This is a genomic window from Streptomyces sp. WMMB 322, from assembly GCF_900090145.1.
GTDB lineage: Bacteria > Actinomycetota > Actinomycetes > Streptomycetales > Streptomycetaceae > Streptomyces.
Genome location: NZ_FMHI01000005.1, coordinates 340,550 through 394,974, shown reverse-complemented (window position 1 = coordinate 394,974; position 54,425 = coordinate 340,550). Strand labels below are relative to the sequence as shown.

Annotated in this window: 63 protein-coding genes and 4 tRNA genes (2 of these 67 running past the window's edge); 57 read left to right on the top strand and 10 right to left on the bottom strand. The window is 68.5% G+C overall.

The features are described 5' to 3' along the window. The 3 genes from H180DRAFT_RS11695 to htpX all read left to right on the top strand — a co-directional run. On the top strand, positions 1-1,099 hold the 3' portion of the coding sequence (locus H180DRAFT_RS11695; RefSeq protein WP_254665980.1) for a complex I subunit 4 family protein. The gene continues 791 nt to the left of window position 1, outside the view; 1,099 of the gene's 1,890 nt are visible here — the last part of the coding sequence; its start codon lies beyond the left edge, outside the window; its stop codon occupies positions 1,097-1,099. Further along, a complete protein-coding gene (locus tag H180DRAFT_RS11690; RefSeq protein WP_079100022.1) occupies positions 1,096-2,742 on the top strand; it encodes an NADH-quinone oxidoreductase subunit N in 1,647 nt (548 codons plus the stop codon). The genes H180DRAFT_RS11695 and H180DRAFT_RS11690 overlap by 4 nt, the downstream gene beginning before the upstream one ends. Positions 2,743-2,930: 188 nt before the next feature. Beyond that, positions 2,931-3,791, top strand: coding sequence for a zinc metalloprotease HtpX (gene htpX / locus H180DRAFT_RS11685; protein ID WP_055485933.1), 861 nt, complete (start codon positions 2,931-2,933; stop codon positions 3,789-3,791). A 350-nt stretch (positions 3,792-4,141) separates the two neighbouring features. Here htpX and H180DRAFT_RS11680 read toward each other — a convergent pair whose 3' ends face one another. Next, the gene (locus tag H180DRAFT_RS11680) at positions 4,142-4,630 is read right to left on the bottom strand and encodes a YajQ family cyclic di-GMP-binding protein (protein WP_055485932.1); all 489 of its coding nucleotides are present in this window, start codon (positions 4,628-4,630) and stop codon (positions 4,142-4,144) included. Positions 4,631-4,818: 188 nt separating this feature from the next. Here H180DRAFT_RS11680 and H180DRAFT_RS11675 point away from each other — a divergent pair. Beyond that, positions 4,819-4,900, top strand: a tRNA-Tyr gene (locus H180DRAFT_RS11675). Between the two features lie 35 nt (positions 4,901-4,935). Here the strand turns inward: H180DRAFT_RS11675 and H180DRAFT_RS11670 are convergent. The 5 genes from H180DRAFT_RS11670 to H180DRAFT_RS11655 form a co-directional block, all read right to left on the bottom strand. Next, the gene (locus H180DRAFT_RS11670; protein WP_079100021.1) at positions 4,936-5,670 is read right to left on the bottom strand and encodes a GDSL-type esterase/lipase family protein; all 735 of its coding nucleotides are present in this window, start codon (positions 5,668-5,670) and stop codon (positions 4,936-4,938) included. Between the two features lie 100 nt (positions 5,671-5,770). After that, complete coding sequence (locus H180DRAFT_RS11665; protein WP_055485988.1) at positions 5,771-6,172, bottom strand: ACT domain-containing protein; 402 nt, start codon at positions 6,170-6,172, stop codon at positions 5,771-5,773. Positions 6,173-6,495: 323 nt separating this feature from the next. Continuing rightward, on the bottom strand, positions 6,496-7,068 hold the full coding sequence (locus H180DRAFT_RS11660) for an OsmC family protein (protein WP_055485931.1): 573 nt from the start codon (positions 7,066-7,068) through the stop codon (positions 6,496-6,498). Positions 7,069-7,264: 196 nt separating this feature from the next. Next, positions 7,265-7,414, bottom strand: coding sequence for a hypothetical protein (locus H180DRAFT_RS29800; RefSeq protein ID WP_159033574.1), 150 nt, complete (start codon positions 7,412-7,414; stop codon positions 7,265-7,267). A gap of 165 nt (positions 7,415-7,579) precedes the next feature. Beyond that, positions 7,580-8,029, bottom strand: a complete 450-nt coding sequence (locus H180DRAFT_RS11655; RefSeq protein ID WP_055485930.1) for a DUF7144 family membrane protein — start codon at positions 8,027-8,029, stop codon at positions 7,580-7,582. A gap of 219 nt (positions 8,030-8,248) precedes the next feature. On the opposite strand from H180DRAFT_RS11655, the gene H180DRAFT_RS11650 reads away from it, so the two are divergent. Both H180DRAFT_RS11650 and H180DRAFT_RS11645 read left to right on the top strand, forming a co-directional pair. After that, positions 8,249-8,881 carry a GAP family protein gene (locus H180DRAFT_RS11650; protein WP_055485929.1) on the top strand — a complete coding sequence of 211 codons (633 nt, stop codon included), beginning with the start codon at positions 8,249-8,251 and terminating at the stop codon, positions 8,879-8,881. Between the two features lie 140 nt (positions 8,882-9,021). Beyond that, the gene (locus H180DRAFT_RS11645; protein ID WP_254665979.1) at positions 9,022-9,996 is read left to right on the top strand and encodes a YihY/virulence factor BrkB family protein; all 975 of its coding nucleotides are present in this window, start codon (positions 9,022-9,024) and stop codon (positions 9,994-9,996) included. 46 nt (positions 9,997-10,042) lie between these two features. Here H180DRAFT_RS11645 and H180DRAFT_RS11640 read toward each other — a convergent pair whose 3' ends face one another. Further along, a complete protein-coding gene (locus H180DRAFT_RS11640) occupies positions 10,043-10,714 on the bottom strand; it encodes an NAD(P)H-binding protein (RefSeq protein ID WP_055485928.1) in 672 nt (223 codons plus the stop codon). Positions 10,715-10,778: 64 nt separating this feature from the next. Further along, positions 10,779-12,299 (bottom strand): amidohydrolase family protein, encoded by a 1,521-nt coding sequence (locus H180DRAFT_RS11635; protein WP_254665978.1) that lies wholly within the window; start codon positions 12,297-12,299, stop codon positions 10,779-10,781. A gap of 232 nt (positions 12,300-12,531) precedes the next feature. Between H180DRAFT_RS11635 and H180DRAFT_RS11630 the strand changes: the two genes are divergently transcribed. The 6 genes from H180DRAFT_RS11630 (at position 12,532) to H180DRAFT_RS11605 (ending at position 15,159) form a co-directional block, all read left to right on the top strand. After that, positions 12,532-12,604 (top strand) — tRNA-Thr (locus H180DRAFT_RS11630). Positions 12,605-12,650: 46 nt separating this feature from the next. Next, positions 12,651-12,723 (top strand) — tRNA-Met (locus H180DRAFT_RS11625). Between the two features lie 91 nt (positions 12,724-12,814). Then, positions 12,815-12,979 carry a 50S ribosomal protein L33 gene (rpmG, locus tag H180DRAFT_RS11620; protein WP_003948671.1) on the top strand — a complete coding sequence of 55 codons (165 nt, stop codon included), beginning with the start codon at positions 12,815-12,817 and terminating at the stop codon, positions 12,977-12,979. Positions 12,980-13,112: 133 nt separating this feature from the next. Beyond that, the gene (locus H180DRAFT_RS11615; RefSeq protein WP_055485927.1) at positions 13,113-13,592 is read left to right on the top strand and encodes a MaoC family dehydratase N-terminal domain-containing protein; all 480 of its coding nucleotides are present in this window, start codon (positions 13,113-13,115) and stop codon (positions 13,590-13,592) included. Beyond that, on the top strand, positions 13,592-14,023 hold the full coding sequence (locus H180DRAFT_RS11610) for a MaoC family dehydratase (RefSeq protein ID WP_055485926.1): 432 nt from the start codon (positions 13,592-13,594) through the stop codon (positions 14,021-14,023). The genes H180DRAFT_RS11615 and H180DRAFT_RS11610 overlap by 1 nt, the downstream gene beginning before the upstream one ends. Before the next feature lie 80 nt (positions 14,024-14,103). Continuing rightward, entirely contained in the window at positions 14,104-15,159 is a 1,056-nt protein-coding gene (locus H180DRAFT_RS11605) for a UDP-N-acetylmuramate dehydrogenase (protein WP_055485925.1), read from the top strand. A gap of 125 nt (positions 15,160-15,284) precedes the next feature. On the opposite strand, the gene H180DRAFT_RS11600 is transcribed toward H180DRAFT_RS11605, so the two are convergent. Both H180DRAFT_RS11600 and H180DRAFT_RS11595 read right to left on the bottom strand, forming a co-directional pair. Next, positions 15,285-16,298: an adenosine deaminase gene (locus tag H180DRAFT_RS11600; protein ID WP_055485924.1), complete on the bottom strand. Its 1,014-nt coding sequence runs from the start codon at positions 16,296-16,298 to the stop codon at positions 15,285-15,287. A 157-nt stretch (positions 16,299-16,455) separates the two neighbouring features. Then, on the bottom strand, positions 16,456-17,694 hold the full coding sequence (locus H180DRAFT_RS11595; protein WP_055485986.1) for a pyridoxal phosphate-dependent aminotransferase: 1,239 nt from the start codon (positions 17,692-17,694) through the stop codon (positions 16,456-16,458). 176 nt (positions 17,695-17,870) lie between these two features. Here H180DRAFT_RS11595 and H180DRAFT_RS11590 point away from each other — a divergent pair. The 45 genes from H180DRAFT_RS11590 to infA form a co-directional block, all read left to right on the top strand. After that, positions 17,871-17,943 (top strand) — tRNA-Trp (locus tag H180DRAFT_RS11590). A gap of 118 nt (positions 17,944-18,061) precedes the next feature. Beyond that, entirely contained in the window at positions 18,062-18,334 is a 273-nt protein-coding gene (gene secE / locus H180DRAFT_RS11585) for a preprotein translocase subunit SecE (RefSeq protein ID WP_254665987.1), read from the top strand. Between the two features lie 71 nt (positions 18,335-18,405). Further along, positions 18,406-19,254 (top strand): transcription termination/antitermination protein NusG, encoded by an 849-nt coding sequence (nusG, locus tag H180DRAFT_RS11580; protein WP_055485922.1) that lies wholly within the window; start codon positions 18,406-18,408, stop codon positions 19,252-19,254. 269 nt (positions 19,255-19,523) lie between these two features. Beyond that, positions 19,524-19,952 carry a GNAT family N-acetyltransferase gene (locus H180DRAFT_RS11575; protein WP_055485921.1) on the top strand — a complete coding sequence of 143 codons (429 nt, stop codon included), beginning with the start codon at positions 19,524-19,526 and terminating at the stop codon, positions 19,950-19,952. Positions 19,953-20,254: 302 nt separating this feature from the next. Further along, complete coding sequence (rplK, locus tag H180DRAFT_RS11570; protein ID WP_055485920.1) at positions 20,255-20,689, top strand: 50S ribosomal protein L11; 435 nt, start codon at positions 20,255-20,257, stop codon at positions 20,687-20,689. Positions 20,690-20,789: 100 nt separating this feature from the next. Further along, complete coding sequence (rplA, locus tag H180DRAFT_RS11565; protein ID WP_055485919.1) at positions 20,790-21,512, top strand: 50S ribosomal protein L1; 723 nt, start codon at positions 20,790-20,792, stop codon at positions 21,510-21,512. A 151-nt stretch (positions 21,513-21,663) separates the two neighbouring features. After that, positions 21,664-22,560, top strand: a complete 897-nt coding sequence (locus H180DRAFT_RS11560; RefSeq protein ID WP_055485918.1) for an SCO4651 family lipoprotein — start codon at positions 21,664-21,666, stop codon at positions 22,558-22,560. A 294-nt stretch (positions 22,561-22,854) separates the two neighbouring features. After that, positions 22,855-23,394 (top strand): 50S ribosomal protein L10, encoded by a 540-nt coding sequence (gene rplJ / locus H180DRAFT_RS11555; protein ID WP_055485917.1) that lies wholly within the window; start codon positions 22,855-22,857, stop codon positions 23,392-23,394. Positions 23,395-23,511: 117 nt separating this feature from the next. Continuing rightward, complete coding sequence (rplL, locus tag H180DRAFT_RS11550; RefSeq protein WP_055485916.1) at positions 23,512-23,901, top strand: 50S ribosomal protein L7/L12; 390 nt, start codon at positions 23,512-23,514, stop codon at positions 23,899-23,901. 517 nt (positions 23,902-24,418) lie between these two features. Beyond that, complete coding sequence (rpoB, locus tag H180DRAFT_RS11545; protein ID WP_055485915.1) at positions 24,419-27,904, top strand: DNA-directed RNA polymerase subunit beta; 3,486 nt, start codon at positions 24,419-24,421, stop codon at positions 27,902-27,904. Between the two features lie 125 nt (positions 27,905-28,029). Further along, entirely contained in the window at positions 28,030-31,929 is a 3,900-nt protein-coding gene (locus tag H180DRAFT_RS11540; protein WP_055485914.1) for a DNA-directed RNA polymerase subunit beta', read from the top strand. 88 nt (positions 31,930-32,017) lie between these two features. Further along, positions 32,018-32,551: a DUF1707 and DUF4190 domain-containing protein gene (locus tag H180DRAFT_RS11535; protein ID WP_055485985.1), complete on the top strand. Its 534-nt coding sequence runs from the start codon at positions 32,018-32,020 to the stop codon at positions 32,549-32,551. A 317-nt stretch (positions 32,552-32,868) separates the two neighbouring features. Beyond that, positions 32,869-33,240, top strand: a complete 372-nt coding sequence (gene rpsL / locus H180DRAFT_RS11530; protein ID WP_003948652.1) for a 30S ribosomal protein S12 — start codon at positions 32,869-32,871, stop codon at positions 33,238-33,240. 2 nt (positions 33,241-33,242) lie between these two features. Next, positions 33,243-33,713, top strand: coding sequence for a 30S ribosomal protein S7 (gene rpsG, locus H180DRAFT_RS11525; protein WP_028433241.1), 471 nt, complete (start codon positions 33,243-33,245; stop codon positions 33,711-33,713). A gap of 39 nt (positions 33,714-33,752) precedes the next feature. Further along, positions 33,753-35,876: an elongation factor G gene (fusA, locus tag H180DRAFT_RS11520; RefSeq protein WP_055485913.1), complete on the top strand. Its 2,124-nt coding sequence runs from the start codon at positions 33,753-33,755 to the stop codon at positions 35,874-35,876. Positions 35,877-36,098: 222 nt separating this feature from the next. Beyond that, positions 36,099-37,292, top strand: coding sequence for an elongation factor Tu (tuf, locus tag H180DRAFT_RS11515; RefSeq protein WP_055485912.1), 1,194 nt, complete (start codon positions 36,099-36,101; stop codon positions 37,290-37,292). 202 nt (positions 37,293-37,494) lie between these two features. Next, on the top strand, positions 37,495-38,052 hold the full coding sequence (locus H180DRAFT_RS11510; RefSeq protein ID WP_055485911.1) for a YceI family protein: 558 nt from the start codon (positions 37,495-37,497) through the stop codon (positions 38,050-38,052). 197 nt (positions 38,053-38,249) lie between these two features. Beyond that, positions 38,250-38,681, top strand: coding sequence for an aspartate 1-decarboxylase (gene panD, locus H180DRAFT_RS11505; protein ID WP_055485910.1), 432 nt, complete (start codon positions 38,250-38,252; stop codon positions 38,679-38,681). 290 nt (positions 38,682-38,971) lie between these two features. Further along, entirely contained in the window at positions 38,972-39,487 is a 516-nt protein-coding gene (locus H180DRAFT_RS11500; RefSeq protein WP_055485909.1) for a MarR family winged helix-turn-helix transcriptional regulator, read from the top strand. 10 nt (positions 39,488-39,497) lie between these two features. After that, the gene (locus H180DRAFT_RS11495) at positions 39,498-40,718 is read left to right on the top strand and encodes an aminotransferase class V-fold PLP-dependent enzyme (RefSeq protein ID WP_055485908.1); all 1,221 of its coding nucleotides are present in this window, start codon (positions 39,498-39,500) and stop codon (positions 40,716-40,718) included. Positions 40,719-41,141: 423 nt separating this feature from the next. After that, entirely contained in the window at positions 41,142-41,450 is a 309-nt protein-coding gene (rpsJ, locus tag H180DRAFT_RS11490; RefSeq protein ID WP_016909683.1) for a 30S ribosomal protein S10, read from the top strand. Positions 41,451-41,466: 16 nt separating this feature from the next. Continuing rightward, positions 41,467-42,111: a 50S ribosomal protein L3 gene (gene rplC, locus H180DRAFT_RS11485; RefSeq protein WP_055485907.1), complete on the top strand. Its 645-nt coding sequence runs from the start codon at positions 41,467-41,469 to the stop codon at positions 42,109-42,111. A gap of 9 nt (positions 42,112-42,120) precedes the next feature. Then, a complete protein-coding gene (gene rplD / locus H180DRAFT_RS11480) occupies positions 42,121-42,780 on the top strand; it encodes a 50S ribosomal protein L4 (protein WP_055485906.1) in 660 nt (219 codons plus the stop codon). Next, complete coding sequence (gene rplW, locus H180DRAFT_RS11475; RefSeq protein ID WP_055485905.1) at positions 42,780-43,112, top strand: 50S ribosomal protein L23; 333 nt, start codon at positions 42,780-42,782, stop codon at positions 43,110-43,112. Before rplD ends, rplW begins: the two co-directional genes overlap by 1 nt. Positions 43,113-43,151: 39 nt before the next feature. Continuing rightward, entirely contained in the window at positions 43,152-43,988 is an 837-nt protein-coding gene (gene rplB / locus H180DRAFT_RS11470; protein WP_055485904.1) for a 50S ribosomal protein L2, read from the top strand. A gap of 14 nt (positions 43,989-44,002) precedes the next feature. Then, positions 44,003-44,284, top strand: a complete 282-nt coding sequence (gene rpsS / locus H180DRAFT_RS11465; RefSeq protein ID WP_055485903.1) for a 30S ribosomal protein S19 — start codon at positions 44,003-44,005, stop codon at positions 44,282-44,284. Between the two features lie 43 nt (positions 44,285-44,327). Next, positions 44,328-44,675, top strand: coding sequence for a 50S ribosomal protein L22 (gene rplV, locus H180DRAFT_RS11460; RefSeq protein WP_055485902.1), 348 nt, complete (start codon positions 44,328-44,330; stop codon positions 44,673-44,675). Next, the gene (rpsC, locus tag H180DRAFT_RS11455) at positions 44,675-45,511 is read left to right on the top strand and encodes a 30S ribosomal protein S3 (protein WP_055485901.1); all 837 of its coding nucleotides are present in this window, start codon (positions 44,675-44,677) and stop codon (positions 45,509-45,511) included. The genes rplV and rpsC overlap by 1 nt, the downstream gene beginning before the upstream one ends. Before the next feature lie 4 nt (positions 45,512-45,515). Further along, positions 45,516-45,935: a 50S ribosomal protein L16 gene (gene rplP / locus H180DRAFT_RS11450; protein ID WP_055485900.1), complete on the top strand. Its 420-nt coding sequence runs from the start codon at positions 45,516-45,518 to the stop codon at positions 45,933-45,935. Next, positions 45,935-46,159, top strand: a complete 225-nt coding sequence (gene rpmC, locus H180DRAFT_RS11445) for a 50S ribosomal protein L29 (RefSeq protein WP_055485899.1) — start codon at positions 45,935-45,937, stop codon at positions 46,157-46,159. The genes rplP and rpmC overlap by 1 nt, the downstream gene beginning before the upstream one ends. Next, positions 46,159-46,467 (top strand): 30S ribosomal protein S17, encoded by a 309-nt coding sequence (gene rpsQ / locus H180DRAFT_RS11440; protein ID WP_055485898.1) that lies wholly within the window; start codon positions 46,159-46,161, stop codon positions 46,465-46,467. The genes rpmC and rpsQ overlap by 1 nt, the downstream gene beginning before the upstream one ends. Positions 46,468-46,596: 129 nt before the next feature. After that, the gene (rplN, locus tag H180DRAFT_RS11435; RefSeq protein ID WP_028433256.1) at positions 46,597-46,965 is read left to right on the top strand and encodes a 50S ribosomal protein L14; all 369 of its coding nucleotides are present in this window, start codon (positions 46,597-46,599) and stop codon (positions 46,963-46,965) included. Positions 46,966-46,967: 2 nt separating this feature from the next. Next, entirely contained in the window at positions 46,968-47,291 is a 324-nt protein-coding gene (gene rplX, locus H180DRAFT_RS11430) for a 50S ribosomal protein L24 (RefSeq protein ID WP_028433869.1), read from the top strand. Continuing rightward, positions 47,291-47,851, top strand: a complete 561-nt coding sequence (gene rplE, locus H180DRAFT_RS11425; RefSeq protein WP_055485897.1) for a 50S ribosomal protein L5 — start codon at positions 47,291-47,293, stop codon at positions 47,849-47,851. The genes rplX and rplE overlap by 1 nt, the downstream gene beginning before the upstream one ends. Before the next feature lie 2 nt (positions 47,852-47,853). After that, a complete protein-coding gene (locus H180DRAFT_RS11420; RefSeq protein ID WP_028433259.1) occupies positions 47,854-48,039 on the top strand; it encodes a type Z 30S ribosomal protein S14 in 186 nt (61 codons plus the stop codon). Positions 48,040-48,277: 238 nt separating this feature from the next. Further along, positions 48,278-48,676: a 30S ribosomal protein S8 gene (gene rpsH / locus H180DRAFT_RS11410; protein ID WP_055485896.1), complete on the top strand. Its 399-nt coding sequence runs from the start codon at positions 48,278-48,280 to the stop codon at positions 48,674-48,676. Between the two features lie 23 nt (positions 48,677-48,699). Further along, complete coding sequence (rplF, locus tag H180DRAFT_RS11405) at positions 48,700-49,239, top strand: 50S ribosomal protein L6 (RefSeq protein ID WP_055485895.1); 540 nt, start codon at positions 48,700-48,702, stop codon at positions 49,237-49,239. A gap of 3 nt (positions 49,240-49,242) precedes the next feature. Beyond that, on the top strand, positions 49,243-49,626 hold the full coding sequence (rplR, locus tag H180DRAFT_RS11400; RefSeq protein WP_055485894.1) for a 50S ribosomal protein L18: 384 nt from the start codon (positions 49,243-49,245) through the stop codon (positions 49,624-49,626). Positions 49,627-49,669: 43 nt separating this feature from the next. Then, the gene (gene rpsE / locus H180DRAFT_RS11395) at positions 49,670-50,272 is read left to right on the top strand and encodes a 30S ribosomal protein S5 (protein ID WP_055485893.1); all 603 of its coding nucleotides are present in this window, start codon (positions 49,670-49,672) and stop codon (positions 50,270-50,272) included. Continuing rightward, positions 50,272-50,454 (top strand): 50S ribosomal protein L30, encoded by a 183-nt coding sequence (rpmD, locus tag H180DRAFT_RS11390; protein ID WP_055485892.1) that lies wholly within the window; start codon positions 50,272-50,274, stop codon positions 50,452-50,454. The genes rpsE and rpmD overlap by 1 nt, the downstream gene beginning before the upstream one ends. A 1-nt stretch (position 50,455) precedes the next feature. Further along, the gene (rplO, locus tag H180DRAFT_RS11385; RefSeq protein WP_055485891.1) at positions 50,456-50,920 is read left to right on the top strand and encodes a 50S ribosomal protein L15; all 465 of its coding nucleotides are present in this window, start codon (positions 50,456-50,458) and stop codon (positions 50,918-50,920) included. A 158-nt stretch (positions 50,921-51,078) separates the two neighbouring features. After that, positions 51,079-52,392, top strand: coding sequence for a preprotein translocase subunit SecY (secY, locus tag H180DRAFT_RS11380; RefSeq protein WP_055485890.1), 1,314 nt, complete (start codon positions 51,079-51,081; stop codon positions 52,390-52,392). Further along, positions 52,392-53,060, top strand: coding sequence for an adenylate kinase (locus H180DRAFT_RS11375; protein WP_055485889.1), 669 nt, complete (start codon positions 52,392-52,394; stop codon positions 53,058-53,060). The genes secY and H180DRAFT_RS11375 overlap by 1 nt, the downstream gene beginning before the upstream one ends. 174 nt (positions 53,061-53,234) lie before the next feature. Further along, positions 53,235-54,071: a type I methionyl aminopeptidase gene (gene map, locus H180DRAFT_RS11370; RefSeq protein ID WP_055485888.1), complete on the top strand. Its 837-nt coding sequence runs from the start codon at positions 53,235-53,237 to the stop codon at positions 54,069-54,071. A gap of 248 nt (positions 54,072-54,319) precedes the next feature. Further along, positions 54,320-54,425, top strand: the 5' end (the start) of a protein-coding gene (infA, locus tag H180DRAFT_RS11365; RefSeq protein WP_003948620.1) for a translation initiation factor IF-1. 116 nt of this gene lie beyond the right edge of the window; only the first 106 of its 222 coding nucleotides appear in the window; the start codon lies at positions 54,320-54,322; its stop codon lies off the right edge, out of view.

The following is a 54,425-nucleotide window of genomic DNA, read 5'->3' as shown; positions in this document are numbered from 1 at the left end:
GATGCTGCTCGGCCTGCTCCTCGTCGGCCTCAAGAGCGGCACCTTCGACATGGTGGTACTGGCCGCCGGCAGCCACCCGGCGCTCGGCGGAACCACGCAGATCCTCGCCGTGCTGGCGATCGGCACCGGGCTCGCCGTGAAGACCCCGATGTGGCCGCTGCACAGCTGGCTGCCCGACGCGCACACCGCGGCACCCACCGTCGGCTCGGTCCTGCTCGCAGGCGTCCTGCTGAAGATGGGCACCTACGGCTTCGTACGCATCCTGCTGCCGATCGCGCCCGAGGGAATGAGCACCTTCGCCCCCTACCTCGGCGCCCTCGCCGTGACGGGCATCGTCTACGGGTCGCTGGTCTGCCTCGCCCTCGCGCGCCGCGGCGCGCACGGCGACCTCAAGCGGCTCATCGCGTACTCCTCCGTCGGGCACATGGGCTTCGTGCTGCTCGGCATCGCCTCCATGACGCCCACCGGCGTCAACGGCGCCCTCTTCGCGAACATCGCGCACGGCCTCATCACCGGCCTGCTCTTCTTCCTCGTCGGCGCGCTCAAGGACAGGACGGGCAGCACGGACCTCGACACCCTCGCGGGCGGCACCGGCGGCGCGCTGTACGGCACCCTCCCGCGCTTCGGCGGGCTCCTCGCCTTCGGCGCCGTCGCGTCCCTCGGACTGCCCGGACTCGCCGGCTTCTGGGGGGAGATGCTGGCGCTGCTCGGCTCCTACGACCCGGCCGCCGGCCTCGACCGCCCCGCGTTCGTCACCTACATGGCGATCGGCGCCTTCGGCACCCTGCTGACCGCCGCGTACATGCTCGTTGTCGTGCGCCGCGTCTGCATGGGCGACCCGCTGGAGGCCGGCGAAGCCCCCGAAGTCCGCGAACGCCCCGAACTCCACGGCCCGGAGCCGGTCACCGCCGCCGGACCCGAGCAGGCGCAGAAGCAGCCCGAACCGGTGACCGTGCGGCTGCCGGAGCTGCGCGGCTACGAGTACGCGTCGTGGACACCGCTCGTCGTGCTCACCGTCGCCGCCGGGCTGTGGCCCGCGCTCCTCCTCGGACTCACCGACCCGGCCGTGCACAACCTCCTGCCAGGAGTGACCCGATGAACGCCCTCGCCCACGGCGCAGCGGAGGCCGTGCACGCCGCCCACCCCCTGGACGCCGCCGGCCCCCCGCAGTTCACGGGCTCCGCGGACATCACGCAGCTCGCCGGCTCCGCCGTGCAGTCCGTCGACTGGCTCGCCATCTCCCCGCCGACGATCGCCGCCGTGGCCGGACTCGCCGTCCTCGTCGCCGACTTGTTCCTGCCCGAGCGCGGCAAGCGGCTGCTCGGGCCGGCCGCCGCCGTATCGCTGCTCCTGGCCGCGCTGCCCCTGCTCTTCCTGCGCTCCAGGAACCTGGAGACCTTCTGCCTGCCCGACGGGTCGCGGGCGTGCGCCTACTCCGCCGACACCCTCTCCCTGGTGCTCCAGTTCCTCGTACTGGGCGCCGCGTTCGTCACCGCGCTGCTGTCGATGCCTGCCGTGCGCGACCTGCGGCTGCCGGCCGGCGAGTACTGGTTCCTGCTGCTGTCCGCCACCGCCGGCGCCGCTCTCGTCCCGGCCTCCCGCGACCTGGTCACCCTCGTCATCGCGCTGGAGACGGCCTCGCTGCCCGCCTTCGCTCTCGTCGGGCTGCGCCGCGGAAGCCGCGGATCGGCCGAGGCCGCGCTGAAGTTCTTCCTCTCCTCCGTCACCGCAACAGCCGTGACGCTGCTGGGCGCGAGCTTCCTCTACGCCGTCACCGGAACCCTCTACTTCCGCGGCATCAGCGAGGGCCTCAGCAGGGCCGACCCGCAACTGGAGGCCCTGGGCAGCGCCGGCATCGCCCTCACACTCGTCGGCTTCGCCTTCAAGGCGGCGGTGGTCCCCTTCCACTTCTGGGTTCCGGACACCTATGTGGGCGCGCCCGTACCCGTCGCCGCGTTCCTCTCCGTGGTCGGCAAGACGGCGGGGATCTCCGGCCTCATCCTCCTCCTCGTCCAGGCGTTCTCCTCCCGCGCGGAGCTGTGGGGCACGGCCCTCGCCGTACTCGCGGCCGTCACGATGACCGCGGGCAACGCCGCCGCGCTGCGCCAGAGCGCCGACCGTGCGCACGGTGCGGTACGTCTGCTCGCCTGGTCCTCCGTCGGGCAGGCCGGATACCTGCTGGTGCCCCTCGCCGCCGCGGCACCGGACGTCGGCGGCGAGGAACCCTCCGGCACGGCCCTGTCCACCGTCGGCGCCACCGTCGCCTACCTCCTGATGTACGCGGCGGTGAACCTCGGCGCCTTCGCCGTCGTCGCACACATCAGCCGCACCAGCAGAGCCAACCGCCTCGCCGACTACCGCGGCCTGTACGCGGCCCACCCTGTTGCCGCCCTGGCACTCGCCTTCTTCCTGCTCTGCCTGGCGGGCCTGCCGCCGGGCGTGATCGGGCTCTTCGCGAAGCTCGCGATCTTCTCCACCGCCATCGGCAACGGGCTGGGCTGGCTGGCCGTGATCATGGCCGTGAACGTCGTGATCGCCCTCTTCTACTACCTGCGCTGGACCGCCCTCGCCTTCCGGGCCCCGACGGCGGACGCCGCCGTGACGCAGGCCGGGGAAGGGCATCAGCGGACCCGCATGGCGCCGCCGCTGGCCGCCGGGATCGCGCTCACCGCTGCCGCCGGCGTGGCCCTGTCGCTCGACCCGGATCTGGTGCTCACCTTCACAGCCGGCGGCCTTCGCTAGCGGCGCCCCGTACCGGGGAACCGGCGGGACGGGGCGGCGGAAGACCCGGCGGGGCCGTACGGGGGACGTGGTCCCCGGCAGGGAACTGTTGTCCGGCTCCCCGCGTTGACCAGGGCGAAGAGGTTCCACCGACCGTGGCACGACCACGCGGCTCAGGGTTCCCCTGCTGCACCACTGGAGGGCGTACTGTGCACCGGCACAACGGGCTGAGGACAGCCGTGCTCCTCGGGGGACTGTCGGCACTCATCATCGTCGTCGGCAGCTTCTTCGGCCGTGCGGGCCTCGTCGTCGCGCTGCTGGTGGCCCTCGCCACGAACGGCTACGCCTACTGGCGCAGCGACAAGATCGCCCTGCGCGCCATGCGGGCCCGCCCGGTCAGCGAGTTCGAGGCGCCGCAGCTGTACCGGATGGTCCGGGAGCTGTCCACGGCGGCCCGCCAGCCGATGCCCCGCCTGTACATCTCGCCCACGCAGGCGCCGAACGCCTTCGCCACCGGCCGCAACCCGCGCAACGCGGCCGTCTGCTGCACCGACGGCATCCTCCGCCTGCTCGACGAGCGTGAGCTGCGCGGTGTCATCGGCCATGAGCTGAGCCACGTCTACAACCGGGACATCCTCATCTCCTCCGTCGCCGGGGCCCTCGCCTCGGTGGTGATGTTCCTCGTCAACTTCGCCTGGCTGATCCCCTTCGGACGCGGCGACGACGACGACGGCCCGGGCCTCTTCGGAATGCTGCTGATCATGATCGTGGGGCCACTGGCGGCCACCGTCATCCAGCTCGCCGTCTCCCGTTCCCGCGAGTACGAGGCGGACGCGTCCGGAGCGCAGCTCACCGGCGACCCGCTCGCCCTCGCCTCCGCGCTCCGCAAACTCGAAGCGGGCACCAAGCAGTTGCCGCTGCCGCCGGAACCGAGGCTGGAGGGGGCGAGCCACATGATGATCGCGAACCCTTTCCGCCGCGGAGAGGGCGTGACCCGCCTCTTCTCCACGCACCCGCCCATGGCCCAGCGCGTCGCGCGCCTGGAGCGCATGGCGGGGCGACGCGGGTAGAGGCCGCCGCGCGAACGGTACGGAGGCGGCGAGGAGTTCGCCGGACGAAGTGGACCGACCGGCCGCCCCGGGAGCCATGCGATACCGCGCACTCGGCACGTCGCCCCTCGCCCGGCGCGGTCACGGCACCCGTCGCCCGGCGCCCGGCGCGGTCACGGCGAGGGGCACGACCGGGACGGCGCGTGATGCCGGCCTCGTCGTGCCCCTGGGTGCCATGTGCCGCGTGCTGCGCCCCGGCGACGCACGCGTACGCGCGCCCGTGGATCCGCAGATCAACGATCCGCCGCCCGGCGCCAGTTCGGTACTGTGCAGCGTCAGTTCGGTACTGCTCAGCGGTAGTCGAGGACCGCTCAGCGGTAGTTCACGAACTGCAGCGGGAAGTCGAAGTCCTTCCCCTTCAACAGCGCGATGATCTCCTGCAGATGATCGCGGCTCTTCGAGGAGACCCGCAGTTCGTCGCCCTGCACCTGGGCCTTGACGCCCTTGGGGCCCTCGTCGCGGATGACCTTCGCGATCTTCTTGGCCTCGTCCTGCGCGATGCCTTCCTTCAGCGTCGCGAAGATCTTGTACTCCTTGCCGGAGGACTGCGGCTCGCCGGGGTCCAGCGCCTTGAGCGAGATCCCGCGCTTGACCAGCTTGGACTGGAAGATGTCGAGAACGGCCTTCACCCGCTCCTCGGCGTTGGCCCGCATCTCGATCCGCTCGCCCGACCACGCGATCGAGGCGTCCACGCCGCGGAAGTCGTAACGCTGCGAGATCTCCTTGGCGGCCTGGTTGATGGCGTTGTCAACCTCCTGCCGCTCGACCTTCGAGACGATGTCGAAACTGGAGTCCGCCATGGTGAGTTGGCTCCTCGTGATTGATCCGTCAGAGAAGCGGTCCGCGACGCGCACCGCGCGGTCAGCCTAGCCACTGAGCAGCGCCCGCACCCCTGATCAACCGGGTGGCGAAGCACCCCGGGTCATCGGGTATGGTTTACACCGTTGCCACGGAGCACCGCCCAAGGGCGGGCCGGGCAGCAATCCCAGGCGGTGTGCCCGAGCGGCCAAAGGGAGCAGACTGTAAATCTGCCGGCTCAGCCTTCCTAGGTTCGAATCCTAGCGCCGCCACAGACGAACAACCGGCCCCTGACCAAGCATGACGGTCAGAGGCCGGTTCGTTTGCGGTCAGTGTGGAACGCTGCTGCGGCTCCTTCCCCTCTGGCGGGTGCCTCCTCGTGCACGCGGGGCAAGGTCCGCAGCCAGTCCCGCCAGTGTGGCGCGATCAGGGCGGCGATCTCGTCGTAGCCCCCGGCGCCTGGGTGTGCGCCGTCACCGGCGCGTACTTCCGTTCTCCATACGGCACTGCTCCGCAACCGCTGGTGTACCGGGACGTAAGGGACGCGGGCCTCGCTGCAGACTCGGGCGAATCTCTCGCCGAGCAGGGCAATGCGGGCATTCTGGTCCTCGTCGTCGACGGGCGGTGGGGCAATCACCAGGGCTGGCCAGCCCCGGTCTGCGGATCGCCGAAGGATCTGGGACAGGTTGGCGGACGACTCGTCGGGTGCGACGCGCGGGCGGCCTTCTTCGAGGGCGGTGTCATTGACCCCGAACGACAGGACGACCCGCGGATCGTCACAGTCCTGCAGTCTCTGAGTGCACTCGTACTGCCAGCGAGCGAGGATGTCGGAGGAAGTCTGGCGCCGCACACCGAGGTTGTAAGCGGTGACCGGTTGTCCGTCGGTGTATGTGCGGGCTGCGAGTCGTCCGGCCCAGCCGAGGCAGAGGGGGTCGCCGGTGCCGGCGACGAACGAGTCCCCGACGAAGCAGACTCGCAGATCACGAATCACGCAAGGATCGTGGCCCTGCTGGGTGCCGGCACGGGGAACAGGGCCATCCATCCTCCTCGATTGCATACAAGTACCTTATCTTGTATGGGTATTCGCGTGCTCTTGTTCGGTCACCCGGAGCCGTCTGACTGGACGACATGAGTCGGCCCACTCAGAAGGGCTGTCGTGCCAGGTTCTCCAGCGCCGCCATCGCATGTGCGGATCGCTCATGCGGCACGAACAAGTGATCGTGATGGAAGCCGGCAACCACATTGCAGCTCAAGCCGGAATCGGCGAGCTTCCGCGCCACGGCAGCCGTCAGGCCGACCGCTTCGAGCGCCGAGTGAACCCTCAGCGTGATCCATCCCGCCACGTAGTCGTAGGCCAGTCCGGCCCCATCTGCTTCCCGCTGCGGCAGGACCAGTGTCAGGCCCTCCTTCTCGGCGACCGTGACGACGGGCGTCACCCCTGGAGGTGCGGCGCCGGCTTCGACGGTGGTGAACACATATGCGCCCGGATGCAGTTCGGGGCTCATCTCGGCCAGCAGTCTTCGCAGGTCGTTCTCACCGGGCACCATCGACACCTTTCACGCAGGGGCGCCATTCATCTTCCCCGTGCCGCCGATGTCTGACGAGCGGTCATGCTGCAGCCTGGCCGTTCCGGGCTGCCGAAACCGGGCGCCGGCCAGTGTGATCGCAGGGCGCAGCTTGTCGGGTCGGCCGGCCACGCATTCGAGAGCGCGGAGGCCGGTCTGCCAGGACCCGCAGATTCCGAAGGGACCGGAAAGCCTGCCTTCCGAAGGGACCGGAACGCCCGGCGGGCGTCAGCCGTTTGCGGCAGAGCACACCGCCCGGGCGGCGCCGCCCGGGCGTACATGCTGCTGCTCGAGCTCGAACGTCACATCGTGCCGCTCACGGTCACCGGCACCTTGTTGGTGACGATGTCGAAGACGGGGGAGCGGCGTTGGGCGGTCTCGACGAGCTGCCGGACCTGCTCCTCGCCGCCGTCGCAGTCGATCTTCATATTGACGCGTATCCCCTCGTACCCGTTGCGTATGTCCTCGTCCATGCCGAGGAAGCCGCGCAGGTCGAGGTCTCCTTCGAGGCTCGACTCCACCCGGCGCACGTTGATGCCTTTCGCGGCGGCGTGGTAGACGAGCGACGTCGTGAGGCATGCGGCCAGCGCGTGGAGCAGGGCCTCGGTCGGGTTGGGGCCCTCGTCGTGTCCGAGCAGCGGGAGCGGTTCGCCGGCGTCGAACGTGAACGTCTGCTTCCGGGTGTTGTCCTCGGCGCCCGCGCTGCGGAAGGACGCGAGGGCGGAACGGTTGTGAGCGCCGTCCAGCCACTCGTTCGAGGCGCGGAACTGGAAGTCGGCACATGTCACGTCCGTGTCGATCGCTTCGATCGTCGCCTTCAGCCGCTCGGTGTCGACTCCGTTGACGATTGAGGCGGGAGCCTGTGCGGAGGCCATTGTCGGTCACCTCTCCAATGCGGTGGCGAGTGGTGAGGTCGCGACCACGGCCCGGAGCCGCCGGGCCGGGCCACGGCTTCTCTCCTCCGATGCTGGGCGCGAAAGGTCCCGCAAGGAAGGGCCACCCGACCCGGAAGGGGGGCCACTGGCCCTGTGGCCGGGACCGTCGGTCCCGGTTCTCGGAGGGGGCGCCGCGTCAGCCGCCCTTCGTGGCCCGGATCGAGTACATCAGCGGCATGCTCGGGTGCCCCGCCGGCAGGCGGAAGCCACCGGAGGCGCACCTCTCCATGTCCGGGAAGCCCCGGAAGGCCAGGGTGTCGTGCTCGTGCAGGAACTCGATCCGCAATGCCGGGGACCGTACAGCCCGGCCGTGCGGCCCCGCGCTCGATTTTGCGGCGACGCAACAGGGCCCTGGCAGGGGGGCTCGGCGTGGGCCGCGGCGCGGTGACGACGCGGGCACAGCGAGGGCCCCGGACCAGCTGTGGGGCCCGGAGCCTTCGCCTGCGCGGTGCTACGTGGACATCTGTGATCGTGTGCCCATGCCCGCGCACAGCGCCCAGATGATGAACACGTCCAGCGCCAGCGTGATCAGTGCCCAGAGCGGGAAGTAGGGCAGCCACATGAAGCTGGCGATCATGCCCAGGCCGGCAAGGGTTATGCCGACCCATCGGGCCCACGTCGCACCCGTTATCAGCACGGCGATACCGGCGACTGCTATCGCTGCGCCCAGGAACAGGTGCACCCATCCCCAGCCTGTGAGGCTGTAGTCGAAGGCGTAGCTCTGCGTCGACGCGAAGACGGCGTCCTCCTGCAGGGCTGCCACACCGGCGGAGACGCCGAGCAGCCCGCCGAAGAACATCAGCGCTCCGGCCAGCTTCGTCCAGCCGGAGAAAATCGCCGGCTTGCCGGTACCGCGTACGGCGGTGCCCGCATGCGCGCCGCCGGCAGCATGAGTTGCCATGTCGGGACCCTCCCTCTTGCAAGGTCTGCCTTCACCTGTTCAGGTGCTTATGTCCTAGTTTGGCAGAATCTCGATAACCTGCGACCGGAGACGTCTTCCCAGCTCAGAGGGCATGTACGGCGCCATGTCCACGCCGCTCCCGACCGCCACCGACGGCCGCCGGCCCGCCCGGCGGCTCGCCGCACGGCCGGCGGCACCGGGAGACGGGAAGCTGATGGCGTGACGCTCGAAGTACTGCCGCTCGCCATCACGACGATCGCCGGACCCCAGATCATCTCCGCGGTCATCCTCACGACGACCCGCGCCCCGTACCGGCTCTCCGGAATGTTCCTCGCGGGATTCATGGTCTCCGTGCTCGCCGGAACCGCAGCCGCCTACGGGCTCGCGCAGTTGCTGGACTTCGGCGGCACGGGCCACTTGCAGAGCCGGGGCTCGACCGGCCGCATCATCCAGTACGTGCTGGTGGGCCTCCTGGTGGTGCTGGCCGTCAAGAACTACCTGGGGCGGCGCACCGCCGAGCCGCCCAAGTGGCTCGGTGCGCTGCTCACCGCGAGCCCTGCGAAGGCGTTCAGGGTGGGTCTGCTCCTTGCGCTCCTGATGCCTTCCGACCTCCTGGTCATGCTCACCGTGGGCATCTCGCTGCGCAGCGACCCGGACGGCTACTGGGGAGGACTGCCCTTCTTCGGCGCCGTCCTGTTGCTCATCGCGCTGCCCCTGATCACCTTCACCGTCTTCCGCCGCCGGATGGCGACGGCCATGCCGCGTGTGCGGGACTGGCTCAACTCGCACAGCTGGCTCGTCAACATCTTCTGCTGCGTGATCTTCATCCTGATCATCCTCGGCGGCACCTGAACGGGCACGGCCGTCCCCGGCAAGCGACGGCGTGCACATACCCTCGATGTTTCCGCCCGCCCGAGGCGGCCAGACGCGTACGAGCCCCCAGCATCCTCAAGCCGGCGGGCGGAGGTCACCAGCAAGGCGGAGGGGTACGAGTGAGCACAGGCGTGACCGGGGGAGAGGCCGGGGGAGCGGACGGCGGGCGCGGGTCCGCTCCGCGTGCCGGAACGCTCGCTCCGGCGGCCACGGGGGGCGTCCGCGGCGATTCACGGGCGGCGCGCTTCCTGCCCCGCACCGGCGAGTGGCGCCTCGCGCTGCGCCGCACGCCCGTCTCCGTCTGGAACGACGACGTCACCGACTGGGCCGCCGCCCTGACGTACTACGCCGTGCTCGCGATCTTCCCCGCCCTGCTCGTGACCGTCTCGGCCGTCGGACTCGGCGGAACTGACGCCACACACGAGCTCATCGCGCGCGTCACGACCGTCCTGCCCGCCGAGTCCGGCGAACTCATGGCGGGACTGCTGAAGGACATGGCCGCACAGAGCAAGGCTGCCTGGCTGCTCGCGGTGTTCGGCACCGCGGGATCGCTCTGGTCCGCGTCCAGTTACCTCAGCGTCTTCCGGCGCGCACTGCACGCGATGCACCGGGTCGAGGACCACCGGCCCGTGTGGCGGACGGTCCCCCGGATCGTGCTGACCGCGCTGGTGCTGCTCACGCTGCTCGTCTCCAGCGTCTTCGTGCTGATGCTGAGCGGCGAGGTCGCCCGTACGGCAGGAGGGCTCCTCGGCATGGACGACTTCGCCGCCGGCGCGTGGAACACGACGAAGTGGCCGCTGCTGGTGGGCCTGGTGGCGGTCCTCGTGCTGGTCGTCTTCCGCACCGGGCCCGCCGGGACGCGAGGCGTCCGCAAGCGCGCGCCGGGCGGTGCGCTCGCCGTGCTGCTGTGGCTCGTGGCGTCGCTCGGCTTCGCGCTCTACGCCTCGCACTTCGGCACCTATCACCGGCTGTACGGATCGCTCGCCGGGATCGTCGTCTTCCTGGTGTGGCTGTGGATGTCCAACCTCGCGCTGCTCGCGGGCGCGCAGTTCAACGCCGAACTCGCCAAGCTGCGCCGCGGCGCGGACAGTTGAGCCTTCCCACCGCGGCGGTGACCGCGACCCGGCCCCCTGGCGCGCGTCAGCGCAGCGCGACCTGCGCCACGGCCTCCTCGACGGGCGTGTCACCGCTGACCAGTTCGAGAGTGAGGCCTGCCGTGCCGGGCGCGTGCAGCAGCGCCCCGAGCACCGACGCGACATCGTCACGCGGCACTTCGGCGCGTCCCGTGTGCTCGCCGAGCCGCACCTTGCCCGTACCGGGGCCGTCGGTGAGGCGCCCGGGCCGCAGGACCGTCCAGTCGAGCGCGCCGCGCGCCCGTACGTCGTCGTCCGCGGCTCCCTTGGCCCGCAGATACGTGGCGAACACCGGATCCATGCCGGGAGGGGGCTCGGTGAGGGACGCGTCCGCGTTCATGGACGAGATGATGATGTAGCGCCGCACGCCCGCCTGCTCCGCCGCGTCGGCGAACAGCACGGCCGCGGCCCGGTCCACCGTCTCCTTGCGTGCCGCGCCGCTGCCCGGGCCGGCTCCGGCGGCGAAGACCGCGGCGTCGGCGCCCCTCAGGTGGCCGGCGACGTCCTCCACGGAGGCCGACTCCAGGTCGCAGACGATCGGCTCCACACCTGCTTCCCGCAGTTCGTCGGCCTGTTCCGGGCTGCGGATGATGCCTGCGGCCTCGTCCCCGCGCCAGGCGAGCAGACGCCCCAGTCGCATTGCGATTTGACCATGTCCACCAGCGATGACTGTGCGCATGCCGTCGACGGTACGTCACCCCCGCCGCGGGACGGATGGTGAGACACCGTCAGTTGGCGGGCGCTCAGCCTTGGGACTGCCTCGGCAGATCGAATTCCGACGTCCCGGTGAAGTCGCAGAACTCGCGCGCCGCGCTGGTGCGTGCGACAACACGCCCCCGGTGCACGACCACCCGGCTGTACGCGAGCGAAAGCGCCCCCGCCAGTTCCGTACCGCGCACGGCCAGCAGCTCCGCGGGGAAGCCCGCCTCCACCCGGACCTCGGGGAGGCCCATCGTCGTGCGTGCCCGTGAGCAGACCGCGTCGTAGGCGTCCTCCGGTCCGGCCTCGCCGTGCGACGCCAGCAGGTAGGCGGCCTCCAGCGGATCGCCCCTGCCGACCGTGTTGGCCGCGTCCCGCAGCGCTCCGCTTCCCGCCGCGACGGTCACGCCCGCCGCCCTGAGCAGCCGTACGGGCGCCACGCGCGAAGGCGCCGTCTGCGAAGGACGCTCCAGCACACCGCAGTTGCCCTGCGGCAGGCAGACGACGGTGACCCCCGCGGCGGCCAGCCGCTCGGCCGTCCGGACCGCCGGCTTGTGCGGCATCCGGGCGAGCCCCGCACACGGCCCGATCGCGACCCCCGGGCGCAGCCCGCCCGCCGCGGCGGCAAGCCGGGAAAGCCGCGCCGGATCGGCGCCGTCCGTGTGGAGGTCGACGGGGCAGCCGTGCTCGGCCGCGACCTCCAGCACGGCGTCCACGTAACCCGCCGGATCGGGGTCGAGGTCGGGGCAGCCGCCGATGACGGAGGCCCCCATCTTCACCGCGTCCCGCAGCATCGACAGGCCGTCCGCGCCCGCGACACCGGTCAGCAGCCGGGGCACCGCCACGGTGCTCAGCTCCACGAGTCCGCGCAGCGCCCGGCGCGCCTGAAGCACCGCCTCCAGCGAGCGCAGGCCCGCGACGTCGCCGATGTGCACATGTGTCCGCGTAGCCGTTGCGCCCAGCCCGAGCTGCTGGAGGGCGGCCTCCGTCGTGCGCCGTTGTACGTCCTCGGGGGCGCTGCGGGGCGGGCCGGCGGAGGCGGGTGAGACGGCTGTGAGAGCGGTGTCGTAGTGGGCGTGTGCCTCCGCGGGCGCCGGGAGCAGCAGGTACCCCGCGAGGTCCACGCGTGCGGCGCCCCCGGACTGCGGACCCTGCGCGAGGCTGCCGGCCGTCCCGACCGCTTCGATGCGGCCGCCGCCCAGGCGGACGTCGACGGTGCGGCCGTCGGCGAGACGGGCGCCGCACAGCATCAGGGGACGCGGAGAGGCGGCGTCACCGGTGAGGTCGCGGGGAGTGGCGGACTCGCGGGGGGAGCTGTCGGCCGAGTCACGCGGCGGAGATGCTTCGGCATCGGGGCCGTCGCTCCCGGGGGAGCCGCCGGGACGGGCGTCGTCCCGGGATGCCGCGTCGTCGGGGGGTGCCGCGTCTTTCCGGGACACGGGGACGTCACCGGCCGGGCCGCCCTTCGCCCGGCCCTTCTCGGTACCGCCGTCGCCCTGGTCCGCGTCGGATCCGTCGCGCGGGCCTTCGCCGTCGCCCGGCCTCTCTGACTGGCTGTCGGCCATCGCACTCCCCACATCGGCGGATGATCATGATCACGCAGCGTGAGTCGAGAGTAGGCCGCCTGCGGGGCACCGGCGAGGAAGAGGCGAATAGTCGTACTGACGTGGTGCGAGGCCGTGTTGAGGCCCTCGGCGACGCCGGACGAGGCCTTCCAAGCGGGTCCCGGAAGGGGGCTTGACGGGTCCGATACGGATTTCACGTTTGGCTGTCAGACGTGTAATGTCTTCACCGCTCGCCCCAATAGCTCAGTCGGCAGAGCGTCTCCATGGTAAGGAGAAGGTCAACGGTTCGATTCCGTTTTGGGGCTCTGATGTGTGAGATCTCCCCTCGGGAGACGGGAGTCCGCGCATCGTGGCGGTGTAGCTCAGTCGGTAGAGCAAGCGGCTCATAATCGCTGTGTCACCGGTTCAAGTCCGGTCACCGCTACTTCACCGAATGTAGCCGATTGTGGGTTCGGTCCTTCGATCGGCTACTCTTCCTGCTTGTCTGCCCCATCTGTCCGTCAAGGAGCACTCACGTGGCTGCCACCGACGTCCGCCCGAAGATCACGCTGGCCTGCGTGGAGTGCAAGGAGCGGAACTACATCACCAAGAAGAACCGGCGCAACAACCCGGACCGTCTTGAGATGAAGAAGCACTGCCCGCGCTGCAACGCCCACACGGCGCACCGCGAGACGCGCTGAACCAGGCCCTGTCACGAGGCCGTCCCCGCATCGGGGGCGGCCTCGTGTCGTTGCCCGACGCGGCTCCCGGCCGCTGCCGACGCTCACGGGCCGGCGGCCGCTGCCTCATCACCGTTCAGGAGGTGACGCGCCCATGGCGCTAGACCAGTCCTTCGTCGGGCGGAGCTATCCGCCCACCACCCCGTACGAGGTGGGACGCGAGAAGATCCGCGAGTTCGCCGAGGCCGTCGGCGACGCCAACCCGGCCTACACGGACCCCGCGGCGGCCGAAGCCCTCGGGCACCCCGACGTGATCGCGCCGCCCACGTTCGTCTTCGCCATCACCTTCCGTGCCGCCCGCCAGGTCACCGAGGACCCGCAGCTGGGCCTCGACTACAGCCGAGTGGTGCACGGCGACCAGAAGTTCGCCTACACCCGTCCGGTGCGGGCGGGCGACCGGCTCACGGTGTCCTCGACCATCGAGTCGATCAAGTCGATGGCGGGCAACGACATCCTCGACGTGTGCGGCGAGGTGCACGACGAGTCGGGCGAGCACGTGGTGACCGCCCACACCAAGCTCGTCGCCCGCGGCCCCGAGGAGGAGCCGCCGGCGCAGGGGACAGGGGGAGCGTGATGGCAGCAAAGGTCGCATACGCAGACGTCGAGGTGGGGACGGAACTGCTCGCGTCCACCTTCCCCGTGGACCGTGAGCGCCTGGTGCGCTACGCGGGGGCCTCCGGCGACTTCAACCCCATTCACTGGAACGAGCGTTTCGCCAAGGAGGTCGGACTTCCCGACGTCATCGCCCACGGCATGTTCACCATGGCCGAGGCGATCCGGGTCGTCACCGACTGGACGGGCGACCCCGCCGCCGTCGTCGAGTACGGAGTGCGCTTCACCCGGCCCGTCGTGGTGCCCCACGACAAGGGCGCCTCGATCGAGGTGAGCGGAAAGGTCGCCGCGAAGCTCGACGACGAGGCACGCACCGTGCGCGTGGACCTGACGGTGATGAGCGCGGGCCAGAAGGTCCTGGGCATGTCCCGGGCCGTCGTGCGGCTCGCCTGACCGGCACCGCGCGTCGGAGGCTCCGGAGCCGGGCGCTGCCGAGGGGCGCCCGGCCCGCCCCCTCTCGTACGCTTGAGCGCGTGCAGGAACTCCATGACGCGCCCCTCGCCCCGCTGACCACCTTCCGGCTCGGCGGGCCCGCCACCCGTCTCCGTACCGCCACGACCGACGAAGAGGTCGTGGCCGCCGTCCGTGAGGCCGATGTCGCGGGCACACCTCTGCTGATCATCGGCGGCGGCAGCAACCTCGTCATCTCGGACGAGGGCTTCCCGGGCACCGCCCTGCGCATCGCCACCGCCGGATTCGGACTCTCCGGCACCCGTCTGGAGTTGGCCGCGGGGGAGAACTGGTCGGACGCCGTCGCAGAGACCGTCGAGGCGGGCCTCGCGGGCATCGAGTGCCTCGCCGGCATCCCCGGTTCCGCGGGCGCGACGCCCATCCAGAACGTGGGCGCGTACGGGCAGGAGGTCTCCGCGACCATCACCGAGGTCGTCGCCTACGACCGTCGCGCGGACGAGACGGTCACCATCCCGAATTCCGAGTGCGGCTTCTCCTACCGCCACAGCCGTTTCAAGGCCGACCCGTCCCGCTACGTCGTCCTCCGTGTCCGCTTCGAACTGGAGGACGCCGGTGGCCTGTCGGCGCCGCTGAAGTACGCGGAGACGGCGCGCGTCCTCGGCGTGGAGCCCGGCGACCGGGTGCCTGCGCAGACCGCGCGTGAGACCGTCCTCAAGCTGCGCGCGGGCAAGGGAATGGTGCTCGACCCGGAGGACCACGACACCTGGTCGGCGGGGTCCTTCTTCACCAACCCCGTACTGGACGAAGAGGAGTTCGCCGCCTTCACCGCCCGCGTCGCCGAGCGCCTCGGCCGCGACGTCGCGGCACCGGCGTTCCCCGCGGAGGACGGCCGTACGAAAACCTCGGCGGCCTGGCTCATCGACCGCGCCGGCTTCACGAAGGGCTACGGCACCGGCCGGGCCCGCATCTCCACCAAGCACACCCTCGCACTCACCAACCGCGGAGACGCCTCGACGGCCGACCTGCTGGCGCTGGCCCGTGAGGTGCGGGACGGGGTACGGCAGGCCTTCGGCGTCACCCTCGTCAACGAGCCCGTGACCGTCGGCTGCTCGCTCTAGCGACAGCCGAACATGCCGGGCGCGTGCAACCAGCGCGCGATTCCGCCGAGGGCGTGTCCGCGAGCGGAGGGGGCCCAGCCGCCGGCGGAATTCGCGGCAGGGGTCGTCCGTCCGCCGGACAGCCCCTAGGCGAGCCACTTGTCGATGCCGGTCAGCGCGGTCTCGCGCGCCCCCGCGGGCATCGCCGCCGCGCGCACCGACTGCCGTGCCAGTTCCGCCAGTTCGTGGTCCGTGAAGCCGTGCGCCTCCCGCGCGATGCCGTACTGCGCGGCGAGCCGGGAGCCGAACAGCAGCGGATCGTCGGCACCGAGGGCCATGGGCACCCCCGCATCCCAGAGCGTGCGCAGCGGCACGTCCTCCGGCTTGTCGTACACGCCCAGTGCCACGTTCGAAGCCGGACAGACCTCGCACGTGACGTTCCGCTCCGCGAGCCGTGCCAGCAGCGCCGGGTCCTCCGCCGCCCGCACGCCGTGGCCCACGCGGGAGGCGTGCAGGTCGTCCAGGCAGTCGCGCACGCTGCCCGGTCCCGTCAGTTCGCCGCCGTGCGGTGCGGCCAGGAGTCCGCCGTTGCGCGCGATCGCGAACGCCCGGTCGAAGTCGCGGGCGAAACCTCTGCGTTCGTCGTTGGAGAGTCCGAAGCCGACGATGCCCCGGTCCCGGAAGCGGACGGCCAGCCGTGCGAGCGTCCGGGCGTCGAGGGGGTGTTTCATCCGGTTCGCCGCGACCACCACCCGCATCCCGAGACCGGTCTCGCGGGACGCGCTCTCCACGGCGTCCAGGATGATCTCCAGCGCCGGGATCAGGCCGCCCAGCCGTGGCGCGTACGAGGTCGGGTCCACCTGGATCTCCAGCCAGTGCGACCCGTCCCGCACATCCTCCTCCGCGGCCTCCCGCACCAGCCGCCGGATGTCCTCGGGCTCGCGCAGGCAGGAGCGCGCGATGTCGTAGAGCCGCTGGAAGCGGAACCAGCCCCGCTCGTCCGTCGCCCTCAGCTTCGGGGGCTCACCGCCGCTCAGCGCCGACGGCAGGTGCACACCGTACTTGTCGGCGAGTTCCAGCAGCGTGGACGGACGCATGGAGCCCGTGAAGTGCAGATGCAGGTGGGCCTTGGGCAGGGTGTTCAGGTCTCGGACAGCCATCCACAGATCCTGCCGCAAACCTCCCGTCCGCCGGTAGCCGCCCGCCCCTGAACGGGCGCCCGGCCGAACGTGAGGACGGTCCCGCGGTGGCGTGCACCGCGGGACCGTCCTCACGTCTGCGCCGAGGGCCTGTGCGAGGCCCTCGGCGGGGCTGCTCTCAGTCGCGCGCCTCGCCCAGCAGCTTCTGCATGCGCGAGACGCCCTCGGCGAGGTCCTCGTCGCCGAGCGCGTAGGACAGCCGCAGGTAGCCGGGGGTGCCGAACGCCTCGCCCGGCACGACCGCGACCTCCGCCTCCTCGAGGATCAGTTCCGCCAGCTCGACGCTCGTCGCCGGGCGCCTGCCGCGGATCTCCTTGCCGAGCAGGCCCTTCACGGAGGGGTAGGCGTAGAAGGCGCCCTCCGGCTCGGGGCAGACGACGCCTTCGATCTCGTTCAGCATCCGCACGATCGTGCGGCGCCGGCGGTCGAAGGCCGTGCGCATCTCCGCGACCGCGTCGAGGCTGCCGGAGACCGCGGCGGCGGCGGCCACCTGCGAGACGTTGCTGACGTTGGAAGTGGCGTGCGACTGCAGGTTCGTCGCGGCCTTCACGACGTCCTTCGGGCCGATGATCCAGCCGACGCGCCAGCCCGTCATCGCGTAGGTCTTGGCGACCCCGTTGACGACGACGCACTTGTCGCGCAGCTCGGGAACGACCGCGGGGAGAGAGGTGAAGGAGGCGTCCCCGTAGACGAGATGCTCGTAGATCTCGTCCGTCATGACCCAGAGCCCGTGCTCCACGGCCCACTTGCCGACGGCCTCGACCTGTGCGTGCGGGTAGACGGCGCCGGTGGGGTTGGAGGGGGAGACGAAGACGACCATCTTCGTCCGTTCTGTGCGCGCTGCCTCCAACTGCTCGATGCTGACGAGGTAGTTGGTCGTCTCGTCGGCGACGACGGGCACGGGCACGCCGCCCGCCAGCCTGATCGACTCGGGGTAGGTGGTCCAGTACGGCGCCGGGACGATGACCTCGTCGCCCGGGTCGAGGACAGCGGCGAAGGACTCGTAGATCGCCTGCTTGCCGCCGTTGGTGACCAGCACCTGCGCGGGGTCGATCTCGTAACCGGAATCGCGCAGGGTCTTCTCGGCGATTGCGGTCTTCAGTTCGGGGAGGCCACCGGCCGGTGTGTACCGGTGATTCCTCGTGTCGCGGCAAGCTTCTGCCGCCGCGTCCACGATGTAGTCGGGCGTCGGGAAGTCCGGCTCGCCCGCGCCGAAGCCGATCACCGGACGCCCGGCGGCCTTGAGGGCCTTCGCCTTGGCGTCGACGGCGAGCGTCGCGGACTCGGAGATCGACCCGACACGGGCCGATACACGTCGTTCGGTGGGTGACTGTGCAGGTGGCGTTGCAGCGCTCATGGAGGCATGGTCCCAGACGGCACCGGCCCCCGGCACCGGGGAGTGCGTGCCTGGGCGCCTTACGTGTTCGACGCCCGGGCGGGGACCACGTACACTCACACGTCGTCGGTCCCCGGCCCATCGCCCGGTGCAATCAACGAGCAGTCGTTCCGATGGGGTAAGTTGGGGAATCACAAAGGGTCGTAGCTCAATTGGAAGAGCACTGGTCTCCAAAACCAGCGGTTGGGGGTTCGAGTCCCTCCGGCCCTGCTCCACACACCGCCGAGCGGCGTGTGAGTGCTTGCGTACGTACTGAAATGCACCGCTGTGCGGCCGGGCCGGATGCCGCACGGCATCGACCCGGATCAGGTGAGGACGAGTGACGGAGATCACGGATACCACCCAGGTCCCAGAGCCCGGCGGATCGTCGGAGGGCGGCAAGCCCCGTCGCGGGGGCAAGCGAGGCAAGAAGGGCCCCTTCGGCCGACTCGCCCTGTTCTACCGGCAGATCGTCGCGGAGCTCCGCAAGGTCGTCTGGCCCACCCGGCATCAGCTGTCGACGTACACCTCCGTGGTGATTGTCTTCGTTGTCATCATGATCGCTTTCGTGACCGTGATTGACTACGGGTTCACCCAGGCCGTCAAGTACGTTTTCGGCTGAGCCCGCGAAGGCACCGCAGCGCGGCGCTGTGCGTATGTTCGAACCCATGAAGCCAGGAAGAAGCAGTCACCGTGTCTGATCCCAACCTGAACGATGCCGTCGAGCCCGGCGAGGGCGACGACACCGCACGCGACATCGTCGAGGCAGCGGACGACGCGGACCAGGCGGCCGAGGCCGAGGCCGCCGCCGGTGAACCGGCGGAGGAAGCCGCGCTCCACGTCGAGTCGGACCAGGTCGCTGAGACCGCCGAGGACGCCGCCGCGCAGGAGGCCGACGAGGTCGAACCGGAGACCGAGGACCCCGTCGCCGCACTCCGCGACGAGCTTCGGCTCCTCCCCGGCGAGTGGTACGTGATCCACACCTACGCGGGCTACGAGAACCGCGTGAAGACGAACCTCGAGCAGCGCGCAGTATCGCTCAACGTCGAGGACTACATCTTCCAGGCCGAGGTGCCGCAGGAAGAGGTCGTCCAGATCAAGAACGGCGACCGCCGCACGGTCCGGCAGAACAAGCTCCCCGGCTACGTCCTGGTGCGCATGGACCTCACCAACGAGTCCTGGGGCGTCGTCCGTAACACTCCTGGCGTCACGGGCTTCGTCGGCAACGCCTACGACCCCTACCCGCTGACCCTCGACGAGATCGTCAAGATGCTCGCGCCGGAGGCCGAGGAGAAGGCCGCCAAGGCCGCGGTCGCCGAGGAGGAGGGCAAGCCCGCGGGCGGCCCGGGCCGCAAGGTCGAAGTCCAGGTGCTGGACTTCGAGGTCGGCGACTCGGTCACCGTCACCGACGGCCCGTTCGCCACGCTCCAGGCGACGATCAACGAGATCAACCCCGACTCCAAGAAGGTCAAGGGCCTCGTCGAGATCTTCGGCCGCGAGACGCCGGTCGAGCTGAGCTTCGACCAGATCCAGAAGAACTAGGCCTTCAGCGCTCCGAAAGAGCCCCTGGCCAGCGGCTTTCCGTTGGGCGGGGGCTCTCGCGTTGCACCTCGCCCGCGCCACGCTCGTGCCAGGTTGGCCAGGTCGGCCAGGAGCCAGGAGCCATGGGCCAGTCGCGGTGATCACAGAAGGATGCCCAGTGCACGGCAGCTCAGAGCCGCTGAGAGAATGCCGCAGTGATCACGGCGCATGACTGCACAGCTTCGAGCTCCAACCTCCCAGCGACGCTGACAAGGGTGGCGCGTGAGCACATGGCTGGTCTGACGCAGTTCCTCAGCGACGTTGATCTCACGCTGAGCGGCCTCGACTCACCTGCCGTCCGCCTGTGGATCGATCGAAACCAGGACGGCTCGATCACCGGCAGCACCGGGTACGAGCTCAGCACCGACGGACGTCATGCGCTCATCCGCAGCGTTGCTGTGCATCCCGATGCGCGACGATCCAACTACGGGACCGCCCTCGCGCTCTTCGCTCTGAACGCGGCAGCCGCCGAAGGCGCCGGGCGCGCCTGGCTGTTCAGCCGGCGCTCAGGGCTGTTCTGGCAAAAGCTCGGCTTCATCCCCGCAGACCGCCGCGAACTCGCCGCCGCCCTGGCCGGCACTCATCAGGTGCGCCTGTTCACAGGAACAGGGCAACTCGACCGTGAAGTTGCGTGGACCCGTCCGCTTGAGAGTGAGTGACGACCGGCGTGACCGAGGTCTGCGCCGCTCAAGACGACCAGGCCGCACCCCGGACCCGCACTGAGGCGCACTGGGGCGCGGTGAGGCGCGTCGAGGACCAGAGGTTCGCCTCGGGCTGTTGCGACAGGCCGGGAGACTGCCGAGGGCTGCGGCCGGCACCGGCCCTGTGCCCGGCCGCCCGCCGCGGCCCTCTGAGCAGCCGGTTTCAGGCCGCACCGCCGCACCCGCTATCGTGGTGCGGTATGCCTTCATCCGCTCGAGGGTGGAGGCGAATCACCTCTCACTAAAGACCCGGAGAGAGCATGCCTCCCAAGAAGAAGAAGGTCGCGGGGCTGATCAAGCTCCAGATCCAGGCCGGCGCCGCCAACCCGGCACCGCCGGTCGGCCCGGCACTGGGCCAGCACGGCGTCAACATCATGGAGTTCTGCAAGGCCTACAACGCGGCGACCGAGTCGCAGCGCGGCTGGGTCATCCCCGTGGAGATCACGGTCTACGAGGACCGCTCCTTCACCTTCATCACCAAGACGCCGCCGGCGTCGAAGATGATCCTGAAGGCAGCGGGCGTGGAGAAGGGCTCCGGCACTCCGCACACGACCAAGGTCGCGAAGATCACGCGTGATCAGGTCCGGGAGATCGCCACGACGAAGATGCCCGACCTGAACGCCAACGACCTGGACCAGGCCGAGAAGATCATCGCCGGCACCGCCCGTTCCATGGGCGTCACCGTCGAGAGCTGACCGGCCCGTCCCTCCCGTGGAAGGGCCCGCGCAGGCCCGTACCACGACTCCGAAACCGCCGTGCGGTCACAGCCGCACGACGCCACTGTCAGGAGCAGAAGTGAAGCGCAGCAAGTACTTCCGCGAGGCGGATGCCAAGATCGACCGGGAGCGTCTGTACGCCCCGCTCGAGGCGGTGCGTCTCGCCAAGGAGACCAGCACCAAGAAGTTCGACGCGACCGTCGAGGTCGCCCTGCGTCTGGGCGTCGACCCGCGCAAGGCCGACCAGATGGTGCGCGGCACCGTGAACCTGCCGCACGGCACCGGCAAGACCGCCCGGGTCCTGGTCTTCGCGACCGGTGACCGTGCAGCAGCCGCGGAGGCCGCGGGAGCCGACATCGTCGGCGGTGACGAGCTGATCGAGGAGGTCGCAGGCGGTCGTCTGGACTTCGACGCCGTCGTCGCCACCCCGGACCTGATGGGCAAGGTCGGCCGCCTCGGCCGCGTGCTCGGTCCGCGTGGTCTGATGCCGAACCCGAAGACCGGCACCGTCACGCCCGACGTGACCAAGGCCGTCAACGACATCAAGGGCGGCAAGATCGAGTTCCGCGTCGACAAGCACGCCAACCTCCACTTCATCATCGGCAAGGCGTCCTTCGACGACACGCAGCTCGTCGAGAACTACGCCGCGGCGATCGAGGAGGTCCAGCGGCTGAAGCCGTCGGCGGCCAAGGGCCGGTACGTGAAGAAGACGTCCATCGCCACCACGATGGGCCCCGGCATCCCTGTCGACCCCAACCGCACCCGCAACCTCCTCACCGAGGAGGACCCCGCCGCCGTCTGAGCGCCACGCTCGGACCCGCGCGGGCCGCACTGGACACCGGGCCCCGTCCTCCCCGGAGGGCGGGGCCCGGTGCTGCGTTGCGCGGGGCGCACCCGCCCGGGATAAGGTCCTGTGCGTACTGCTCAACAAGTGGAAAAACTGGGGGAATCAGATGCGTCATGCCCGAATCGCCATGATGGCGGCAGGAGTTGTGATGGCGGCCGGTCTCACTGCCTGCAGCGGCGGCTCCGGTGGTACGGACGCCGGCGGCGGCGCCAAGGACGAAGAGGGCCTCTCGCCGGCCCAGATGGCCATCGGCGAGCTGGAGCAGGCGTCGAAGAGCACCGAGGCGAAGCAGTCCGCGAAGGTGGAGGGCGACCAGACGCAGGGCACTCCGCAGGGCGAGATCTCCACGAAGACCGAGGGCTCGCTCGACTGGTCCGGCGGCGGCACGACCGCCGAGATGACCGTCACGCAGCAGGGCGCCGGCGCGAGTGCCCTTCCGACGAGCGGCAAGGCGATGCCCGCCCGCTACACCGAGGACGCCATGTACGTGAACCTCGGTGACCAGTTCGCCTCCACGGCCGGCAAGGGCAAGCACTGGATGAAGTACGACTACGACAGGCTCGCGAAGCAGGGGGGTCCGTCGGGCGCGCTGGTCAAGGACCAGATGCAGAACAACAACCCTGCCCGCTCGGTCGATCTGCTCCTGGCCAGCGGCAAGGTGAAGAAGGTGGGCTCCGAGACCGTCAAGGGCAAGAAGACCGAGCACTACAGCGGCACCGTCGAGGTCGCCGAACTGGCCCGTATGCAGTCCAAGAAGCTCACTGAGAAGGAACTGGACCAGCTCGCCGACCAGCTCGAGCAGCAGGGCTTCAAGACCGAGAAGGTCGACGTCTGGATCGACGGCGACCACCTGCTCGTGAAGAAGCAGGAGCGGGCAAAGGGCAAGAACGGCGACCTGGACTCCACGGTCTACTACTCGGACTACGGCACCGATGTCTCCGTGGAGGCACCGCCCGCGTCCGACACGGTCGCCTTCGAGGACGCGCTGCCCGGCCGAAGCTGAGCGCAGACCGGCGGGTCTTCGGACGGCCCCCTCCGGCACCGGATTTGGTGCAGGAGGGGGCCGTCGCGTAATCTCGTACGAAGCCAAAGACCGCTGGTCGTCGTCGTGCTCACCCAAGAGGCACGTCGGCCGAAGGATCCGCTAGCTGCGGGCGACCCGCGTAGGTGATGAGGAAAGCTCCCGGGGAGATGTATGTCGTCCCGGTCGAGCCACGCCCCATGCGCCTGCGCAGGGGCGTTTCGTCGTTCCAGCCCCTTCCGAGCGGTCTCATCACCCGGAAGGAGGCCGAGGCTCATGGCGAGGGAACAAGTCGCGCCCGACAAGATCGCCGCCGTTGAGGAGATCACGAACAAGTTCCGTGACTCCAACGCCGCAGTGGTCACCGCGTACACGGGGCTTTCGGTTGCCCAGCTCAGGGAGCTGCGCCGTTCGCTCGGTGAGGACGCCCAGTACCGCGTGGTGAAGAACACGCTGACCAAGATCGCGGCCAACGAGGCCGGGATCAACGAGCTCGACGAGTTCTTCACGGGCTCGTCGGCCGTCGCCTTCGTCACCGGTGACCCGGTCGCGGCGGCGAAGGGTCTTCGTGACTTCGCCAAGGACAACCCTGCCCTCGTGGTCAAGGGCGGCATCGTCGACGGCGCGCTCTACAGCGCCGCCGACCTGAACAAGCTCGCGGCGCTCGAATCCCGCGAGGTGCTGCTCGCCAAGCTGGCCGGCGGCATGAAGGCGTCGATGGCGAAGGCCGCGGCGACCTTCCAGGCCCCGCTGACGAAGTTCGCCCGTACCGCGGACGCGCTGCGCAGCAAGGTCGAGCAGGGCGGTGCCGAGTAATTCGGCTCCCGCCGAGGCCGGGCAGGCACGCGCGCCCGGTCGCAGCGGGCTCGGAGTCTGACGAACCCGTCGATACATACACACGGCACCAGCCGGACTAGTGGAAGGACCGCCACCATGGCGAAGCTCAGCCAGGACGAGCTGCTCGAGCAGTTCAGTGACATGACCCTCATCGAGCTCTCCGAGTTCGTGAAGGCGTTCGAGGAGAAGTTCGACGTCGAGGCCGCCGCCCCGGCCGCCGTCGCCGTTGCCGCCCCGGGTCAGGGCGGCGGCGCCGCCGAGGAGGCCGAGGAGCAGGACGAGTTCGACGTCGTCCTCACCGGCGCCGGCGACAAGAAGATCCAGGTCATCAAGGTCGTGCGCGAGCTGACCTCGCTGGGTCTGAAGGAGGCCAAGGAGCTCGTGGACAGCACCCCGAAGCCCGTCCTCGAGAAGGTCGCGAAGGACGCCGCGGAGAAGGCGAAGGAGTCCCTCGAGGGCGCCGGCGCCTCCGTCGAGGTCAAGTGATCACCGGGGTCTCATGACCCCTCAGCCAGGGGCGATCACCCAGCCGGGTGGTCGCCCTTCGGCGTCTCTGAAGCGGTTCCGTCCCCCCTCGGAACCGGCCGGTATCGTGATCTCCGCCGCCGAGGGGCCCTTGACGAACGCCACTCAGCACGTAATTCTCTGGACGCGCCGTTCGCATCGATCCGGGTTCCGAGGCATGGATCGAGAACGAAGCGGGAAGTGTTGCGGCAAGCCCGTTCCGTCCTGACGTACCGAGGCCGTCCGGACGGGCCGCGGCGGAGATGAACAACTAGGGGGCCCTCCCGGAGGGAACGAAGGACAGGGTCCTCCCGGAGGAGAGATTGCCACCGGCTGGAGGCGGAGACCGGGACCGTACCCGGTCCCGGAAATCTGCTCTGGACATCAGTGGGCCTTGAGGCTACACTGACCCTTTGCGCTGCCTGTTAGCTGCTCCCTGCCCGTCGCCAGGGGCACCGGTATGCGCGCAGAGAGTCCGAGCCCTCGGAAGGACCCCCTCTTGGCCGCCTCGCGCACTGCCTCGACTGCCAATTCGAACAACGGCGCCAGCACCGCCCCGCTGCGTATCTCTTTCGCGAAGATCAAGGAACCTCTCGAGGTTCCCAACCTCCTTGCCCTCCAGACCGAGAGCTTCGACTGGCTGCTCGGCAACGAGGCCTGGAAGTCCCGGGTCGAGGCGGCGCTGGAGAGCGGAAACGACGTCCCGACGAAGTCCGGTCTGGAAGAGATCTTCGAGGAGATCTCCCCCATCGAGGACTTCTCCGGATCGATGTCGCTGACCTTCCGCGACCACCGCTTCGAGCCCCCCAAGAACTCGATCGACGAGTGCAAGGAGCGCGACTTCACGTACGCGGCTCCGCTCTTCGTCACCGCTGAATTCACCAACAACGAGACCGGCGAGATCAAGTCCCAGACCGTCTTCATGGGCGACTTCCCGCTCATGACGGACAAGGGCACTTTTGTGATCAACGGCACCGAGCGTGTCGTGGTCTCGCAGCTCGTCCGCTCGCCCGGTGTCTACTTCGACAGCTCCATCGACAAGACCTCCGACAAGGACATCTACTCCGCCAAGATCATCCCGTCCCGGGGTGCCTGGCTGGAGATGGAGGTCGACAAGCGCGACATGGTCGGCGTGCGCATCGACCGCAAGCGCAAGCAGTCGGTGACGGTGCTCCTCAAGGCGCTCGGCTGGACGAACGAGCAGATCCTCGAGGAGTTCGGCCAGTACGAGTCGATGCGCGCCACCCTGGAGAAGGACCACACCCAGGGGCAGGACGACGCGCTGCTCGACATCTACCGCAAGCTGCGTCCGGGCGAGCCGCCGACGCGTGAGGCCGCGCAGACGCTGCTGGAGAATCTGTACTTCAACCCGAAGCGGTACGACCTGGCCAAGGTCGGCCGGTACAAGATCAACAAGAAGCTCGGCGGCGACGAGCCGCTGGACTCGGGCGTGCTCACCACGGCCGACGTCATCGCCACGATCAAGTACCTGGTCAAGCTGCACGCGGGGGAGACCGAGTCGACCTCGGCCGAGGGCGACGAGATCGTCATCGAGACCGACGACATCGACCACTTCGGCAACCGCCGCCTGCGCAACGTCGGCGAGCTGATCCAGAACCAGGTCCGTACGGGTCTGGCGCGCATGGAGCGGGTCGTCCGTGAGCGGATGACGACGCAGGACGTCGAGGCGATCACGCCGCAGACGCTGATCAACATCCGGCCGGTCGTCGCCTCCATCAAGGAGTTCTTCGGCACCAGCCAGCTGTCTCAGTTCATGGACCAGACGAACCCGATCTCGGGTCTCACCCACAAGCGCCGTCTCTCGGCGCTGGGTCCCGGCGGTCTGAGCCGTGAGCGTGCCGGCTTCGAGGTCCGTGACGTGCACCCCTCGCACTACGGCCGCATGTGCCCGATCGAGACGCCCGAAGGCCCGAACATCGGTCTGATCGGTTCGCTCGCCTCTTACGGACGTGTGAACGCGTTCGGCTTCGTCGAGACGCCGTACCGCAAGGTGGTCGACGGTGTCGTCACCGACGAGGTGCACTACCTGACGGCCGACGAGGAGGACCGCTTCGTCATCGCCCAGGCGAACGCGCCGCTCACCGAGCAGATGCGCTTCGCCGAGGACCGGGTGCTCATCCGCCGCCGTGGCGGTGAGGTCGACCTGATCCCGGGTGACGACGTGGACTACATGGACGTCTCGCCGCGCCAGATGGTGTCGGTCGCCACGGCCATGATCCCCTTCCTCGAGCACGACGACGCCAACCGCGCGCTGATGGGGTCGAACATGATGCGGCAGGCCGTGCCGCTCATCAAGGCCGAGTCTCCGCTGGTCGGCACCGGTATGGAGTACCGCTGCGCGGTCGACGCCGGCGACGTCATCAAGGCCGAGAAGGACGGCGTCGTCCAGGAGGTCTCCGCCGACTACGTCACGGTGGCCAACGACGACGGCACCTACATCACGTACCGCGTCGCGAAGTTCACCCGCTCCAACCAGGGCACCTCCTTCAACCAGAAGGTGCTCGTGGACGAGGGCTCCCGAGTGATCGAGGGCCAGGTCCTGGCCGACGGCCCGTCCACCGACGAAGGTGAGATGGCGCTCGGCAAGAACCTGCTGGTCGCCTTCATGCCCTGGGAGGGCTACAACTACGAGGACGCGATCATCCTCAGCCAGCGCCTGGTGCAGGACGACGTCCTCTCCTCGATCCACATCGAGGAGCACGAGGTCGACGCCCGTGACACCAAGCTCGGCCCCGAGGAGATCACCCGGGACATCCCGAACGTCTCCGAGGAGGTCCTCGCAGACCTCGACGAGCGCGGCATCATCCGCATCGGTGCCGAGGTCGAGGCCGGAGACATCCTGGTCGGCAAGGTCACCCCGAAGGGTGAGACGGAGCTGACCCCGGAGGAGCGGCTGCTCCGCGCGATCTTCGGTGAGAAGGCCCGCGAGGTCCGTGACACCTCGCTGAAGGTGCCGCACGGCGAGACCGGCAAGGTCATCGGCGTGCGCGTCTTCGACCGCGAGGAGGGCGACGAACTGCCTCCCGGTGTGAACCAGCTGGTGCGCGTGTACGTGGCGCAGAAGCGGAAGATCACCGACGGTGACAAGCTCGCCGGCCGTCACGGCAACAAGGGCGTCATCTCCAAGATCCTCCCCGTCGAGGACATGCCGTTCCTCGAGGACGGCACGCCGGTCGACGTGATCCTCAACCCGCTGGGCGTCCCGTCCCGCATGAACCCGGGGCAGGTGCTGGAGATCCACCTGGGCTGGCTCGCCAGCCAGGGGTGGAACGTGGCCGAAATCGACGAGGAGTGGGCGCGGCGCCTCAAGCAGATCGGAGCCGACGAAGTCGCCTCCGGCACCAACGTGGCCACCCCGGTCTTCGACGGTGCGCGCGAGGACGAGATCGCCGGTCTCTTCCAGGCCACGGTCCCCAACAGGGACGGCGACCGGATGGTGCTGCCTTCGGGCAAGGCCCACCTGTTCGACGGCCGCTCCGGGGAGCCGTTCCCGGACCCGATCTCCGTCGGCTACATGTACATCCTCAAGCTGCACCACCTGGTCGACGACAAGCTCCACGCCCGCTCGACCGGCCCGTACAGCATGATCACCCAGCAGCCGCTGGGCGGTAAGGCACAGTTCGGTGGCCAGCGCTTCGGTGAGATGGAGGTGTGGGCCCTGGAGGCGTACGGCGCCGCGTACGCGCTGCAGGAGCTGCTCACCATCAAGTCCGACGATGTCACCGGCCGCGTGAAGGTCTACGAAGCCATCGTCAAGGGCGAGAACATCCCCGAGCCGGGCATCCCTGAGTCGTTCAAGGTGCTCATCAAGGAGATGCAGTCGCTCTGCCTCAACGTGGAGGTGCTGTCCTCGGACGGCATGTCCATCGAGATGCGTGACACGGACGAGGACGTCTTCCGCGCGGCGGAGGAGCTCGGTATCGACCTGTCCCGGCGCGAGCCGAGCAGCGTCGAAGAGGTCTGACGGGTCTGGCCGGGACGCGTTCGCCAGGCGTTCCGGCCTCCCCCTCGGCCCTGGGGGCCTGGAGGTGACCCTCCAAACCCCGCTCAGACCATTCATCGACACAACCCTGAGAGGGATTGACGAGAGTGCTCGACGTCAACTTCTTCGACGAACTGCGGATCGGCCTCGCCACCGCTGACGACATCCGTCAGTGGTCGCACGGTGAGGTCAAGAAGCCCGAGACCATCAACTACCGCACCCTCAAGCCCGAGAAGGACGGACTCTTCTGCGAGAAGATCTTCGGTCCGACGCGGGACTGGGAGTGCTACTGCGGCAAGTACAAGCGCGTCCGCTTCAAGGGCATCATCTGTGAGCGCTGCGGTGTCGAGGTCACCCGCGCCAAGGTGCGCCGTGAGCGGATGGGCCACATCGAGCTTGCCGCCCCCGTCACCCACATCTGGTACTTCAAGGGCGTTCCGTCGCGCCTGGGTTACCTGCTGGACCTCGCTCCGAAGGACCTGGAGAAGGTCATCTACTTCGCGGCGTACATGATCACGTACGTCGACGAGGAGCGCCGCACGCGCGACCTGCCGTCCCTGGAGGCGCACGTCGGCGTCGAGCGCCAGCAGATCGAGCAGCGCCGCGACGCCGACCTGGAGGCCCGCGCCAAGAAGCAGGAGTCCGACCTGGCCGAACTCGAGGCCGAGGGCGCCAAGGCGGACGTGCGTCGCAAGGTGCGCGAGGGCGCCGAGCGCGAGATGAAGCAGATCCGCGACCGCGCCCAGCGCGAGATCGACCGCCTCGACGAGGTGTGGTCCCGCTTCAAGAACCTCAAGGTCCAGGACCTGGAGGGTGACGAGCTGCTCTACCGTGAGCTGCGCGACCGCTTCGGGACCTACTTCGACGGCTCCATGGGTGCCGCTGCCCTGCAGAAGCGCCTGGAGACCTTCGACCTGGACGAGGAGGCGGAGCGGCTCCGCGAGATCATCCGCACCGGCAAGGGGCAGAAGAAGACCCGTGCGCTCAAGCGCCTCAAGGTCGTCTCCGCCTTCCTGCAGACCAGCAACAGCCCCAAGGGCATGGTGCTGGACTGCGTGCCGGTGATCCCGCCGGACCTGCGTCCGATGGTGCAGCTGGACGGTGGCCGCTTCGCGACCTCCGACCTGAACGACCTCTACCGCCGCGTCATCAACCGCAACAACCGCCTCAAGCGGCTTCTCGACCTCGGTGCGCCCGAGATCATCGTCAACAACGAGAAGCGGATGCTGCAGGAGGCCGTCGACGCGCTCTTCGACAACGGCCGCCGCGGCCGTCCCGTCACGGGTCCCGGCAACCGTCCGCTGAAGTCGCTGTCCGACATGCTCAAGGGCAAGCAGGGCCGCTTCCGGCAGAACCTGCTGGGCAAGCGCGTCGACTACTCGGCTCGTTCCGTGATCGTCGTCGGCCCGCAGCTCAAGCTGCACCAGTGCGGTCTGCCGAAGGCGATGGCGCTGGAGCTGTTCAAGCCGTTCGTGATGAAGCGCCTGGTGGACCTGAACCACGCGCAGAACATCAAGTCGGCGAAGCGCATGGTCGAGCGCGGCCGAACGGTCGTCTACGACGTGCTGGAAGAGGTCATCGCGGAGCACCCGGTTCTGCTGAACCGTGCGCCGACGCTGCACCGCCTCGGCATCCAGGCCTTCGAGCCGCAGCTGGTCGAGGGCAAGGCCATTCAGATCCACCCGCTCGTGTGCACCGCGTTCAACGCGGACTTCGACGGTGACCAGATGGCCGTGCACCTGCCGCTGTCCGCGGAGGCGCAGGCCGAGGCCCGCATCCTGATGCTGTCCTCGAACAACATCCTCAAGCCGGCCGACGGCCGGCCGGTGACCATGCCGACGCAGGACATGGTGCTCGGGCTGTTCTTCCTCACCACGACCGAGGAGCAGCGCGAGACCATCGGCGACGGCAGGTCGTTCAACTCGACCGCCGAAGCGATCATGGCGTTCGACGCCGGGGAGCTCTCGCTCCAGGCGGAGATCGACGTCCGCTTCCCGATCGGTTCCGTACCGCCGGCGGACTGGACGCCGCCGCTGCCCGAGCAGGGCGAGCCCGAGTGGCAGCCCGGCGACGGCTTCCGGCTGCGTACGACGCTGGGCCGCGCGCTCTTCAACGAGCTGCTGCCCGAGGAGTACCCGTACGTCGAGTACTCGGTCGGCAAGAAGGAGCTCTCCCAGATCGTCAACGACCTGGCCGAGCGCTACCCGAAGGTCACCGTGGCGGCGGCGCTGGACAACCTCAAGTCGGCCGGTTACTACTGGGCGACCCGCTCCGGCGTCACGATCGCCATCTCGGACGTCGTCGTCCCCGACGCGAAGCCGGAGATCATCGCCGGTTACGAGGCGCAGGACGAGAAGGTCCAGAAGCAGTACGAGCGCGGCCTGATCACCAAGGACGAGCGCACGCAGGAGCTCATCGCGATCTGGACCAAGGCGACCAACGAGGTCTCCGAGGCGATGAGCGACAACTTCCCGAAGACGAACCCGATCTTCATGATGGTCGACTCGGGCGCCCGAGGGAACATGATGCAGATGCGTCAGATCGCGGGTATGCGCGGTCTGGTGTCCAACGCGAAGAACGAGACCATCCCGCGGCCGATCAAGGCGTCGTTCCGTGAGGGTCTCTCCGTGCTGGAGTACTTCATCTCCACGCACGGTGCCCGTAAGGGTCTCGCGGACACCGCTCTGCGTACCGCCGACTCCGGTTACCTGACGCGTCGCCTCGTCGACGTCTCGCAGGACGTGATCATCCGCGAGGAGGACTGCGGCACCGACCGCGGCCTCAAGCTGGAGATCGCGGCCAAGGGCGCGGACGACGTGCTGCGCAAGGCCGGGGACGTGGAGACCAGCGTGTACGCGCGCTGCCTCGCCGAGGACATCGTCGTGGACGGCAAGGTGCTGGCCCCCGCCGGCACCGACCTGGGCGACGTGCTCATCGACGAGCTCGTGCGGCACGGCGTCGAGACGGTCAAGACCCGTTCCGTCCTCACCTGCGAGTCGGCGGTCGGCACCTGCGCCATGTGCTACGGGCGTTCGCTGGCCACCGGCAAGCTGGTCGACATCGGCGAGGCCGTCGGCATCATCGCGGCCCAGTCGATCGGTGAGCCCGGCACCCAGCTGACGATGCGCACCTTCCACACCGGTGGTGTGGCGGGCGACGACATCACGCAGGGTCTGCCGCGTGTGGTCGAGCTGTTCGAGGCCCGCACGCCCAAGGGCGTCGCGCCGATCTCGGAGTCGGCCGGCCGGGTCCGCATCGAGGAGACGGAGAAGACCAAGAAGGTCGTCGTCACTCCGGACGACGGCTCGGACGAGACCTCGTACGCGGTCAGCAAGCGCGCCAGGCTGCTGGTGGGCGAGGGCGACCACGTCACCGTCGGCCAGGCCCTCACGGTCGGTGCCACCAACCCGCACGACGTGCTGCGCATCCTCGGCCAGCGTGCGGTCCAGGTGCACCTGGTCGGCGAGGTCCAGAAGGTCTACAACTCGCAGGGCGTCTCGATCCACGACAAGCACATCGAGATCATCATCCGGCAGATGCTGCGCCGTGTGACGATCATCGAGTCCGGCGACGCCGAGCTGCTGCCGGGCGAACTGGTGGAGCGCACGAAGTTCGAGGGCGAGAACCGTCGCGTCGTGGCGGAAGGCGGCCACCCGGCCTCCGGCCGTCCGCAGCTTATGGGTATCACCAAGGCTTCGCTGGCCACCGAGTCGTGGCTGTCGGCGGCGTCCTTCCAGGAGACGACCAGGGTGCTCACGGACGCGGCGATCAACGCCAAGTCCGACTCCCTGATCGGCCTCAAGGAGAACGTCATCATCGGTAAGCTCATCCCGGCCGGTACGGGCCTGTCCCGCTACCGCAACATCCGGGTGGAGCCCACCGAGGAGGCCAAGGCCGCGATGTACTCGGCTGTCGGTTACGACGACATCGACTACTCGCCGTTCGGCACCGGCTCCGGCCAGGCGGTCCCGCTCGAGGACTACGACTACGGTCCGTACAACGCCTGACCTGAAGTCATAGCTCTGCTACAGAGGGCGGCCGTCCCTACCGGGGCGGTCGCCCTCTGGGCATGATGGCTCGAAGGGGGTGGTGCGGATGCTCGCGGGGAACGCCGACCGGGACAGGGCGGGAGACGTACTGAAGGCCGCTTACGCAGAGGGCCGGCTGACGAAGGACGAGTACGACTACCGCCTCGGCCGCGCCCTGGGCGCCCGCACGGTGGAGGAGCTCCAGCAGCTGACGAGCGATGTGCCCAACGGGCCCAGCGCCGTCCCTCCGACCTTTCAACGACCCTTCGCCCAGGGCCAGTTGATGCCTTTCCAGCCGCAGCCCCCCGTGCCGTACCCGGTGCCGCGCCGGCACAACAGCACGGCGGCCGCCGCACTGGTCTGCGGCATCGCGGCGCCCGTCCTCTCCCTGGTCACGACACCGCTGATGTGGGGGTTCGACGCCCCGTACCTGTTCTGGATCGGAGCGGCGCCGGGCGTCATCCTGGGTCACAAGGCGCGCCACGAGGTCCGCCGTACGGGAGAACGGGGCGAGGGCTCTGCGACGGCAGGTCTGCTCCTGAGTTGGATCTTCCTGGCACTCAGCGGACTGATGGCGATCCTCGTCGCGGCGTCGAACTGAGCGCGGCCCTTGCCGCAGTGTCCCGGCGGGCCTCCGAGCTGGGGCCGAGGGGGCCCGAGTGCCGCGTGGAGGCTTGTTTTGACCGGGGACGACGCGGTAGGTAGGCTCTGACCTTGTGCCTGGGGTGCCCCCTGCTCTCTCGTAAGCGATCAACGCTCGGGAACTGCGGGCGGCGGCACCGGATCTGCATGCTTCTCACCTGAGGGGCCCTTCGCCTTCGCGCGGGACTCTGCAGTTTTCGACACGCCCGACCTCGTGGGTCGGGAGAGTGGCCCAGGTTAGCTTCACCGAGACGGCACACAGAAACCGGAGAAATTGTGCCTACGATCCAGCAGCTGGTCCGCAAAGGCCGGCAGGACAAGGTCGAGAAGAACAAGACGCCCGCACTCGAGGGTTCCCCTCAGCGTCGCGGCGTCTGCACGCGTGTCTTCACCACCACCCCGAAGAAGCCGAACTCGGCCCTGCGTAAGGTCGCGCGTGTGCGTCTGACCAGCGGGATCGAGGTCACGGCCTACATCCCGGGTGAGGGCCACAACCTGCAGGAGCACTCCATCGTGCTCGTGCGCGGCGGCCGTGTGAAGGACCTGCCGGGTGTTCGCTACAAGATCATCCGCGGCTCCCTCGACACGCAGGGCGTCAAGAACCGCAAGCAGGCTCGCAGCCGCTACGGCGCCAAGAAGGAGAAGTAAGCATGCCTCGTAAGGGCCCCGCCCCGAAGCGCCCGGTCATCATCGACCCGGTCTACGGTTCTCCTCTGGTGACCTCCCTCATCAACAAGGTGCTGCTGAACGGCAAGCGTTCCACTGCGGAGCGCATCGTGTACGGCGCCATGGAGGGTCTGCGGGAGAAGACCGGCAACGACCCGGTCATCACCCTCAAGCGCGCGCTGGAGAACGTCAAGCCGACCCTCGAGGTCCGCTCGCGGCGCGTCGGTGGCGCCACCTACCAGGTTCCGGTCGAGGTCCGCCCCGGCCGTTCCTCCACGCTCGCGCTGCGCTGGATCGTGGGTTACTCCCGCGCCCGCCGCGAGAAGACCATGACCGAGCGCCTGCTGAACGAGCTGCTCGATGCCTCCAACGGGCTCGGCGCCGCCGTGAAGAAGCGTGAGGACACCCACAAGATGGCCGAGTCCAACAAGGCCTTCGCGCACTACCGCTGGTAGTCGCAGACCCCATCGAGACCGAGAGAAGACTGAAGCCTTATGGCTACCACTTCACTTGACCTGGCCAAGGTCCGGAACATCGGGATCATGGCCCACATCGACGCGGGCAAGACGACGACCACCGAGCGGATCCTGTTCTACACCGGTCGCAGCTACAAGATCGGTGAGGTCCACGACGGCGCTGCCACGATGGACTGGATGGCCCAGGAGCAGGAGCGCGGCATCACGATCACGTCTGCCGCGACCACCACTCACTGGCCGCTCAACGACGTCGACTACACCATCAACATCATCGACACCCCCGGCCACGTCGACTTCACCGTCGAGGTGGAGCGTGCGCTGCGTGTGCTCGACGGTGCCGTGACGGTGTTCGACGGTGTGGCCGGCGTCGAGCCGCAGTCCGAGACCGTCTGGCGTCAGGCGGACCGCTACGGCGTGCCGCGTATCTGCTTCGTCAACAAGCTGGACCGCACCGGCGCGGAGTTCCACCGCTGCGTGGACATGATCGTGGACCGCCTCGGCGCGGTGCCGCTGGTCATGCAGATCCCGATCGGGACCGAGGCGGACTTCAAGGGCGTCGTCGACCTCGTCAGCATGAAGGCGCTGGTCTGGTCGCCCGAGGCGAAGATGGGCGAGATGTACGACACCGTCGACATCCCGGCCACGCACGCCGAGGCCGCCGACGAGTGGCGCGGCAATCTGCTCGAGGCCGTCGCGGAGAACGACGAGGAGATGATGGAGCTGTACCTCGAGGGCCAGGAGCCCACCGAGGAGCAGCTCTACGCGGCGATCCGCCGCATCACCCTCGCCTCGACCGGCGCCGAGGGCACCACCACCGTGACCCCCGTCTTCTGCGGAACGGCGTTCAAGAACAAGGGCGTTCAGCCCCTGCTCGACGCCATCGCCCGCTACCTCCCGTCCCCCCTGGACGTCGAGGCGATCGAGGGTCACTCCGTCAAGGACCCCGAAGAGGTCCTGACGCGGAAGCCCTCCGAGCAGGAGCCCATGTCGGCGCTCGCGTTCAAGATCGCGAGCGACCCGCACCTGGGCAAGCTCACCTTCATCCGGGTCTACTCCGGCAGGCTGGTCACCGGCTCGCAGGTGATGAACTCGGTGAAGGGCAAGAAGGAGCGCATCGGCAAGATCTACCGGATGCACGCGAACAAGCGTGAGGAGATCGAGTCGGTGGGTGCCGGCGACATCGTCGCCGTCATGGGTCTCAAGCAGACCACCACCGGCGAGACCCTCTGCGACGCGGGCAACCCGGTGATCCTGGAGTCGATGGAGTTCCCGGCTCCCGTGATCGAGGTCGCGATCGAGCCCAAGTCCAAGGGCGACCAGGAGAAGTTGGGCGTCGCGATCCAGCGGCTGGCCGAGGAGGACCCGTCCTTCCAGGTCAAGACCGACGAGGAGACCGGCCAGACGATCATCGCGGGCATGGGCGAGCTGCACCTTGATGTGCTGGTCGACCGCATGAAGCGCGAGTTCAAGGTCGAGGCCAACGTCGGTAAGCCGCAGGTGGCGTACCGCGAGTCGCTCCGCAAGGCGGTCGACAAGGTCGACTACACCCACAAGAAACAGACCGGTGGTTCCGGTCAGTTCGCGAAGGTGCAGATCGCTGTCGAGCCGCTCGAGGGTGACGGCTACGAGTTCGTCAACCAGGTCACCGGTGGCCGCATCCCGCGGGAGTACATCCCGTCCGTGGACGCCGGCTGCCAGGAGGCCATGGAGTTCGGTGTGCTGGCGGGGTATCCGCTGACCGGTGTCCGCGTGACGCTGCTCGACGGTGCCTTCCACGACGTCGACTCCTCGGAGATGGCCTTCAAGATCGCCGGTTCCATGGCGTTCAAGGAGGCCGCGCGGAAGGCGAGCCCGGCCCTGCTGGAGCCGATGATGAAGGTCGAAGTCACCACGCCCGAGGAGTACATGGGCGATGTGATCGGCGACATCAACTCCCGTCGTGGCCAGGTTCAGTCCATGGACGACAGGAGTGGCGCCAAGCTCGTCACCGGCCTGGTTCCGCTGTCGGAGATGTTCGGCTACGTCGGGGACTTGCGCAGCAAGACCTCCGGCCGTGCGAACTACTCCATGCAGTTCGACTCCTACGCCGAGGTTCCGCGGAGCGTCGCAGAGGAGATCATCGCGAAGGCCAAGGGCGAGTAACTCACCGTTGCGCACCCCTTAGGCTGGAGCAAAGGCATTCGGGGCACTTCGGTACAGACCGTGCGGCTCGTCCGTCGGCTGTGCCGGGGTCCCCGGCCGCCAGCCCCCGAAGCGAACTGGTCAAGGGCATCCCCCTCGGGGTCCTGACCGGTTCATAACGACCATCTGAACCCCTCCGCAGAATGTGGAGGGTGTACAGCACCAGTCCACAGGAGGACCCCAGTGGCGAAGGCGAAGTTCGAGCGGACTAAGCCGCACGTCAACATCGGCACCATCGGTCACATCGACCACGGTAAGACGACTCTTACCGCGGCGATCACCAAGGTGCTGCACGACAAGTACCCGGACCTGAACGAGGCTTCCGCGTTCGAGAACATCGACAAGGCGCCCGAAGAGCGCCAGCGCGGAATCACGATCTCCATTGCACACGTCGAGTACCAGACGGAGAACCGTCACTACGCTCACGTGGACTGCCCGGGGCACGCGGACTACATCAAGAACATGATCACCGGCGCGGCCCAGATGGACGGCGCCATTCTCGTGGTCGCCGCCACCGACGGCCCGATGCCGCAGACCAAGGAGCACGTCCTCCTGGCCCGCCAGGTCGGCGTTCCCTACATCGTGGTCGCCCTCAACAAGGCGGACATGGTGGACGACGAGGAGATCATGGAGCTCGTCGAGCTCGAGGTCCGTGAGCTGCTCTCCGAGTACGAGTTCCCGGGCGACGAGGTTCCGGTCGTCAAGGTCTCCGCGCTCAAGGCCCTTGAGGGCGACGCCGAGTGGGCCGACTCCATCGGCAAGCTCATGGACGCCGTCGACGACGCGATCCCGCAGCCGGAGCGCGACGTCGAGAAGCCGTTCCTGATGCCGATCGAGGACGTCTTCACCATCACCGGCCGCGGCACGGTCGTCACCGGCCGTATCGAGCGCGGTGTGCTGAAGGTCAACGAGAACGTCGACATCATCGGCATCAAGGAGACCAAGACCTCGACGACCGTCACCGGTATCGAGATGTTCCGCAAGCTCCTCGACGAGGGCCAGGCCGGTGAGAACGTCGGTCTGCTCCTCCGCGGCATCAAGCGCGAGGACGTCGAGCGCGGCCAGGTCATCATCAAGCCGGGTTCGGTCACGCCGCACACGGAGTTCGAGGGCCAGGCCTACATCCTGTCGAAGGACGAGGGCGGTCGGCACACCCCGTTCTTCAACAACTACCGCCCGCAGTTCTACTTCCGTACCACCGACGTGACCGGCGTCGTGACCCTCCCCGAGGGCACCGAGATGGTCATGCCGGGCGACAACACCGAGATGAGCGTCCAGCTCATCCAGCCCGTCGCCATGGAAGAGGGCCTGAAGTTCGCCATCCGTGAGGGTGGCCGCACCGTGGGCGCCGGCCAGGTCACGAAGATCGTCAAGTGACCTCGACGCCTTGAGCGTTACCCGGCTGCCGAAGCCGGGGGAGGGCCCGCACGACTCCGGTCGTGCGGGCCCTCCGTGCTGTGAGTGTCCGCCGGTGAGAATCCTGTCCGGGAACCGGATTGCCGGAGCCGAGCTGGAATAGTTCAGCGTTCAACTAGGTTGTGCTGTGCAGTAAGCACTGTCCACCTTGGAGAGGAACGCCATGACCACTGCCGCCGACTACGCCAAGCTCACCGGCGAGTACGTCCTCGACCCGACCCACACGCGCATCGGCTTCGTCGCGCGTCACGCGATGGTGACCAAGGTCCGGGGCGCCTTCAACGACTTCACCGGCACCGCCCACATCGACGGCGACAAGCCCGAGCAGTCGTCTGCGGAGCTGGTCATCAAGGCCGAGAGCATCGACACCCGCAACCCGGACCGCGACGCCCATCTGCGGAGCAACGACTTCCTGAAGATGGAGGACTTCCCGGAGATCACCTTCCGGTCCACGGGGGTCCGCCAGAGCGGGGAGGACACGTTCGAGGTCACCGGCGACCTCACCATCAAGGGGGTGACCCGCTCGGTGACCGTCCCGTTCACCTACGAGGGGCAGGCCACCGATCCGTTCGGCAACAGCCGGATCGGCCTCGAAGGCAGCACCACGATCAACCGCCAGGAGTTCGGTGTCAGCTGGAACGCCGCACTGGAGACGGGCGGATTCCTCGTGAGTGACAAGGTCACGCTCGAGTTCGAGATCTCGGCCGTCAAGCAGAGCTGACCCCGCCGGACACCGCCCGTACGCGCCGGCCCCATGCATGTGCACCACAACGGTTCACGGCGGGGGCCGGCCCGTGCGGACCCTGGCGGACCGGGCGTCTCCCGCTGTCCTGCAGGGCCCTCGTGCGCTTCGCCTACTATGGGCGCGTCGGCGCGCACCTCTCGCGAGGGCGCGACCCTCTTCCCCTGGAGCGACGCATGCTGCGGACCATGTTCAAGTCGAAGATCCACCGTGCCACGGTGACCGAGGCCGATCTCCATTACGTCGGTTCTGTCACCGTCGACGCCGGCCTGATGGAAGCCGCCGATCTGCTGCCCGGCGAACTGGTGCACATCGTCGACATCACCAACGGCTCGCGTCTGGAGACGTACGTCATCGAGGGCGAACGGGGCTCGGGCGTCATCGGCATCAACGGAGCCGCCGCCCACCTGGTGCACCCCGGTGACCTGGTCATCCTGATCAGTTATGCGCAGGTCGACGACGCGGAGGCGCGGCGGCTGCGGCCCGCCGTCGTACACGTGGACGCGGACAACCGCATCGTGGGTACGGGCACGGACGCCGGCGAGCCCGTGCCCGGCGGAGAAACCGTCCGCGGTCCGCACGCCTCCGCCACGTCGACGGCCGGTTGACCCGGGTGCCCGCGCTGGCGCGGGCGCGTACCGGATTGCGACGGCTGCGGCGCGGAACGAACTGGCGCGCAGCCGTCGGCTCAGCGTCGACGGCCGCCCGGTGCGGAGCGACTCCGACTTCGGCATCGGCTCCGACTTCGGCATCGTCGTCGGACACGGCTGCTCGCGTACAGGTGCACGTCCCGTAACGCCGATCCGGCCTGGTCGACGCCAGGTATTGAGCCCCGAGGCTTCGCCTCGGCCGCGCACAGACGTATGCGGCGGACATGTGTCTGTGTCACACTTCTTCGATGTCAACCGCGAACGAACTGACGGCGAACTGGCTCGGCGCCCTGACCGTCGGCCTCGGCGACCTTCTGGACCACTCACTGCGGAAGGAGTCCGGGCTCGACCCCGCGGCCGTCGCCGCGGTGCTCACCGTGCGGGCGCGGCCCGGGCAGTCGGTGTCGGACCTTGCAGGGGCGCTCGCCCTGACCCACTCGGGCTGCGTGAGGGTCGTGGGACGCCTCGTCGACTCGGGTCTGCTGGTGCGCGGGCCGGGCCCCGACGGCCGTACGCGCGGGCTCCGGCTCACCGAGGCGGGTGAGGACGCGGGCCGGCGGATGCTGCGGGCGCGGCGCCAGGCGCTGGAGGGCGTCGTGGGACGGCTCTCGTCCGAGGAGGCCGGAAGCCTGGAGCGTGCCCTCCGGGCCCTCCTGCCGCACCTTCCCGGTGACCGGGCCTCGGCCCGCCGGATCTGCCGGCTCTGCGAGCACGACGTGTGCCGGGGTGACGACTGCGTCGTCTCCGTCGCCGCCGACGACTGAGGACGACCCTGTGACGAAGGACCTGACGGCGCCCGGCGCCTCCGGCAACCCCTCCGGCAACCCCTCCGACGTGACGGCCGTCGTCGCTCAACAGCCGGACTACACCCGGTACTTCAGCGACCAGGCGGGCCACGTCTGGCTGAACACCGCGCACCAGGGACCGATGCCGGAAGCCGCCGTGCGGGCGGCCGTCGGGGCGGCACACGAGAAGGCGACCCCGTATCGCATCCCGGACGCCGCGTTCACCGAGCGCCCGGAGGAACTCCGGGCGCTGCTCGCTGACTTCGTCGGAGGGCGTCCCGACGAGATCGTTCTGGGCGACAGCACATCCCACGGGCTGAACCTCATCGCGTACGGACTCCCCATGCGCGCCGGAGACGAGGTGCTGTGCGTCGAGGGGGACTACCCGGCCACGGTGCTGCCCTGGCTTGCGCAGCGGCAGCGCGGAGCGGGCGTCCGGTTCGTGCGGCGCGACCGGCACGGACGGCTCGACCCCGAGCGGGTCCGCCGTGCTCTGGCGCCGCGCACCCGCGTCCTCGCCGTCACGTGGGTCGACTCCTTCACCGGCGCCGCCGCCGACCTGCGCGCGCTGGGTGAGATCTGCCACACGGCGGGGGTCCTCCTCGTGGTGAACGGTTCGCAGGCGGTCGGCGCCCGGCCCGTCGACGTCGCGGCCACCCCCGTCGACGCACTCGTGTCGTGCGGCTACAAGTGGATGTGCGGTCCGTACGGCACCGGCTTCGCCTGGCTCAGTCCCGCACTGACCGAGCTGCTCGACCCCCGCAGGGTGTACTGGCTCGCCCAGCAGCGTGGCCGGGGGCTCGAGCACATGCGTTCGTACACGATCGAGAACCGGGGCGTTCGTGGCCTGGACGTCTTCTGCCCGGCCGACTTCCTCGACACGGCGGCCTGGACGAGTGCCGTCGGACTGCTCGGCGGCCTCGGCGTACACAACATCCACGCCCACGGGCAGAGGCTGGTGCAGCGGCTGCTCGACGCGGTGGACCCGGAGTTGTACGAGGTGGTCGGGCCGCAGGAACCGGAGGAGCGCTCCGGCCTCGTCGTCCTCGCCGGCCGCCGGGGACCGGTGGACGGCGCTGTTTCGGCGCTGGCGGCTGCGGGTGTGCACGTCGCTGTGCGGGAGGGCAACATCAGGCTTTCGCCCCACCTCTTCAACACGGGCGAGCACATCGACCGGGCACTCGAAGTGCTGAACTCGCCGGACGATTGAGGGCGCCCCCGCGCGGGCAGCCTGCCGGGCAGATGACCGCCCCGAGCCCGTCGCGGCAGGCAATCATCCCGATTGGCGTGCGCCAAACGCCATATGGCACACTGTCCAGGTTGCTCGGTTGAGTGCCGATGCTGCACGCCTCCCGCCGGGAGGACCGGAAGCGAGTCCCAGCGTATTCGTCGCCTCTCATCAGAGGCGGAAGTACGGGAATCTTCCGGGAAGTGCAGGAGGGGCTTCCAGCCAGGCGCCCGGTGGGTCCGTACCCCCGATCCTTTCTCTCCAGAGAAACCTCCGCGGTTCGTCGCGGGCAGACTCTGTTTATTGGAAGGAAGTCGACACGCCCGACCGCGTGGGTCGGCAGGTCGAGGAGGGCGGCACCCATGGGTTCCAGAGCGTTACGAGAGACAGGACTACGAAGTAGCCATGGCGGGACAGAAGATCCGCATCCGGCTCAAGGCCTACGACCACGAGGTCATCGACAACTCGGCGAAGAAGATCGTCGAGACGGTGACGCGCACTGGCGCGTCGGTCGCAGGCCCGGTGCCGCTGCCCACAGAGAAGAACGTGTACTGCGTCATCAAGTCGCCGCACAAGTACAAGGACGCGCGCGAGCACTTCGAGATGCGCACCCACAAGCGTCTGATCGACATCCTCGACCCGACGCCCAAGACCGTTGACTCGCTGATGCGCCTGGACCTCCCGGCCGGCGTCGACATCGAGATCAAGCTCTGAGGGGTGCGGGAAGAAGATGGCTAAGCAGATCAAGGGTGTCCTGGGCGAGAAGCTCGGCATGACCCAGGTCTGGGACGACAAGAACCGCGTCGTTCCCGTGACCGTCGTCAAGGCCGGGCCCAATGTCGTGACCCAGGTACGCACCGCAGACAAGGACGGCTACGAGGCCGTTCAGATCGCCTTCGGCGAGATCGACCCGCGCAAGGTGAACAAGCCCCTCAAGGGCCACTTCGCCAAGGCGGACGTCACTCCCCGCCGTCACCTCGTCGAGCTGCGCACCTCCGACGCCGGTGAGTACACACCCGGCCAGGAGATCAACGCCGACACCTTCGAGGCCGGCGGCAAGGTGGACGTGACGGGCAAGTCCAAGGGCAAGGGCTTCGCCGGCGGCATGAAGCGCCACGGCTTCCGCGGCGGCAAGGCATCGCACGGTGCGCACCGCATCCACCGCAAGCCCGGTGCCATCGGCGGCTGCGCCACGCCCGGACGTGTCTTCAAGGGCACGCGGATGCCCGGCCGCATGGGCAACGAGCGGGTCACCACCCAGAACCTGACCGTCCATGCCGTTGACGCGGAGAAGGGCCTGCTGCTCATCAAGGGCGCAGTCCCCGGTCCGAACGGCGGCCTCGTCCTGGTCCGCACCGCGGCCAAGGGGGCCTGAGGTTAAACCATGACTACCGTTGACATCCTTTCGCCGGCCGGCAAGAAGGACGGCTCCGTCGAGCTCCCCTCGGAGATCTTCGACGCGCGGGTCAGCGTTCCGCTGATCCACCAGGTCGTCGTCGCCCAGCTGGCCGCTGCCCGACAGGGCACGCACAAGACCAAAACCCGCGGCGAGGTCCGCGGCGGCGGCAAGAAGCCGTACCGCCAGAAGGGCACCGGCCGCGCCCGCCAGGGCTCGACCCGCGCTCCGCAGTTCGCGGGCGGTGGCGTCGTGCACGGGCCCGTGCCGCGTGACTACTCGCAGCGGACGCCGAAGAAGATGAAGGCGGCCGCGCTGCGCGGCGCCCTCTCGGACCGTGCCCGTCACGGCCGGGTGCACGTCGTCTCCGGCGTCGTCGAGAACGAGATCTCGACGAAGGCCGCGAAGACGCTGCTGGGCAAGGTCAGCGAGCGCAAGCACGTGCTCCTGGTCGCCGAGCGCGACGACCAGGCCGCCTGGCTCTCCGCTCGGAACCTGCCCCAGGTCCACATCCTGGAGCCGGGCCAGCTGAACACGTACGACGTGCTCGTCTCCGACGACGTGGTCTTCACCAAGGCCGCCTTCGAGTCCTTCGTGGCCGGCCCGCAGAAGGCTGCCACCTCAGAGCTCGAAGGGAGCGACGCCTGATGAGCGAGGCAACAGCCGCCCAGGCCGCCAGCAAGACGTTCACGGACCCCCGTGACATCTTGATCAAGCCCGTGGTCTCGGAGAAGAGCTACGCGCTGCTGGACGAGAACAAGTACACCTTCATCGTCGACCCGCGCGCCAACAAGACCCAGATCAAGCAGGCCGTCGAGGCGGTCTTCTCGGTCAAGGTCAGCGGGGTCAACACGCTCAACCGGCAGGGCAAGCGCAAGCGCACCCGCACCGGTTACGGCAAGCGCGCCGACACCAAGCGCGCCATCGTGACCCTGGTCGAGGGCGACCGAATCGACATCTTCGGCGGCCCGGTCTCCTGACGGAGACAGGACCGTCCGATATCGGACGAGGACTGAGAAATGGGTATCCGCAAGTACAAGCCGACGACTCCGGGCCGTCGTGGCGCCAGTGTCGCCGACTTCGTCGAGATCACGCGGTCCACGCCGGAGAAGTCACTGGTCCGCCCCCTGCACAGCAAGGGCGGCCGTAACAACGCCGGTCGTGTGACCGCTCGCCACCAGGGCGGTGGCCACAAGCGCGCCTACCGAGTGATCGACTTCCGTCGTCACGACAAGGACGGCGTGCCCGCCAAGGTCGCGCACATCGAGTACGACCCGAACCGCACCGCGCGCATCGCGCTGCTGCACTACGCCGACGGCGAGAAGCGCTACATCCTCGCGCCGGCCGGCCTGTCGCAGGGCAGCCGCGTGGAGAACGGTCCCGGGGCCGACATCAAGCCGGGCAACAACCTGGCGCTGCGCAACATCCCGGTCGGTACGACGATCCACGCCATCGAGCTGCGGCCCGGCGGCGGCGCGAAGTTCGCCCGGTCCGCCGGCGCCTCCGTGCAGCTGCTGGCGAAGGAGGGCCGCATGGCCCACCTGCGCATGCCGTCCGGTGAGATCCGCCTGGTCGACGTCCGCTGCCGCGCCACTGTCGGCGAGGTCGGCAACGCCGAGCAGTCGAACATCAACTGGGGCAAGGCCGGCCGCATGCGCTGGAAGGGCGTCCGCCCGACCGTCCGCGGTGTGGTCATGAACCCGATCGACCACCCGCACGGTGGTGGTGAGGGCCGTACCTCCGGTGGCCGCCACCCGGTTTCGCCGTGGGGCCAGAAGGAGGGCCGTACGCGCTCGCCGAAGAAGGCCAGCAACAAGTACATCGTCCGCCGCCGCAAGACGAACAAGAAGCGCTAGGAGGCGGGTTTTAGATGCCGCGCAGTCTCAAGAAGGGGCCCTTCGTCGACGACCACCTGATCAAGAAGGTGGACGCGCAGAACGACGCAGGCTCCAAGAACGTCATCAAGACCTGGTCCCGCCGCTCGATGATCGTCCCGGCCATGCTCGGCCACACGATCGCGGTGCACGACGGCCGCAAGCACGTCCCGGTGTTCGTCACCGAGTCGATGGTCGGCCACAAGCTCGGCGAGTTCGCGCCGACCCGCACCTTCCGCGGCCACGTCAAGGACGACCGCAAGTCGCGTCGTCGCTGATGGGCGGGTGTGAAGACCTATGACTGACACCGAAGGGACAACCATGGAAGCCAGGGCCTCCGCGCGCTATGTGCGCGTCACGCCCATGAAGGCCCGCCGGGTGGTGGACCTTGTCCGTGGCTTGCCTGCCACGGAGGCTCAGGCGGTCCTGCGCTTCGCCCCGCAGGCCGCGAGCGTGCCGGTGGGCAAGGTGCTGGACAGCGCCATCGCCAACGCCGCACACAACTACGACCACACCGACGCCGACAGCCTCTTCATCTCCGAGGCGTACGTCGACGAGGGCCCGACCCTGAAGCGTTTCCGTCCGCGTGCCCAGGGCCGCGCCTACCGGATTCGCAAGCGGACGAGCCACATCACAGTGGTCGTGAGCAGCAAGGAAGGAACCCGGTAATGGGCCAGAAGGTAAACCCGCACGGGTTCCGCCTCGGCATCACCACCGACTTCAAGTCGCGCTGGTACGCCGACAAGCTCTACAAGGACTACATCAAGGAAGACGTCGCGATCCGCAAGATGCTCACGCAGGGCATGGAGCGGGCCGGCATCTCCAAGGTGGAGATCGAGCGCACCCGTGACCGCGTACGAGTCGACGTGCACACAGCACGTCCCGGCATCGTCATCGGCCGCCGCGGCGCCGAGGCCGACAGGCTCCGGGGCAACCTGGAGAAGCTGACCGGCAAGCAGATCCAGTTCAACATCCTCGAGGTCAAGAACCCCGAGACGGATGCGCAGCTGGTGGCCCAGGCCGTCGCCGAGCAGCTGTCCTCCCGCGTCTCCTTCCGCCGTGCGATGCGCAAGAGCATGCAGACCACGATGAAGGCCGGCGCGAAGGGCATCAAGATCCAGTGCGGTGGCCGCCTCGGCGGTGCCGAGATGTCCCGCTCGGAGTTCTACCGCGAGGGCCGCGTGCCCCTGCACACGCTCCGCGCGAACGTCGACTACGGCTTCTTCGAGGCCAGGACCACCTTCGGCCGCATCGGCGTGAAGGTCTGGATCTACAAGGGTGACGTCAAGAACATCGCCGAGGTCCGCGCCGAGAACGCCGCCGCCCGTGCGGGCAACCGCCCGTCCCGCGGTGGCGGCAGCGACCGTCCCCGTCGTGGTGGCGAGCGCGGAGGCCGCGGCCGCAAGCCGCAGCAGCAGAGCGGTTCCGCCGAGACCCCCAAGGTCGAGAGCGTGACGCCCGCCGCGGCGGCAGCAGAGCCCGGCGCTGCCGGGAAGGAGGGCTGACGCCATGCTTATCCCGCGCAGGGTCAAGCACCGTAAGCAGCACCACCCGAAGCGCAAGGGCATGGCCAAGGGTGGCACCGAAGTCTCGTTCGGTGAGTACGGCATTCAGGCCGTGACCGCCGCGTATGTGACGAACCGGCAGATCGAGGCAGCTCGTATCTCCATGACTCGTCACATCAAGCGTGGCGGCAAGGTCTGGATCAACATCTACCCGGACCGTCCGCTGACGAAGAAGCCCGCCGAGACCCGCATGGGTTCCGGCAAGGGTTCTCCCGAGTGGTGGATCGCGAACGTCAAGCCGGGGCGCGTGATGTTCGAGCTGTCCTACCCGAACGAGAAGATTGCCAAGGAGGCGCTCACCCGCGCCGCCCACAAGCTTCCGATGAAGTGCCGGATCGTTCGGCGCGAGGCAGGTGAGTCGTGATGGCGGCCGGGACGAAGACCTCCGAGCTGCGTGAGCTGGGCGACGAGGAGCTTCTCGGAAAGCTTCGCGAGTCCAAGGAAGAGCTGTTCAACCTCCGCTTCCAGGCGGCGACCGGGCAGTTGGAGAACCACGGCCGGCTGAAGGCCGTCCGCAAGGACATCGCCCGGATCTACACCCTGATGCGTGAGCGTGAGCTGGGCATCGAGACGGTGGAGAGCGCCTGATGAGCGAGACGAATGTGACTACAGCAGACAACAGCGGCTCCGCCGTGGGCACGCAGCAGCGCGGTTTCCGCAAGACCCGCGAGGGTCTGGTCGTCAGCGACAAGATGGACAAGACCGTCGTCGTCGCCGTCGAGGACCGCGTCAAGCACGCGCTGTACGGCAAGGTCATCCGCCGTACCAACAAGCTCAAGGCGCACGACGAGCAGAACGCCGCCGGGGTCGGCGACCGCGTACTCCTCATGGAGACCCGGCCGCTGTCCGCGACCAAGCGCTGGCGCGTCGTCGAGGTCCTTGAGAAGGCGAAGTAAGCAGTTCCGAAACGGAATTGGCTTGGCAATCAGCCTGGGGACCCCCAGGACAGTTCCGCCAGGCTCGGCAGGGCACATCCCCTGAGGGTGTGACCCTGCCGGGAACCGGCAGACGATCAGGAGATAGACGTGATCCAGCAGGAGTCCCGGCTGCGCGTCGCCGACAACACGGGTGCGAAAGAGATTCTCACCATCCGTGTGCTCGGCGGTTCGGGCCGGCGCTACGCGGGCGTCGGTGACGTCGTCGTCGCTACCGTCAAGGACGCGATCCCGGGCGGGAACGTGAAAAAGGGCGACATCGTCAAGGCCGTCATCGTGCGCACCGTGAAGGAGCGCCGCCGGCCCGACGGCTCGTACATCCGCTTCGACGAGAACGCCGCGGTCATCCTCAAGAACGACGGTGACCCCCGCGGCACCCGCATCTTCGGCCCCGTGGGCCGGGAACTGCGCGAGAAGAAGTTCATGAAGATCATCTCTCTCGCGCCGGAGGTGCTGTGACCATGAAGATCAAGAAGGGCGACCTGGTCCAGGTCATCACCGGCAAGGACAAGGGCAAGCAGGGCAAGGTCATTGTGGCCTACCCCCGCGAGGACCGAGTCCTGGTCGAGGGTGTCAACCGGGTCAAGAAGCACACCAAGGCCGGCCAGACCGCTCGTGGTTCGAAGACGGGCGGAATCGTGACGACCGAGGCTCCGGTCCACGTGAGCAACGTGCAGCTCGTGGTGGAGAAGGACGGCAAGAAGGTCGTCACCCGCGTCGGGTACCGCTTCGATGACGACGGCAACAAGATCCGCGTTGCCAAGCGGACCGGTGAGGACATCTGATGACTGCCACGACTGAAGCCCCGCGCCTCAAGCAGCGCTACCGCTCCGAGATCAAGGGCAAGCTGCAGGACGAGTTCAAGTACGAGAACGTCATGCAGATTCCCGGTCTCACCAAGATCGTGGTCAACATGGGTGTGGGCGACGCCGCCCGCGACTCCAAGTTGATGGACGGTGCCATCCGGGACCTCGCCACGATCACCGGCCAGAAGCCGGCGGTGACCAAGGCCCGCAAGTCCATCGCGCAGTTCAAGCTGCGCGAGGGCATGCCGATCGGCGCGCACGTGACGCTGCGCGGCGACCGGATGTGGGAGTTCCTGGACCGCCTGCTGTCCCTCGCGCTGCCGCGCATCCGCGACTTCCGCGGCCTGTCGCCGAAGCAGTTCGATGGGCGGGGCAACTACACCTTCGGTCTCACGGAGCAGGTCATGTTCCACGAGATCGACCAGGACAAGATCGACCGGGTCCGGGGCATGGACATCACCGTGGTCACCACGGCGACCAACGACGACGAGGGGCGCGCCCTGCTTCGTCACCTCGGCTTCCCGTTCAAGGAGAACTGACCATGGCTAAGAAGGCTCTGATCTCCAAGGCGAGCCGTAAGCCGAAGTTCGCTGTCCGCGCTTACACGCGCTGCCAGCGCTGCGGCCGTCCGCACTCCGTCTACCGCAAGTTCGGCCTGTGCCGCGTGTGCCTTCGCCAGATGGCACACCGTGGCGAGCTGCCGGGCGTCACCAAGAGCTCCTGGTAACCCGTCGCCCGCCCTTCGTCAGGAGGGCGAGCGGTTCGGGCCAGCCAGGACTCTCGGTAAGAGCATCAAGGCCGGACGGGTGTCCACCGCACGCCACTGAGGCTGTGCGGTCGGCCGCCCGCCGTCCGTGACCGTCTTACTACGCCGTAGGTCCCCGCGCCCCACCTGTCCTGTCCCTGTACGGGGAGAAGGAGGGCGCATACAGGAAACCCCGGCGAGAGAGGCCGAAGGCCATCACATGACAATGACCGATCCGATCGCGGACATGCTGACGCGTCTGCGTAACGCGAACTCGGCGTACCACGACTCCGTCGCGATGCCGCACAGCAAGATCAAGTCGCACATCGCGGAGATTCTCCAGCAGGAGGGCTACATCACCGGCTGGAGGACCGAGGAGGCCCAGGTCGGCAAGAGCCTCGTGCTCGAGCTGAAGTTCGGCCCCAACCGCGAGCGCTCGATCGCCGGTATCAAGCGGATCTCGAAGCCGGGCCTGCGGGTCTACGCGAAGTCCACCAACCTGCCCAGGGTGCTCGGTGGCCTGGGAGTGGCGATCATCTCCACTTCCCACGGGCTGCTCACCGGCCAGCAGGCACAGAAGAAGGGCGTGGGCGGGGAAGTCCTCGCCTACGTCTGGTAACGGAAGGGAACGGAGGTAAAGCAATGTCGCGTATCGGCAAGCTCCCCATCCAGGTTCCCGCCGGTGTGGACGTCACCATCGATGGCCGGGCGGTCGCCGTGAAGGGTCCCAAGGGTTCCCTTTCGCACACCGTCGCCGCGCCCATCGAGATCGTGAAGGGCGAGGACGGCGCGCTGGTCGTCTCCCGTCCCAACGACGAGAGCCGGAACAAGGCCCTGCACGGTCTGTCCCGCACGCTGGTGGCGAACATGATCACTGGCGTGACCACGGGATTCACCAAGAACCTCGAGATCAGCGGCGTGGGTTACCGCGTCCAGGCCAAGGGCTCCAACCTGGAGTTCTCGCTGGGCTACAGCCACCCGATCCTGGTCGAGGCGCCGGAGGGCATCTCGTTCAAGGTCGAGTCGCCGACCAAGTTCTCGGTCGAGGGCATCGACAAGCAGAAGGTCGGCGAGGTCGCCGCCAACATCCGCAAGCTGCGCCGCCCGGACCCGTACAAGGCCAAGGGCGTGAAGTACGCGGGCGAGACCATCCGCCGCAAGGTCGGAAAGGCTGGTAAGTAAGCCATGGCATACGGCGTGAAGATCGCTAAGGGCGACGCCTACAAGCGCGCCGCCGCCAAGCGCCGTCACATCCGCATCCGCAAGAAGGTCTCGGGCACCCCCGCCCGTCCCCGTCTTGTGGTGACGCGCTCGAACCGCCACATGGTCGCCCAGGTCGTGGACGACCTGGCGGGCCACACGCTGGCCTCGGCCTCGTCGCTGGACGCGTCGATCCGCGGCGGTGACGGCGACAAGAGCGCGCAGGCCAAGCAGGTCGGTGCACTGGTCGCCGAGCGTGCCAAGGCCGCGGGCGTCGAGGCCGTCGTGTTCGACCGCGGTGGCAACAGGTACGCGGGGCGCATCGCCGCCCTCGCGGACGCCGCCCGAGAAGCCGGGCTCAGGTTCTGAGCCGGTCCACGCTGAGCGGACGTAAACGAGAGAGGTAATTCCAATGGCTGGACCCCAGCGCCGCGGTGGCGGCGCCGGTGGCGGCGAGCGTCGGGACCGCAAGGGCCGGGACGGCGGCGCCGCCGCCGAGAAGACCGCGTACGTTGAGCGCGTCGTCGCGATCAACCGCGTGGCCAAGGTTGTGAAGGGTGGTCGTCGCTTCAGCTTCACCGCGCTGGTCGTGGTGGGCGACGGTGACGGCACCGTGGGCGTCGGATACGGCAAGGCCAAGGAGGTGCCGGCCGCCATCGCCAAGGGCGTCGAGGAGGCCAAGAAGCACTTCTTCAAGGTCCCCCGCATCCAGGGCACCATTCCGCACCCGATCCAGGGTGAGGAAGCCGCGGGCGTCGTGCTGCTCAAGCCGGCTTCGCCCGGTACCGGTGTGATCGCCGGTGGCCCGGTGCGCGCCGTGCTGGAGTGCGCGGGCATCCACGACGTGCTGAGCAAGTCGCTCGGTTCGTCGAACCCGATCAACATCGTGCACGCCACGCGTGCGGCTCTGCAGGGCCTTCAGCGCCCCGAGGAGATCGCCGCCCGCCGTGGCCTGCCGCTCGAGGACGTGGCGCCCGCCGCTCTGCTGCGGGCCCGTGCCGGGGTGAGTGCGTAATGGCTCGCTTGAAGATCACGCAGACGCGTTCCGTCATCGGTACGAAGCAGAACCACCGGGACACGCTGCGGACGCTCGGTCTGAAGAGGGTCCGCGACGTCTCCGTACGTGAGGACCGTCCCGAGGTGCGCGGCATGGTGCACACCGTGCGGCACCTCATCACGGTCGAGGAGGTCGACTGACATGGCTGACTCTTCGCAGAGCAACCCGCTGAAGGTCCACAACCTCCGGCCGGCCCCGGGCGCCAAGACCGCCAAGACCCGCGTGGGTCGCGGCGAGGCGTCGAAGGGCAAGACGGCCGGACGCGGCACCAAGGGCACCAAGGCCCGTTACCAGGTTCCGGAGAACTTCGAGGGCGGGCAGATGCCGCTGCACATGCGGCTGCCCAAGCTCAGGGGTTTCCGTAACCCTGCCCACAAGCAGTTCCAGGTCGTGAACCTGGACAAGCTGGCCGAGCTGTACCCCAAGGGGGGCGAGGTCACGGTGGCCGACCTGGTCGCCAAGGGCGCCGTTCGCAAGAACGAGCTCGTCAAGGTGCTCGGCACCGGCGAGATCTCCGTGGCTCTGACGGTGACCGTCAACAAGGTCTCCGGCTCCGCCAAGGAGAAGATCACCGCTGCCGGCGGCACCGTCACCGAGCTCGGCTGAGTTCGTTGACTGACTGGCCGGGGACGTCCCAACGGGACGTCCCCGGTCCGTCGTTCCACGGCGGGCACCGTCGCCGGTAAGGTGGCGGGCACTGTTGGTATTTGTCGACCCCAAGACCATCACCTCTCGCGCGCGACGCGGGGGGCGCAGGAGGCACCGTGCTCACCGCGTTCGCCCGGGCGTTCCAGACGCCCGACCTGCGAAAGAAGCTGTTGTTCACGCTCGGCATCGTGGTGCTCTTCCGCTTGGGGCAGCACATTCCGGTGCCGGGTGTCAGCTTTGAGAACGTCAACCAGTGCATGAACGAGGCCAAGGGGAGCCAGGGTCTCTTCGGGCTGGTGAACATGTTCAGCGGTGGCGCACTGCTGCAGCTGACGATTTTCGCGCTCGGCATCATGCCGTACATCACCGCGAGCATCATTCTTCAGCTGCTGGTCGTGGTCATTCCGCGGCTCGAGGCGCTGAAGAAGGAGGGCCAGGCGGGGCAGGCCAAGATCACGCAGTACACGCGTTATCTGACGGTCGCGCTCGCGATTCTCCAGGCAACCGGTCTCGTGGCCACCGCCCGCAGCGGCACCCTCTTCCCCCAGTGCCAGGTCCGCGACCAGATCATCCCGGACCAGTCGATCTTCACCACCGTCACGATGGTCATCTGCATGACGGCGGGCACCGCGTTCATCATGTGGCTCGGCGAGCTCATCACCGACCGCGGTATCGGCAACGGCATGTCGATCCTGATGTTCATCTCGATCGCCGCCGGTTTCCCCGGCGCGCTGTGGGCCATCAAGAAGCAGGGCAAACTCGCCGACGGCTGGATCGAGTTCGGTGCGGTGATCATCAGCGGTCTCGCGATGGTTGCCCTGGTGGTGCTGGTCGAGCAGGCGCAGCGTCGCGTGCCCGTGCAGTACGCGAAGCGGATGATCGGGCGCCGCAGCTACGGCGGCACTTCGACCTACATTCCGCTGAAGGTCAATCAGGCCGGTGTGATTCCCGTCATCTTCGCGTCCTCGCTGCTCTACATCCCCGCGCTCATCGTTCAGTTCAGCGGTTCGCAGGCGGGCTGGGCGGAGTGGATCCAGGCGCACTTCGTGAAGGGTGACCACCCGATCTACATCGTCACCTACTTCGTGCTGATCGTCTTCTTCGCGTTCTTCTACGTGGCGATCTCCTTCAACCCCGAAGAAGTCGCCGACAACATGAAGAAGTATGGTGGCTTCATCCCGGGCATCCGGGCAGGTCGGCCCACTGCGGAATACCTGAGCTATGTGCTGAACCGCATCACATGGCCGGGGTCCCTGTATCTCGGGTTGATCGCTCTGGTGCCGACCGTCGCGCTGATCGCGTTCGGTGCTCAGCAGAACTTCCCGTTCGGCGGGACGAGTATTCTGATCATCGTGGGCGTCGGGCTCGAGACCGTGAAGCAGATCGAGAGCCAGCTTCAGCAGCGCAATTACGAAGGGTTCCTCCGCTGATGCGTATCGTCCTCGTCGGACCGCCTGGCGCGGGCAAGGGAACGCAGGCCGCGCTCCTGTCCAAGAACCTGTCGATCCCGCACATCTCCACGGGCGACATCTTCCGCGCGAACATCAGCCAGGGCACCCCGCTCGGGCAGCAGGCGCAGGAGTACATGCGGGCGGGTCAGCTCGTGCCCGACGAGGTCACGATCGGCATGGCGACGGACAGGATGGACGAGCCGGACGCTGCGAACGGCTTCCTGCTCGACGGCTTCCCCCGGAACATCGCTCAGGCGGAGGCGTTGGACGGGGTCCTGGAGGAGCGGGGCCAACGGCTCGACGCCGTGCTGGACTTGGAGGTCCCGGAGGAGGAAGTCGTCAAGCGGATCGCGGGCCGCCGCATCTGCCGCAACGACAGCAGCCACGTCTTCCACGCGGAGTACAGCCCCCCGCAGCAGGAGGGCGTGTGCGACGCGTGCGGCGGCGAGCTGTATCAGCGTGACGACGACCGCGAGGAGACCGTCCGCAAGCGGCTGGCGGTGTACCACAGCGAGACCGAGCCGATCATCGACCACTACAAGCGTCAGGACCTCGTCACCACCATTTCGGCGCTGGGCGAGGTGAGCGAGGTCACCGAGCGTTCGATGCAGGCCCTCGACGCTGCGAAGGACTCGGTCGCCGACTGACTGAGAGCGTTCCGTATCCGGCTTCGTCCGCGGCCGCGGTACCCGGGAAGGGTCCGCGGCCGCAGGCTTGTACGGCACACTGATTGAAGCGGGGGTCTCCCCGCGTACGACCCCGAGCCGGTGCGCCGGCCGTGAGCACATTCCCTCAGCACCCGTCGAGGAAGGCACCGCCGCATGGTGGAGATCAAGACCCCGGAGCAGATCGCGAAGATGCGCGAGGCGGGCCTTGTCGTGGCGGCGATGCACAAGGCCTGCCGTGAGGCCGCCGTCCCGGGGGCCAGCACGAAGGACCTGGACGAGGTCGCAGCCAAGGTCCTCGCCGATCACGGAGCAAAGCCCAACTTCCTTGGCTATGGCGGCTTCCCGGGCAACATCTGCACGTCCGTGAACGACATCGTCGTGCACGGCATCCCCGACAGGGAGACCGTCCTCAAGGACGGCGACCTTCTCTCCATCGACGCCGGCGCGATCATCGACGGCTGGCACGGCGACGCCGCGCTCACCGTCTTCGTCGGCGAAGGCCACTTGCCGGAGCTCCGTGAGCTGAGCCGGGTCACCGAGGAGTCCATGTGGGCGGGTATCGCCGCCGTGCGCAAGGGCAACCGGCTCGTGGACGTCTCCCGGTCGATCGAGGGCTGCATCAAGCGCCAGCCGCGGCCCGCCTCGGGTTCGTACGGGATCGTCGAGGACTACGGCGGGCACGGCATCGGCTCCCAGATGCACATGGACCCCCACCTGCTGAACTATGTCGACCGGCGCCGCGGGCGCGGGCCGAAGCTGGTGCCGGGGCTGTGCCTGGCCATCGAGCCCATGGTGACTCTGGGCACGTCCAAGACGCACGTGCTGTCGGACGACTGGACGGTCAAGACGAACGACGGCAGCTGGTCCAGCCACTGGGAGCACTCCGTGGCCCTGACCGAAGAGGGCCCGCTCGTGCTGACCGCGCCGGACGGCGGCAAGGCGAAGCTCGCCGAGCTGGGCATCACTGCGGCACCCGATCCGCTCGCCTGACGTGCCGCGGGTGCGGGCCCGGTGATCGGGCCTGGTGTTCGGGCCCCTGCGGCCGGCGGCTGCCATGGCTGCGGGCGGCGAGTGTGAGCCGACTTCACCGGCGGGCGCATAACGATCTTCGGAGCCGGGGAGGCTACCCGAATTCGTCTTTGCGGGACGCGTATCGTAGACTGGCTCGTCGGTCCCGGGGTATTGGTATGCCCGGGATCACCCCAGGTAGCCGATCCCGGAAGGTGAAGCGCTAGAGCATGGCCAAAAAACAAGGGGCCATCGAGATCGAGGGCACGGTCGTCGAATCTCTGCCGAATGCGATGTTCAAGGTGGAGCTTCAGAACGGGCACCAGGTTCTCGCGC

Bases quoted from the DNA above. Each gene is read 5' to 3' on its own strand.
- H180DRAFT_RS11690 (WP_079100022.1), top strand. From the start codon at position 1,096: ATGAACGCCCTCGCCCACGGCGCAGCGGAGGCCGTGCACGCCGCCCAC.
- H180DRAFT_RS11680 (WP_055485932.1), bottom strand. From the start codon at position 4,630: ATGGCGGACTCCAGTTTCGACATCGTCTCGAAGGTCGAGCGGCAGGAG.
- H180DRAFT_RS11670 (WP_079100021.1), bottom strand. From the start codon at position 5,670: ATGGATGGCCCTGTTCCCCGTGCCGGCACCCAGCAGGGCCACGATCCT.
- H180DRAFT_RS11660 (WP_055485931.1), bottom strand. From the start codon at position 7,068: ATGGCCTCCGCACAGGCTCCCGCCTCAATCGTCAACGGAGTCGACACC.
- H180DRAFT_RS11655 (WP_055485930.1), bottom strand. From the start codon at position 8,029: ATGGCAACTCATGCTGCCGGCGGCGCGCATGCGGGCACCGCCGTACGC.
- H180DRAFT_RS11640 (WP_055485928.1), bottom strand. From the start codon at position 10,714: ATGCGCACAGTCATCGCTGGTGGACATGGTCAAATCGCAATGCGACTG.
- H180DRAFT_RS11635 (WP_254665978.1), bottom strand. From the start codon at position 12,299: ATGGCCGACAGCCAGTCAGAGAGGCCGGGCGACGGCGAAGGCCCGCGC.
- H180DRAFT_RS11615 (WP_055485927.1), top strand. From the start codon at position 13,113: ATGGCGCTAGACCAGTCCTTCGTCGGGCGGAGCTATCCGCCCACCACC.
- H180DRAFT_RS11610 (WP_055485926.1), top strand. From the start codon at position 13,592: ATGGCAGCAAAGGTCGCATACGCAGACGTCGAGGTGGGGACGGAACTG.
- H180DRAFT_RS11600 (WP_055485924.1), bottom strand. From the start codon at position 16,298: ATGGCTGTCCGAGACCTGAACACCCTGCCCAAGGCCCACCTGCATCTG.
- H180DRAFT_RS11595 (WP_055485986.1), bottom strand. From the start codon at position 17,694: ATGAGCGCTGCAACGCCACCTGCACAGTCACCCACCGAACGACGTGTA.
- H180DRAFT_RS11575 (WP_055485921.1), top strand. From the start codon at position 19,524: ATGGCTGGTCTGACGCAGTTCCTCAGCGACGTTGATCTCACGCTGAGC.
- rplK (WP_055485920.1), top strand. From the start codon at position 20,255: ATGCCTCCCAAGAAGAAGAAGGTCGCGGGGCTGATCAAGCTCCAGATC.
- H180DRAFT_RS11560 (WP_055485918.1), top strand. From the start codon at position 21,664: ATGCGTCATGCCCGAATCGCCATGATGGCGGCAGGAGTTGTGATGGCG.
- rplJ (WP_055485917.1), top strand. From the start codon at position 22,855: ATGGCGAGGGAACAAGTCGCGCCCGACAAGATCGCCGCCGTTGAGGAG.
- rplL (WP_055485916.1), top strand. From the start codon at position 23,512: ATGGCGAAGCTCAGCCAGGACGAGCTGCTCGAGCAGTTCAGTGACATG.
- H180DRAFT_RS11535 (WP_055485985.1), top strand. From the start codon at position 32,018: ATGCTCGCGGGGAACGCCGACCGGGACAGGGCGGGAGACGTACTGAAG.
- rpsG (WP_028433241.1), top strand. From the start codon at position 33,243: ATGCCTCGTAAGGGCCCCGCCCCGAAGCGCCCGGTCATCATCGACCCG.
- fusA (WP_055485913.1), top strand. From the start codon at position 33,753: ATGGCTACCACTTCACTTGACCTGGCCAAGGTCCGGAACATCGGGATC.
- H180DRAFT_RS11510 (WP_055485911.1), top strand. From the start codon at position 37,495: ATGACCACTGCCGCCGACTACGCCAAGCTCACCGGCGAGTACGTCCTC.
- panD (WP_055485910.1), top strand. From the start codon at position 38,250: ATGCTGCGGACCATGTTCAAGTCGAAGATCCACCGTGCCACGGTGACC.
- H180DRAFT_RS11500 (WP_055485909.1), top strand. From the start codon at position 38,972: ATGTCAACCGCGAACGAACTGACGGCGAACTGGCTCGGCGCCCTGACC.
- rpsJ (WP_016909683.1), top strand. From the start codon at position 41,142: ATGGCGGGACAGAAGATCCGCATCCGGCTCAAGGCCTACGACCACGAG.
- rplC (WP_055485907.1), top strand. From the start codon at position 41,467: ATGGCTAAGCAGATCAAGGGTGTCCTGGGCGAGAAGCTCGGCATGACC.
- rplD (WP_055485906.1), top strand. From the start codon at position 42,121: ATGACTACCGTTGACATCCTTTCGCCGGCCGGCAAGAAGGACGGCTCC.
- rplW (WP_055485905.1), top strand. From the start codon at position 42,780: ATGAGCGAGGCAACAGCCGCCCAGGCCGCCAGCAAGACGTTCACGGAC.
- rplB (WP_055485904.1), top strand. From the start codon at position 43,152: ATGGGTATCCGCAAGTACAAGCCGACGACTCCGGGCCGTCGTGGCGCC.
- rpsS (WP_055485903.1), top strand. From the start codon at position 44,003: ATGCCGCGCAGTCTCAAGAAGGGGCCCTTCGTCGACGACCACCTGATC.
- rplV (WP_055485902.1), top strand. From the start codon at position 44,328: ATGGAAGCCAGGGCCTCCGCGCGCTATGTGCGCGTCACGCCCATGAAG.
- rpsC (WP_055485901.1), top strand. From the start codon at position 44,675: ATGGGCCAGAAGGTAAACCCGCACGGGTTCCGCCTCGGCATCACCACC.
- rplP (WP_055485900.1), top strand. From the start codon at position 45,516: ATGCTTATCCCGCGCAGGGTCAAGCACCGTAAGCAGCACCACCCGAAG.
- rpmC (WP_055485899.1), top strand. From the start codon at position 45,935: ATGGCGGCCGGGACGAAGACCTCCGAGCTGCGTGAGCTGGGCGACGAG.
- rpsQ (WP_055485898.1), top strand. From the start codon at position 46,159: ATGAGCGAGACGAATGTGACTACAGCAGACAACAGCGGCTCCGCCGTG.
- rplX (WP_028433869.1), top strand. From the start codon at position 46,968: ATGAAGATCAAGAAGGGCGACCTGGTCCAGGTCATCACCGGCAAGGAC.
- rplE (WP_055485897.1), top strand. From the start codon at position 47,291: ATGACTGCCACGACTGAAGCCCCGCGCCTCAAGCAGCGCTACCGCTCC.
- H180DRAFT_RS11420 (WP_028433259.1), top strand. From the start codon at position 47,854: ATGGCTAAGAAGGCTCTGATCTCCAAGGCGAGCCGTAAGCCGAAGTTC.
- rpsH (WP_055485896.1), top strand. From the start codon at position 48,278: ATGACAATGACCGATCCGATCGCGGACATGCTGACGCGTCTGCGTAAC.
- rplF (WP_055485895.1), top strand. From the start codon at position 48,700: ATGTCGCGTATCGGCAAGCTCCCCATCCAGGTTCCCGCCGGTGTGGAC.
- rplR (WP_055485894.1), top strand. From the start codon at position 49,243: ATGGCATACGGCGTGAAGATCGCTAAGGGCGACGCCTACAAGCGCGCC.
- rpsE (WP_055485893.1), top strand. From the start codon at position 49,670: ATGGCTGGACCCCAGCGCCGCGGTGGCGGCGCCGGTGGCGGCGAGCGT.
- rpmD (WP_055485892.1), top strand. From the start codon at position 50,272: ATGGCTCGCTTGAAGATCACGCAGACGCGTTCCGTCATCGGTACGAAG.
- rplO (WP_055485891.1), top strand. From the start codon at position 50,456: ATGGCTGACTCTTCGCAGAGCAACCCGCTGAAGGTCCACAACCTCCGG.
- H180DRAFT_RS11375 (WP_055485889.1), top strand. From the start codon at position 52,392: ATGCGTATCGTCCTCGTCGGACCGCCTGGCGCGGGCAAGGGAACGCAG.
- map (WP_055485888.1), top strand. From the start codon at position 53,235: ATGGTGGAGATCAAGACCCCGGAGCAGATCGCGAAGATGCGCGAGGCG.